The organism is Ancylomarina salipaludis (assembly GCF_004122035.1).
Lineage (GTDB): Bacteria > Bacteroidota > Bacteroidia > Bacteroidales > Marinifilaceae > Ancylomarina > Ancylomarina salipaludis.
The window spans coordinates 115,344-173,014 of the sequence record NZ_SAXA01000006.1; the positions used below are offsets into that span (position 1 = coordinate 115,344).

48 protein-coding genes (2 of these 48 cut by a window edge) are annotated in these 57,671 nt (G+C 36.8%); 11 read left to right on the forward strand and 37 right to left on the reverse strand.

Annotation, left to right across the window (positions count from 1 at the left end; translation table 11 throughout):
* The 3 genes from EO244_RS08215 to EO244_RS08225 all read right to left on the reverse strand — a co-directional run.
* A protein-coding gene (locus EO244_RS08215) for an efflux RND transporter permease subunit (RefSeq protein ID WP_129254186.1) crosses the window boundary here: on the reverse strand, positions 1-1,023 show its start. 2,010 nt of this gene lie to the left of the window's left edge; the window shows 1,023 of its 3,033 coding nt (coding positions 1-1,023); the start codon lies at positions 1,021-1,023; its stop codon lies off the left edge, out of view.
* Positions 1,020-2,093, reverse strand: coding sequence for an efflux RND transporter periplasmic adaptor subunit (locus tag EO244_RS08220; protein WP_129254187.1), 1,074 nt, complete (start codon positions 2,091-2,093; stop codon positions 1,020-1,022). Before EO244_RS08220 ends, EO244_RS08215 begins: the two co-directional genes overlap by 4 nt.
* A 110-nt stretch (positions 2,094-2,203) precedes the next feature.
* Positions 2,204-2,812 (reverse strand): TetR/AcrR family transcriptional regulator, encoded by a 609-nt coding sequence (locus EO244_RS08225; protein ID WP_129254188.1) that lies wholly within the window; start codon positions 2,810-2,812, stop codon positions 2,204-2,206.
* A 234-nt stretch (positions 2,813-3,046) separates the two neighbouring features.
* On the opposite strand from EO244_RS08225, the gene EO244_RS08230 reads away from it, so the two are divergent.
* Both EO244_RS08230 and EO244_RS08235 read left to right on the forward strand, forming a co-directional pair.
* Positions 3,047-3,658: a polysaccharide deacetylase family protein gene (locus EO244_RS08230; RefSeq protein ID WP_129254189.1), complete on the forward strand. Its 612-nt coding sequence runs from the start codon at positions 3,047-3,049 to the stop codon at positions 3,656-3,658.
* A 133-nt stretch (positions 3,659-3,791) separates the two neighbouring features.
* Positions 3,792-5,735: a carboxypeptidase-like regulatory domain-containing protein gene (locus tag EO244_RS08235; RefSeq protein WP_129254190.1), complete on the forward strand. Its 1,944-nt coding sequence runs from the start codon at positions 3,792-3,794 to the stop codon at positions 5,733-5,735.
* 71 nt (positions 5,736-5,806) lie between these two features.
* On the opposite strand, the gene prfB is transcribed toward EO244_RS08235, so the two are convergent.
* From prfB to EO244_RS08265, 6 genes are all read right to left on the reverse strand, one after another.
* Positions 5,807-6,911 (reverse strand): peptide chain release factor 2 gene (gene prfB, locus EO244_RS08240; protein WP_129254191.1). Its coding sequence is split into 2 segments (ribosomal slippage): positions 5,807-6,847 and positions 6,849-6,911, totalling 1,104 coding nucleotides; the frame shifts between segments, so codons are not numbered across the junction.
* 126 nt (positions 6,912-7,037) lie between these two features.
* The gene (gene yidD / locus EO244_RS08245) at positions 7,038-7,208 is read right to left on the reverse strand and encodes a membrane protein insertion efficiency factor YidD (RefSeq protein ID WP_262707916.1); all 171 of its coding nucleotides are present in this window, start codon (positions 7,206-7,208) and stop codon (positions 7,038-7,040) included.
* A 10-nt stretch (positions 7,209-7,218) separates the two neighbouring features.
* Positions 7,219-7,665 carry a ribonuclease P protein component gene (locus EO244_RS08250; protein ID WP_129254193.1) on the reverse strand — a complete coding sequence of 149 codons (447 nt, stop codon included), beginning with the start codon at positions 7,663-7,665 and terminating at the stop codon, positions 7,219-7,221.
* Between the two features lie 149 nt (positions 7,666-7,814).
* The gene (locus EO244_RS08255) at positions 7,815-8,573 is read right to left on the reverse strand and encodes a uroporphyrinogen-III synthase (RefSeq protein ID WP_129254194.1); all 759 of its coding nucleotides are present in this window, start codon (positions 8,571-8,573) and stop codon (positions 7,815-7,817) included.
* Between the two features lie 44 nt (positions 8,574-8,617).
* Positions 8,618-9,556 (reverse strand): DUF4271 domain-containing protein, encoded by a 939-nt coding sequence (locus EO244_RS08260; RefSeq protein WP_129254195.1) that lies wholly within the window; start codon positions 9,554-9,556, stop codon positions 8,618-8,620.
* A 223-nt stretch (positions 9,557-9,779) separates the two neighbouring features.
* On the reverse strand, positions 9,780-10,631 hold the full coding sequence (locus EO244_RS08265; RefSeq protein WP_206734520.1) for an MBL fold metallo-hydrolase: 852 nt from the start codon (positions 10,629-10,631) through the stop codon (positions 9,780-9,782).
* A gap of 325 nt (positions 10,632-10,956) precedes the next feature.
* On the opposite strand from EO244_RS08265, the gene EO244_RS08270 reads away from it, so the two are divergent.
* Both EO244_RS08270 and upp read left to right on the forward strand, forming a co-directional pair.
* Positions 10,957-12,321: a UDP-N-acetylmuramate--L-alanine ligase gene (locus tag EO244_RS08270; protein ID WP_129254196.1), complete on the forward strand. Its 1,365-nt coding sequence runs from the start codon at positions 10,957-10,959 to the stop codon at positions 12,319-12,321.
* 329 nt (positions 12,322-12,650) lie between these two features.
* Complete coding sequence (gene upp / locus EO244_RS08275) at positions 12,651-13,301, forward strand: uracil phosphoribosyltransferase (protein WP_129254197.1); 651 nt, start codon at positions 12,651-12,653, stop codon at positions 13,299-13,301.
* Between the two features lie 79 nt (positions 13,302-13,380).
* Here the strand turns inward: upp and EO244_RS08280 are convergent, their stop codons facing one another.
* Positions 13,381-15,039: a S41 family peptidase gene (locus EO244_RS08280; RefSeq protein ID WP_129254198.1), complete on the reverse strand. Its 1,659-nt coding sequence runs from the start codon at positions 15,037-15,039 to the stop codon at positions 13,381-13,383.
* Positions 15,040-15,664: 625 nt separating this feature from the next.
* On the opposite strand from EO244_RS08280, the gene lpxK reads away from it, so the two are divergent.
* The 3 genes from lpxK to EO244_RS08295 all read left to right on the forward strand — a co-directional run bounded on the left by lpxK (position 15,665) and on the right by EO244_RS08295 (position 18,365).
* Positions 15,665-16,753: a tetraacyldisaccharide 4'-kinase gene (lpxK, locus tag EO244_RS08285; protein ID WP_129254199.1), complete on the forward strand. Its 1,089-nt coding sequence runs from the start codon at positions 15,665-15,667 to the stop codon at positions 16,751-16,753.
* A 211-nt stretch (positions 16,754-16,964) separates the two neighbouring features.
* Entirely contained in the window at positions 16,965-17,783 is an 819-nt protein-coding gene (locus tag EO244_RS08290; RefSeq protein ID WP_129254200.1) for a 2,3,4,5-tetrahydropyridine-2,6-dicarboxylate N-succinyltransferase, read from the forward strand.
* Between the two features lie 18 nt (positions 17,784-17,801).
* On the forward strand, positions 17,802-18,365 hold the full coding sequence (locus EO244_RS08295) for an L-threonylcarbamoyladenylate synthase (protein WP_129254201.1): 564 nt from the start codon (positions 17,802-17,804) through the stop codon (positions 18,363-18,365).
* An 87-nt stretch (positions 18,366-18,452) separates the two neighbouring features.
* Here EO244_RS08295 and EO244_RS08300 read toward each other — a convergent pair whose 3' ends face one another.
* From EO244_RS08300 to EO244_RS08325, 6 genes are all read right to left on the reverse strand, one after another.
* A complete protein-coding gene (locus tag EO244_RS08300) occupies positions 18,453-19,325 on the reverse strand; it encodes a diacylglycerol/lipid kinase family protein (protein ID WP_129254202.1) in 873 nt (290 codons plus the stop codon).
* A gap of 175 nt (positions 19,326-19,500) precedes the next feature.
* On the reverse strand, positions 19,501-20,226 hold the full coding sequence (locus tag EO244_RS08305) for a toxin-antitoxin system YwqK family antitoxin (RefSeq protein ID WP_129254203.1): 726 nt from the start codon (positions 20,224-20,226) through the stop codon (positions 19,501-19,503).
* A 135-nt stretch (positions 20,227-20,361) separates the two neighbouring features.
* The gene (locus tag EO244_RS08310) at positions 20,362-21,282 is read right to left on the reverse strand and encodes a DUF58 domain-containing protein (RefSeq protein ID WP_129254204.1); all 921 of its coding nucleotides are present in this window, start codon (positions 21,280-21,282) and stop codon (positions 20,362-20,364) included.
* 126 nt (positions 21,283-21,408) lie between these two features.
* Complete coding sequence (trxA, locus tag EO244_RS08315; RefSeq protein WP_129254205.1) at positions 21,409-21,726, reverse strand: thioredoxin; 318 nt, start codon at positions 21,724-21,726, stop codon at positions 21,409-21,411.
* A gap of 92 nt (positions 21,727-21,818) precedes the next feature.
* Entirely contained in the window at positions 21,819-25,409 is a 3,591-nt protein-coding gene (locus EO244_RS08320; RefSeq protein WP_129254206.1) for a DNA polymerase III subunit alpha, read from the reverse strand.
* 167 nt (positions 25,410-25,576) lie between these two features.
* A complete protein-coding gene (locus EO244_RS08325; RefSeq protein ID WP_164977445.1) occupies positions 25,577-27,766 on the reverse strand; it encodes a DUF748 domain-containing protein in 2,190 nt (729 codons plus the stop codon).
* Positions 27,767-28,092: 326 nt separating this feature from the next.
* Here EO244_RS08325 and EO244_RS08330 point away from each other — a divergent pair, with 326 nt between their 5' ends.
* Positions 28,093-28,527 carry a hypothetical protein gene (locus EO244_RS08330; RefSeq protein WP_129254208.1) on the forward strand — a complete coding sequence of 145 codons (435 nt, stop codon included), beginning with the start codon at positions 28,093-28,095 and terminating at the stop codon, positions 28,525-28,527.
* A gap of 204 nt (positions 28,528-28,731) precedes the next feature.
* Here EO244_RS08330 and EO244_RS08335 read toward each other — a convergent pair whose 3' ends face one another.
* Positions 28,732-29,493 carry an exodeoxyribonuclease III gene (locus tag EO244_RS08335; protein ID WP_129254209.1) on the reverse strand — a complete coding sequence of 254 codons (762 nt, stop codon included), beginning with the start codon at positions 29,491-29,493 and terminating at the stop codon, positions 28,732-28,734.
* Positions 29,494-29,766: 273 nt separating this feature from the next.
* Here EO244_RS08335 and EO244_RS08340 point away from each other — a divergent pair, with 273 nt between their 5' ends.
* Positions 29,767-30,558, forward strand: coding sequence for a class I SAM-dependent methyltransferase (locus EO244_RS08340; RefSeq protein WP_129254210.1), 792 nt, complete (start codon positions 29,767-29,769; stop codon positions 30,556-30,558).
* A gap of 125 nt (positions 30,559-30,683) precedes the next feature.
* Here the strand turns inward: EO244_RS08340 and polA are convergent, their stop codons facing one another.
* From polA to EO244_RS08360, 4 genes are all read right to left on the reverse strand, one after another.
* Complete coding sequence (gene polA, locus EO244_RS08345; RefSeq protein WP_129254211.1) at positions 30,684-33,479, reverse strand: DNA polymerase I; 2,796 nt, start codon at positions 33,477-33,479, stop codon at positions 30,684-30,686.
* 79 nt (positions 33,480-33,558) lie between these two features.
* A complete protein-coding gene (locus EO244_RS08350; RefSeq protein WP_129254212.1) occupies positions 33,559-34,137 on the reverse strand; it encodes an HD domain-containing protein in 579 nt (192 codons plus the stop codon).
* A gap of 76 nt (positions 34,138-34,213) precedes the next feature.
* Positions 34,214-34,660 carry a 6-pyruvoyl trahydropterin synthase family protein gene (locus EO244_RS08355; RefSeq protein WP_129254213.1) on the reverse strand — a complete coding sequence of 149 codons (447 nt, stop codon included), beginning with the start codon at positions 34,658-34,660 and terminating at the stop codon, positions 34,214-34,216.
* A 36-nt stretch (positions 34,661-34,696) separates the two neighbouring features.
* Entirely contained in the window at positions 34,697-34,996 is a 300-nt protein-coding gene (locus EO244_RS08360) for an ArsR/SmtB family transcription factor (RefSeq protein WP_129254214.1), read from the reverse strand.
* A 307-nt stretch (positions 34,997-35,303) separates the two neighbouring features.
* On the opposite strand from EO244_RS08360, the gene EO244_RS08365 reads away from it, so the two are divergent.
* Entirely contained in the window at positions 35,304-36,287 is a 984-nt protein-coding gene (locus EO244_RS08365; RefSeq protein ID WP_129254215.1) for a polyprenyl synthetase family protein, read from the forward strand.
* A gap of 35 nt (positions 36,288-36,322) precedes the next feature.
* Here EO244_RS08365 and EO244_RS08370 read toward each other — a convergent pair whose 3' ends face one another.
* From EO244_RS08370 to dtd, 4 genes are all read right to left on the reverse strand, one after another.
* Positions 36,323-38,197, reverse strand: coding sequence for a PAS domain-containing sensor histidine kinase (locus EO244_RS08370; RefSeq protein ID WP_129254216.1), 1,875 nt, complete (start codon positions 38,195-38,197; stop codon positions 36,323-36,325).
* Between the two features lie 304 nt (positions 38,198-38,501).
* Positions 38,502-39,401, reverse strand: coding sequence for a deoxyribose-phosphate aldolase (gene deoC, locus EO244_RS08375; RefSeq protein WP_129254217.1), 900 nt, complete (start codon positions 39,399-39,401; stop codon positions 38,502-38,504).
* A 175-nt stretch (positions 39,402-39,576) separates the two neighbouring features.
* Positions 39,577-39,912 carry a nucleotide pyrophosphohydrolase gene (locus EO244_RS08380; RefSeq protein WP_129254218.1) on the reverse strand — a complete coding sequence of 112 codons (336 nt, stop codon included), beginning with the start codon at positions 39,910-39,912 and terminating at the stop codon, positions 39,577-39,579.
* Positions 39,913-40,098: 186 nt separating this feature from the next.
* Positions 40,099-40,551 carry a D-aminoacyl-tRNA deacylase gene (dtd, locus tag EO244_RS08385; protein ID WP_129254219.1) on the reverse strand — a complete coding sequence of 151 codons (453 nt, stop codon included), beginning with the start codon at positions 40,549-40,551 and terminating at the stop codon, positions 40,099-40,101.
* Positions 40,552-40,722: 171 nt separating this feature from the next.
* Here dtd and EO244_RS08390 point away from each other — a divergent pair, with 171 nt between their 5' ends.
* Positions 40,723-41,706 (forward strand): lipoate--protein ligase, encoded by a 984-nt coding sequence (locus EO244_RS08390; protein WP_129254220.1) that lies wholly within the window; start codon positions 40,723-40,725, stop codon positions 41,704-41,706.
* 52 nt (positions 41,707-41,758) lie between these two features.
* On the opposite strand, the gene uvrC is transcribed toward EO244_RS08390, so the two are convergent.
* From uvrC to EO244_RS08450, 12 genes are all read right to left on the reverse strand, one after another.
* The gene (gene uvrC / locus EO244_RS08395; RefSeq protein ID WP_241687960.1) at positions 41,759-43,561 is read right to left on the reverse strand and encodes an excinuclease ABC subunit UvrC; all 1,803 of its coding nucleotides are present in this window, start codon (positions 43,559-43,561) and stop codon (positions 41,759-41,761) included.
* Between the two features lie 42 nt (positions 43,562-43,603).
* Entirely contained in the window at positions 43,604-45,244 is a 1,641-nt protein-coding gene (gene ade, locus EO244_RS08400) for an adenine deaminase (protein ID WP_129254222.1), read from the reverse strand.
* A 202-nt stretch (positions 45,245-45,446) separates the two neighbouring features.
* Complete coding sequence (gene mnmG, locus EO244_RS08405) at positions 45,447-47,324, reverse strand: tRNA uridine-5-carboxymethylaminomethyl(34) synthesis enzyme MnmG (protein WP_129254223.1); 1,878 nt, start codon at positions 47,322-47,324, stop codon at positions 45,447-45,449.
* A gap of 136 nt (positions 47,325-47,460) precedes the next feature.
* A complete protein-coding gene (gene ybeY / locus EO244_RS08410; protein ID WP_129254224.1) occupies positions 47,461-47,886 on the reverse strand; it encodes an rRNA maturation RNase YbeY in 426 nt (141 codons plus the stop codon).
* Positions 47,887-47,889: 3 nt separating this feature from the next.
* A complete protein-coding gene (locus EO244_RS08415) occupies positions 47,890-48,294 on the reverse strand; it encodes an ATP-binding protein (protein ID WP_241687961.1) in 405 nt (134 codons plus the stop codon).
* Complete coding sequence (locus EO244_RS08420; RefSeq protein ID WP_129254225.1) at positions 48,278-51,571, reverse strand: DUF4175 family protein; 3,294 nt, start codon at positions 51,569-51,571, stop codon at positions 48,278-48,280. Before EO244_RS08420 ends, EO244_RS08415 begins: the two co-directional genes overlap by 17 nt.
* A gap of 40 nt (positions 51,572-51,611) precedes the next feature.
* The gene (locus EO244_RS08425) at positions 51,612-52,829 is read right to left on the reverse strand and encodes a murein hydrolase activator EnvC family protein (protein WP_129254226.1); all 1,218 of its coding nucleotides are present in this window, start codon (positions 52,827-52,829) and stop codon (positions 51,612-51,614) included.
* 3 nt (positions 52,830-52,832) lie between these two features.
* The gene (locus EO244_RS08430) at positions 52,833-53,690 is read right to left on the reverse strand and encodes a DUF4292 domain-containing protein (RefSeq protein ID WP_164977446.1); all 858 of its coding nucleotides are present in this window, start codon (positions 53,688-53,690) and stop codon (positions 52,833-52,835) included.
* Between the two features lie 18 nt (positions 53,691-53,708).
* The gene (locus tag EO244_RS08435; protein ID WP_129254228.1) at positions 53,709-55,451 is read right to left on the reverse strand and encodes a tetratricopeptide repeat protein; all 1,743 of its coding nucleotides are present in this window, start codon (positions 55,449-55,451) and stop codon (positions 53,709-53,711) included.
* Between the two features lie 93 nt (positions 55,452-55,544).
* Complete coding sequence (locus EO244_RS08440) at positions 55,545-56,543, reverse strand: sugar phosphate nucleotidyltransferase (RefSeq protein ID WP_129254229.1); 999 nt, start codon at positions 56,541-56,543, stop codon at positions 55,545-55,547.
* 143 nt (positions 56,544-56,686) lie between these two features.
* Complete coding sequence (dut, locus tag EO244_RS08445; protein ID WP_129254230.1) at positions 56,687-57,121, reverse strand: dUTP diphosphatase; 435 nt, start codon at positions 57,119-57,121, stop codon at positions 56,687-56,689.
* A gap of 83 nt (positions 57,122-57,204) precedes the next feature.
* Positions 57,205-57,671: the 3' end of a lipopolysaccharide biosynthesis protein gene (locus tag EO244_RS08450; RefSeq protein ID WP_129254231.1), read on the reverse strand. It continues 1,012 nt past the right edge of the window; the window shows 467 of its 1,479 coding nt (coding positions 1,013-1,479); its start codon lies beyond the right edge, outside the window — the gene reads right to left on this strand; its stop codon occupies positions 57,205-57,207.

Genomic DNA, 57,671 nt, shown 5'->3' on the forward strand with positions numbered 1-57,671 from the left:
CGATTCAGCTAGATTTGTCATAAACAGCCTATTGGATTCGGCCACTTCATCTGATTGAAAATAGACCTTTTCGATGTTCAAGCCAATTGGCAATTGCGCATTTAGTGCTTCCAGACGCTTGTCGATATCTTCACCAACATCCATCACATTCACGCCCCACGACATGGCTACACCTATACCAATAGCTTCTTTTCCATTAAAACGCATCAGGTTTTTTACAGGTTCCTGGTAGGACTCTTTAATCTCGGCAATATCTTTCAGTTTAATTTGCTGCTTGCTGTAATCCTGAATCACAAGATCACCCACTTCGTCAACCGTTTTAAAGCAGCTTCTGTCCCGAATCTTAATTCGCTGACCATCTACATCAATCTGACCATTATCCCATCTGGAATTCAAATCGTTTAAAATACCGATGACCTGGCCGGGATTAATCCCAAAACTTGCCATTCTGGAACTCAACAAATTGATCTCAATACTTTCTGTTTTGGTTCCGAATAGTTTAACCTTTGCCACACCTTTTACGGTCAGAAGCTCACGTTTCAACATGGCAGAATAATCGTGCAACTCCGCATACGAATAATCGTCGCCTGAAAGCGAAAGAAAAACACCAAATACATCACCAAAATCATCCAAAACCATCGGATAAGCAGTACGAGGCAAATGGATTCTACAATCATTCACTTTTCGTCTCAAATCATCCCAAATTTGAGGCATTTCCGCAGTTTTCTTGTTTCCTTTTATCTCAACAGTAACAATAGACAAACCTTCTTTCGACTCCGATTCAATAAAATCAAGCCCTTGAGTCGCCTGCACCGCTTGCTCAATCACATCGGTAACTTCGAGCTCAACTTCATGTGGCGAAGCTCCCTTATAAGATGTTACAACCAGTGCTGTTTTCAGCGTAAACTCCGCATCTTCAAGTTTTGCGAGCTTTGTGTAGGAAAAGACGCCTCCAACAAGACTAAAGAAAACGGCAACCCAAATAACAACCCTATTGTTTACCGAATACTTTGCAATATTCATAATAAGCCTCCTATGTTTGAGTTAGTCTTTTCTGTCAACAATTTCACAGCTTGTTTGTCGATTAAGAAAGTGGCACCTGCGATAACAACTTGTTCACCTTCGTTAAGTCCCTTGCGTACCAAAATTTTATCGTTGGCCAATAAACGAATCACATCAACCTCGCGCTGATTCACCACCTTATCCTTAGGATTGTAAACCCAAACAATACTTTTCCCTTTATAGTTAACAACCGAATTCACCGGAAGTTCAAAACCGGCATCAACACTCTCATCACTGATCTCAATATTTAAACTGGCATTCATACCCGGGCGCAAATTCTTCGCCTCATCCTTGTTTAAATAAACGGTAATCGGATAAACCTGATTATAACCTGCCGTTTTTTTGCTAATCTCCTTAAGTTTAGCGCCAACAATTCGGGTTTTGCCATTTTTTATCGTACAACTAAACGATTTAAAACGATCAGAATGACTGGCTATGCTCTCAGGAACCCCAGCTTTTACTTCAAGAACCGACACATCAAGCAGGGTTAAAATTGGATAACCCGCTGCAACCTTTTCGTAGTTTTCAACCAATTTCGCTTGAACGTAACCATCAAAAGGAGCAAATAATTTGGTGTCATTTAAGGCATTCTTCACCTTATTATAATTCGATTCAGCCACTGCTGCTGCAACTTCAACTTTTTCTTTCGTACTCTCAGGTACCGATTGCTTTTCATACAATTCCTGATAACGTTTGGCATCCTGCTTAGCATGTTCCCAGTTGGTTTTTGCAGCCTCCAGACTAACCTGGAAGTCTCGTGGATCAATTTGAGCCAACAAATCCCCTTTTTTCACAAACATGCCTTCTTTTACATTAAGCTGAACCAAAGGACCTGGAACTCTAAAAGCCAATTTCACCTCGCGCGATTCCTGAACTTTCCCAGGGAAGGTATGTGTTGTCGTGTTGTTTCTACTCTCAACGGTCATCACCTTAACTGGTCGTACCGGCTTTTCCACTGCCGTTTTAGGCTTACATCCCCAAAGAAGTCCGGATAGTAATAAGCCAGTTCCTAATAGTCGTATTGCTGTCATTAAATTCTGATTTAAATATTTTAATTTATAAAATCCATTTAATTAAACGTTTGTTTAATTTGTATTTCCAAAAAAAACACACAATAATCATTGCGGTTTACTTATTCATTCTAATTTGACTTCCCCAACTGTAAATCCAGATAATCCTGAACAAAAAGATGTAAATATCTTCGGATCTCATTAGTGTTCTGACTTGAAAAACTGGTATTTCCAAGTGCAATATCCATTGCCCTAGGGGTTGACAAGGCTTTATTAACCATTCCCATCACCATTACAGGCAACATCCTGCAAATATCATCATCCAAATCAGGTTTACAAGCTTTTATACAATTGTAGATATAATCGTTGCTTCTCGATATTATAGCCAGGATAAGATCGACAATAGTCTGATTTCGATTCAATGATAATTCAGTACCAAAAACATAGCTCACCAAATCATGATCAACAAAATGATCCACATAAGTTCGAAACAACAGAGATATTCTCTCGCGAGGTTCCAAATCAAGATCCTTAATGTGCTTTGTCTTTTCCTGCATTTTATTTGACGTTTGATTAATTAAATCAACCAAAACGCCTTCCTTCGATTTAAAATAATAGGAAATCATCGCAATATTCACCCCCGCCGCCTTAGCAATCTGTCTAACACTAGTCCCATCGAAACCATTCTTAACAAATAATTGCGCCGAGGCATTCAAAATTTTACTTCTGCTATCTTCCATTATTTCTAAATTTGCCTCAAAGTTAAACGATTGTTTAATTCCTGCAAAAGAATTTTTAAAATTTTAGTTATTGCATCTAAATCACTCAATATAAAGAAACTAATCAAGCCAATAACGATCCTCATTATCCCCCAATAGATAATGAAAAATGAAACTCATCAATTTCTAAACCAATCTCAATTTGGTATTACAAGCAAGTGCATTACTTTTGAGGGGCTCAAATAAAAAATTATTATGCGATTTGTCGGCGTACCACAGCTTTTAAAAAAACTCTTCCCACGTCTCATTTGGGACTACAATACGGGGGATAAAATTGTTTATATCACCTTTGATGACGGGCCTATTCCTGAGTCTACACCTTGGACATTAAAACTTCTTAGGGATAAAAACGTGAAAGCAACGTTCTTTTGTGTGGGCGATAATGTAAGAAAATACCCTGAAATCTATCAGCAAATTTTGAATGAAGGGCATGCCGTTGGCAATCACACCCACAACCACTTAAGAGGTTTTACAAATCAAACCCAAAGCTATGTTGATAATGTGAGATTGGCGGGTCAATACATCAATTCCAAACTCTTTCGCCCTCCTTACGGCATGATTAAACGCTCACAGGCCAGGCAACTTTTAAAAGACTATAAAATCATCATGTGGGATGTTTTAAGTCAGGATTATCGTCAAGATATCAGTCCTGAGTCGTGTTATAAGGCTGTTCTTAAAAACATAAAGCCCGGTTCCATTATTCTTTTCCACAATCATATTAAATCAGAGAAAAATATGCGTTATGCCCTCCCTCGCTTGATCGATGAACTGAAGAAACAGGGGTATATGTTTGGCATATGTAAATAACTCAAATTCAACAGTCTTTAAATACTACTAAGAGTGGTCTATAAACTTGACAGACTTGACATATAAAAACACTTTGTTTTTAATCTATCTTCAAAAAAAATATTGAACCTTAATCTGTAGTATTTCATCAAGCATGAACAAATTATATCTAATTAGAATCTTCATATTTTGTCTGTTTTTTTCAAATAAAATATCTGCTCAAAGTACAATCTCTGGTAAAATTTCCGACGAAACCCAGCAAGCCTTACCCGGAAGTAGCATTTATATCAAGGATAGTTATATTGGCACAGTCAGTAATAGCCAAGGTACTTTTAAGATAAATATCCCCCAAAAGTACCAATACGGCAAGCTCTGTATTAGCAGTATAGGCTATCAAACGCAGGAATTCGACCTTAATAAAATAAAAGCATCTCTACAGGTAAAACTACAACAAGATACAGCTCAATTAAATGAAGTGATTGTGATGCCTAAAGATACACTGCTAGCATTACTGCGCCGGGCATACGGCAAAATCAAAGATAATTATTCTGATGTTGATACCCGTATGAAAGGTTTTTATAGAGAAACCTATTATGAGCCGAATAAAGGGGAGTATTTGTATTTTGGAGAAGCCATTCTTGACATATTTAAGACAACTTATTCAAATACCACAAAAGGACAAGTTAAGCTTGTAGAGAGTCGGATGAATAAACACCCCTTATACGAAAATTACAGTTCGGTAATGTGGTATGGCGGTATACATTTACCTTTAAATTCCGATAATGTTAAATATCGAGCTTCTTATTTATCACCCAATGATTTTAAGAAGTATGACTACACCATCTATAAAGATAAATTAGACGACAAGCCTACATATCGAATAGAATTCAAACCTAAAGAGAATCAAAAAGCTAGATACCAAGGTAAATTTTATTTAGACACAGTCACATTAGCATATCTATACAGTGAATGTACATATACTGAGTATGGTATTGAAAAACGAAATAAGTACTTAGGTACACATTCGTTACAAGTAAAACAAAGAACAATTTTGTTAAAGTACAAACACTGGAATGAAAAATATTACCTTTCTTATATCTCTGATAAAGAAAAACTTTTCAACAAAAAAACTCAATCTAACTTAATCCAATTCAATGAGTTCCTTACAACTAATATAAATATTGAAGATGCCCAGCCTATTCCATTCACTGAACAATCAGAATATAGAGATGTGTTTTATTTAAAATCTAAAGACATTCAGGAATCAAATTGGCAAAATCAAACACTCATTCAAGCTGATAGTTCGTTAAATAAACTGATTGAATATAGCCCAAACAGGGCTGACCTTTTACTTCACAAAAAACACAATCTTCCAAAGGGGTGTCAGTTTAAACAAAAACTGACAAAAATTCTAACCAACATTTACACTGACATTTACATAGAGACCAAATCTAGTCAATCTTTAACCTCAGGAAACATCATCTACTCCCCTTCATCTGAGACCGTTTTTAATAAATCAATCCGTAATACTAATCAACAAGAATTCTCTTTGGGGATAAAAATGGGCTACAAATTAAATGCTCATCTTGATATCAACTATAATTGGCAAGAGGCTATTGGCAAAAATATATCTGACTTAGAATCATTGGGTTTTGCATACGAAACTCCAATCATCAACAGAGGAAATCAATTGCTGTTGATGTGTGGTGTCAATTATTTCTTTTCTCAGGATGGACATCATATTGGGGATTTTAAATCTGAAACGAACTTTAAAGCTGGAGGAAAAAAGTTTAATGCTGATAAAATCGCTTTATATGTTGGACAAAAAAAGCAAGGTTTTTCTTTCGATTTAGGACTAAGAACTAAACTGAAGAAATTCTATAGCCTCTTTATTACGGGAAGTTATCAATTCAACTTACGGGAACAAGATCGTTTGTTTATTCAAGAAAAATCAGGTTTCTTTCTAACTCGTAAAAAAACTAATATTTCATTAAAGGATTCCTCAATCGAATATTTCGAGGATGGCCTACAAACATCAAAAACAAGTTTTGACACTGATAAATTTTATTTAAAAGTAGGTATCAGAGTTATGCTCTAGAATGAAATCTCCCAATAAAAAAAGCAGAAACTCCTAAGTCTCTGCTCTTTTATTATTTATATCAACTAAGTTTATTGGTCGTCTTTACTCTCTCCTCCAAATTCCATCAAATAGGCTTTTATAAAACCATCCAAATCACCATCAAGTACAGCTTGTACATTAGAGGTTTCGTGTCCTGTACGGACATCTTTCACCATTTTGTAGGGTTGCATCACATAAGAGCGAATTTGAGATCCCCACTCTATCTTTTTCTTAGTGCCTTCAATCTTATCCAGCTCTTCCTGACGCTTACGCAATTCCAGCTCGTAAAGCTGCGATTTAAGCAGTCGTAAAGCGTTCTCTCTATTTCCCAATTGCGAACGCGTCTCGGTGTTCTCTATGATGATGCCAGTGGGTGCATGTCGCAATCGAACTCCGGTCTCCACCTTATTCACATTCTGACCTCCTGCCCCTCCCGATCGGAATGTATCCCAGGAAATATCAGCAGGGTTAATTTGAATATCAATCGTATCATCAATAGCCGGATAAACATAGACCGAGGCAAAGGTTGTCATTCGCTTATTGGCCGCATTAAAGGGTGACAAACGCACCAAACGATGCACACCTGTCTCCGATTTTAAAAATCCGTAAGCAAAATCACCTTCAAATTCCAGGGTAGCTGATTTAATTCCAGCCTCATCGCCTTCCTGATATTCCAGTTGTCGAACCTTGTAACCATTGGCTTCGCCGTAACGCAAATACATGCGATAAAGCATGCCTGCCCAATCCAAACTTTCGGTCCCACCTGCTCCGGAATTAATTTTTAGGATGGCTCCCAACTGATCTTCTTCTTTACGAAGCATATTCTTCAACTCCAACTCTTCGAGCAATTTCTTTGTTAGAGCATATTGTGCATCGACTTCTTCAGGAGAGGCTTCTCCCTCTTTCGCAAATTCGTAAAGTACTTGTAAATCATCTTCTGAGGCTTTCACCTCATCATAGGATTCAAGCCAGGATTTCAGACTTCTAACCTTCTTCATTTGCACCTCAGCCTCCTTAGGATTATCCCAAAAACCAGGTGCCTGAGTGCGCAATTCCTCTTCTTGTATTTGTATTAATTTGGCATCAATGTCAAAGATACCTCCTCAACGCTATCGTGCGCTCCGCTAATTCTTTTAGCTGGTCATTTGTTATCATGTGTATGTTGTTTTATAATCGAAAATCAAAGTTAACAAAATTCATTTGTTATCCCCGATAAGGCGCCATTCATCCCCTCTCTTTTAAAGTGAAAGTATGGGCATGTTAGTGTAAAAAACGATGATTTTATGGCACAGGATCGTGTCCATGTCCGCCCCAGGGATTACAGGACAAAATGCGTTTTATAGCAAGGTAGCTCCCTTTAAACGGACCGTGAGCCTTTAAGGCTTGAATGGCGTAGGTGGAACAAGTCGGTGTGTATCGGCATGCCGAAGGTGTCATGGGTGATATAAACATCTGATAAAACCTAATCGGCAATATCATGACGAATAGAATCGCCTTCTTTAGTATGCTCAACAAACTTGTCATATTCAGGTCCTATACGCCGAAGAGCTTTTACGAGTTTCGTATCCATCTCGGCAGATTTCAGAATTGTTTTAGGCAAATATACAATCATAAACGATATTTGTGCCTCTCTGTCATTCAAATCCTTATAAAGCAGGTGTTTATTCAAACGGTAAATTTCACGAATTCTTCGTTTCAATAAGTTGCGTTTAACTGCCTGCTTAAAACTCCTTTTGGTAACCGTAATGGCAACCTGAGCTGGAAAATCAACATCAAGAGGCGTACTTTTCCACACGATACGAAAAGGATAACACGTAAAGCCTCTGCCTTCGGCAAACAAGCTCGAAATCCGCTTTTTATGACAAAGGCGTTCCTCTTTTGTAAAACTATATCGTATAGAATCGGTCATGTGTGATTGATAAAAGGAGCTTGATGCTTAAATTTACTAAAAAGTATCTATATCAGATAGTGGATTAAGGATATTAAAAAAGGGGAAAGCAACTTTCCCCAATTCCCTTTCAAGAGATCTTCTCAATTCAAAGATCGCCTTTCAATATTTTATTTATCCTTATTCTCCTTATTGAATGCTTTAATATACTGATCCAGAGCCATAGTCATTGATGGAGCCTGTGGCATTGGTGCTTCAATATCAAGACGAAGATTTGCATCTCTTACAGCTTTTGAAGTAGCAGGACCAAATGCAGCTATTACAGTACCATTCTGTTCGAAATCAGGGAAATTCTGCAATAAAGATTTAATTCCTGATGGACTATAAAAAGCAAGAATATCATAATTTACATCAGCCAAATCAGACAAATCACTACTCACTGTCTTGTAAAGAATAGCTTTCGTATATTTAATCTTATTCTTATTCAATAAAGCAGGAATTGACTGCTTATGAATATCTGAAAGAGGTAATAAGAATTTTTCTTTTTTGTGCTTAACGATCGTATCGATTAGATCTTCAAAAACTCTTACACCGAAGAAAATCTTTCTTTTACGGTACACGATATATTTCTGAAGATAAAAAGCCGTTGATTCTGAGATACAAAAGTATTTCATATCATCTGGAATCGTAACACGCATTTCTTCGGCAATTCTAAAGAAATGATCAATCGCTGTTCTACTGGTAAAAATAACTGCAGTATGTTCAAGAATATTGATTCTTTCTTGTCTGAATTCTTTGGCACTGATACCTTCAACTTGAATGAAAGGGCGAAAATCAATTTTTAGGTTGTACTTTTCTGCCAGATCGAAATAAGGCGACTTTTCCGTTTGGGGCTTCGGTTGCGAAACTAATATTGTTTTGATTTTCAAGGCTATAATCTTTAATTAAAACATTATTTTCCACTCTTTGATTACTACCCAACTAATAATTTGTAAATCATTAGCAAAGGGAGTATTTCCAGAGCGCAAAGATACAAAATCATATAAAATATCGAAACATGTTTACGCAATAATATTTTCAGTCCCCTTGCAATTCTCAATACAAAAAAGAAGAAAATCATGAAAAAGCCAATGTTTACGAGCCATTGTACAGCATTAGACTGTACAAAAGGCAATGCAATAATCACAGGAAACAGGAATAATCCAAGGTTTTTATTATATAAAAACACTGTAAAAAGGTATTCTTTACACTCATTTTTCCCTTTGAAGATGTAGCCTAAACTCCTTATTACAATACTTTTCCCAACATACAGAAGAAAAACAGCAAGAAAAATTAAAGCAAATTCTTTAAATCCACTATCCAATCCTGTACCTGAAGCAACATACTTGAGAACATTAACTGCAAATAGTGAAATATTAACAACAAACAAAAGGTTGACAATCATAGAACCTTTCACCATATTGATATTCTTTTCCAGAAATAGATTGTTGGCTGTATGAGAATTAAAAACAGACTCAACAAGTTTCGACAAATACTTACCAAACAAGAACTTAGCCGAAGCAAGTAAAAATAATGAAAACAGAATAATACCTACAAGCCAGTCATTCCCCAATCCAATATTTTGATATCGTGAAATCTCCTTTCCCCCATACTTGGGTGCATGCTGAATAAAAGCCTGTCTTGAGCTATCAGCAATAGCCAGTGAATCCTTTACAAACAAACTTGAATCGCTTACAATCGAATCCGATTTAAGCAGAGTTGATCCCACTGAGAGGGAATCTTTAAACATCGGATTTTTTTGAATCAGCGTATCTGTATTGACAGATTTCTTTAACGAATCCCCAACTCTCGTAGTTGTATCAACACGTTCAGTATATATTTGAATAAAATCAGGGAGAGAATTGGTCTTCATAATTAATAAAAAATCTTACAAAAATTTGTTTTCACAAATATACAGGAATAAAAGAAATCTGAATTAGGAAATACCTGTTAGAATCACTTTTCTTGTGCTAAAACCGATACAAATCAAAGCTCAATGAAACATCCGGTAAAGCACATAATAAGCCCTTGGCTCACAAATCAATATTAATGTAAAATAGGATTTCAATGCATAGGGACTCAAATTGATCCAAAGCTTAAAACAAGCTTTCCAGTTTAAAACTTTCTTTGGGTTTTATTCCACGTGGAGTTTCCTCTAATGAACAACATTCATACTGAATATCGTGCTGAAAAAAGAGAATGTAATTTTTCTCTACGGCTTCCTTTAGGAAGGCTTCTTTTTCCCTGAGAACAACTGTAGGAAACAGATCATAGGCTGCTATCCATTTCAAATTCACATTAGCCAAAGTCGGAATAAAATCCGCCGTAAAAGCAATGGTTTTATCTTCATCATGAACAAGTACGGCCAACAAACCCGTCGTGTGCCCATTAAATTGTCTGACCTCCACATTACGGAAAAGTTCACCATCCTCCTCTACCAGATTTAATTTACCCGCTTCGAATATTGGCATCATGTTTTCCGGGAAATAACTATCTCCTTCACGAACATTAGGATTCAGATAATTCTCCCATTGTGTTTTACTCACCCAATGTGTCGCGTTTGGAAACACTAACTCCAGTTCTTTTGTCCCTGTCTTATAACGAGTCGCACCACCGCAATGATCAAAATGAAGGTGTGTAAAAATCACATCCGTAATATCCTCAAAACCGAAGCCCAATCTGTTGAGTGAAGATTGGAGTGTATCATCTCCCCAAAGATGATAATGGCTGGTGTAAGAGGCAGCCTGCTTGTCTCCTGTTCCATTATCAATTAAAATTCGACGATCACCATCAACAACAAGCATACTTCTCAACGCACAATCACAAAGATTGTTTTCATCGGCTGGATACTTTTTATTCCACATGAATTTGGGAACCACACCAAACATAGCACCACCGTCGCATTTAAAATTCCCGGTTTCTATTGAATAGATTTGCATTTTCTTCATTATTTTTTTCGAATTTGTCAAAGCAAAAAATGCCATAACAAACCGCTTTATAAATCAATATTTAACGATTAATGCTTAAAGTAAGAAAGAAAAAAGAATACTGCCAATCACAAAGGATTTGATTATATTTAACTTTCATTTGTTTTCAGTCAATATTGCTTCTTAATCGCCTGTAATGTTCCTTTAAAACTACGGTTTAAACTTAAAGCAACAGATAACGTGACAACAATAAAAATGCTGAAAATAAGCGTAAAAACACTCTTAAATTAAATTGGTTCGAAAATTTTGATTAATGTTACCATTGATCAAGCTAAAAATATTATCAATGCGCGTACATTTTATTGCTATTGGTGGAGCGGCTATGCACAATCTGGCGCTTGCCTTACACAAAAAAGGATTTAAGGTTTCAGGATCTGATGATGAAATATTTGACCCATCTAAAAGTCGATTGGAAAAATATGGTTTACTCCCTGAAAAATGGGGCTGGTTTCCCGACAAAATCACATCAGATATTGATGCCATCATTCTAGGGATGCATGCCAGGATTGATAACCCAGAGCTTCAAAAAGCGAAAGAAATGGGTTTGAAAATCTACTCATACCCGGAATATATCTATGAACAAACCAAAGACAAAACTCGCGTTGTAATTGGTGGATCACATGGTAAAACAACCACAACATCGATGATTATGCATGTTTTAAAATGCAATCAGATCGACTTTGATTATATGGTTGGAGCGCAAATAGAGGGCTTTGACACCATGGTAAAACTAAGTGAAGATGCTAAAATTGCTGTTTTCGAAGGCGATGAATACCTCGCCTCGCCTATCGATCCGCGTCCAAAATTTCATCTCTATCACCCACATATTGCTCTATTGACAGGTATTGCATGGGATCACATCAATGTCTTTCCAACTTTCGAAAACTACTTAAATCAATTTGAGACTTTCATCAACTTCATCAAGCCCGGTGGTAGCCTCATCTTTTTTGGAGATGATCAGCATTTAGCTAAAATGGTACAAAATAAAAGAGATGATATCTCTTACAAAGCTTACAAATCGCATTCCCACAAAGTGAATAATGGGGTTAGTTCTTTGATTACAAAAGCTGGGGAAATTGAATTGTCAATTTTTGGCGAACACAATCTCCAGAACCTACAAGGTGCCTATCTCATTTGTAAAGAATTGGGCTTAAGTGACCAACAGTTTTACACCTCAATTAAAAGTTTTGGGGGTGCAGCCAAACGTTTACAAACTCTTGCAAAGAGCAAACAAACTATTGTTTACCAAGACTTTGCTCACTCACCGTCAAAACTTGAAGCTACAACCAAAGCTGTGAAAAATCAGTTTCCCGACAGGAAGCTGATTGCCTGTATGGAACTTCACACATTCAGTAGTTTGAAAGAAGAGTTTTTGCCTGAATACCATGGCAGCATGTCATTGGCAGACATAGCCATGGTGTATTTCAACCCCAAGACAGTTGAACACAAAAAATTGAAACCTATCACCATTCAACAGGTTCAAGAAGCTTTTGGCGGCGAGAACTTGAAAGTTTATACTGACTCTCAGGTTTTATTGACGGATTTAATGCAATTGAACTTCGACAAAACAAATCTCCTTCTAATGAGCTCTGGCAACTTTTCTGGTTTAAACCTAAAAGAAGTCGCTGATAAAATAATAGAGAAGGCATAAACAATCCGGATTCTATAGCTTAATTCATAAGGGTGCTAATTAATAGCACCTTTCTTTTTTTCCCTCATCTTATGATTTTCAAAATTCTTTTGATGATCTTATTACAAACAAAGGTATTCCTTCATAATATCAAAACTTGTCAATAAAACTCATTATCTGAATTCAGACAATTTTATAATTCCTAACAGATCAATTATCAGCATCTAAATTTATAAACACCTCAAATATAATCTCTGTATCAGGTCGTTACAAAAACAGTTGAAAAACATAGGGAATATTTCTTCAGATATACCTACATTTGCGCTCAGCTAATTTTTAAATACGACATCATGGTGCATACTCTTGGGGATAACAATTCCCTTTTCAACCAATTTATAGCTGAAATTCGCGACGTAAATATTCAAAACGATCCTTTACGATTCAGAAGAAACCTAGAAAGAGTAGGTGAAATCTTTGCTTATGAAATCAGCAAAACTTTTAATTACTCTGAAAAAGACGTTCAAACGCCACTTGGAACTGCAAAAATGAATCTTGCTGAAGATGAAATTGTAGTTGCTTCTATCCTAAGAGCGGGGTTACCATTACACAATGGTTTATTAAACTACTTCGATCGTTCAGAAAATGCCTTTATTTCTGCTTACAGAAAGTACAATGAAAAAGGAGAATTCGAAATTAAATTCGAATACATCTCATCTCCATCTATCGATGGCAAAGTCGTTATCCTCGCTGATCCAATGTTAGCAACCGGATCGTCAATGGAGTTAGCTTACAAAGCTTTATTTACAAAGGGAACCCCTAAACATGTACACATTGTATCGGTTATTGCAAGTGCTGAAGGTGTTGAATTTGTAAAAGAGAAACTTGCAGATGAGAATATTACATTATGGATGGGCGCAATTGATTCGGAGTTAAACTCAAAATCTTATATTGTCCCTGGCTGTGGTGATGCTGGTGATTTAGCATTTGGTGCAAAATTATAAAAAGCTTATCCCGTCATAGACAAAAAAAGACCTGCGAATTGCAGGTCTTTTTTTGTATCTAATACAAGCTTTTTCAGGCTTACTTCTTTAAAATCTCTTTATATTTCTTTTGATCTTTAAGCGTGTTCATCGCTTCTTTTAGAACCTTATCATCACGAAGAGCATACAAGATACCTCCTATTTGATATTGGTATCGCTTAACAATCTCATGAGCTAATAGCGTTTTAATCTCCTCTTCGAACATCTTAAGGTCGCGATCGAGATTCGGAGTCAATTTCGCGGTTATTTGGTCAAACTCTTCTTTAGCAATATTGAAATATTTTTCTTCTTTAGCCGCCTTTTTAAGGGCTTCTAAAATTTCCGTACTTTCTGATTCATATTCGAATTTTTCAGCTTTTAAAAACTGTTTAAAATCCTCATAATCCTCATCTGAAAGTTCAAACAATGTCGCATCAGCAATTTCAGAATGCTTATTGGCATAAAGGGTTGCATAATCGAAAATCTTAAACTCACGAATCAAACCTACTGACAAACTGCTGTATAAATCAAGATCAACTTTCACATCCGGAAGAATCCCTCCACCATCACGAACAATACGCCCATTTTTGGTTTTAAACTCAGTAATCAACGAATCTGGGACATTTCCTACACTGCCATCTTTATTGCGGTGGCTATAATCCAAGGCCTGAATACACCTTCCGCTAGGAATATAATACTTAGCCGTTGTAACCTTCAATTTAGAGTTATAACTCAAGTTACGGGTAGTCTGAACCAAACCTTTTCCAAAGGTGCGTTGTCCCACAACAATACCCCGATCTAAATCCTGAATAGCTCCTGAAACAATTTCAGATGCCGAAGCCGAACCTCTACTCACGAGCACAGCAATTGGAATCTGAGTATCCACAGGAACTTTCTCGGCTTTATAGTCTTTATCCCATTGGCTCACTTTTCCTTTTGTGCTGACGATACTTTCTCCTTTTGCAACAAAAAGATTGACAATATCAACCGCTTGATCCAATAAGCCACCTGGATTACCTCTCAAATCAAGAATAACAGATTTTGCATGCTGCTCCTCTAATTCGCGTAACGCATTTCTAACTTCCCCGGCAGCTTTATTCGTGAACTGATTCAAATTGATATACCCAATTGAATCCTTAAGCATACCATGATAAGGAACCGATTTCAACTGAATTTCAGCACGTACGACTTCTTTTTCTATCAACTTATCTACACCCGGACGACGAATTTTAATAGTCAGTGGCATATTAGCTTGACCTTTCAAAAGATTGCTGACGTCATTTGTTTCTTTCTTATCAATTTTAATTCCATTAATCTCGACAAAGACATCACCCGCTTTTAAACCCGCTTTATCGGCAGGAAGATCTTTGTAAGGCTCCGCAACAATAATATCATCCCCATGCTTACTGATTAATGAACCAATTCCCGCATACTCACCCGTTGTCATCAGCTTAAAATCTTCCATTTCAGACTCCGGAATATAGGTTGTATATGGATCAAGAGAAGCCAGCATGGCATCCATACTCTTTTTAATCAGATCACCAGCATCGATTTCATCAACATAAAACATATTCAACTCTCTGAAAAGAGTATGGTAAATGTTTAAATTTTTACTGATTTCGAAATTCTTTTCGTCCCTGTTGAATCCATAAAATGCCCCACTACAAAAGAGTATGGCAGCCAACAATATCAGGATTCCTTTCTTCTTAAATACCTTCATATTTCGAGATTTGAATTTGTAGATTTTTAAAATTGAATTCGGATGTTTAAATACCTGAATACCTGACAAAAATAATTTAATAGAATATTCGCCAAACACCTAATTCCACAGCATCTGAGTAGCTATAAGTCAAAGATAGAAAATATGATTAAAGCTTGAGGTTTTTATTAACATTTATTAATGATGAGTCTGAAGATGAGTTAAAAAGAGAAATCATTTCTAAAAAAATGAAAGATTTAAACCTAAGTCGCTCATCACCCGATATTTAATTTTTATCAAATAAGTTTTAGTGATGAAATTTTTATTCACTTACGAATTCATACCTGAAAGTCTTATTCTTAAAGGGCTGAAATAAAAATCACGCCAATAAAAAACTCTAAATACCCAATTTTCAGTCAATTATATTTTGAAACCTCGAATAAATTATCTAACTTTTCTCTTGAATTGGATCATAATCTAATTCTTGGGTTAGTATTTATTAACTCCTTACTTGTTCGGTAGTTAATAACGGTTAGTGGTTACAAAGCGATGAAGTTTCTTCATCGCTTTGGTACTTTATAACAGTCAGGACCATTTTTCACAAGAAATGACTAATTTTAGGGCAAATTCATTCTGATAATTAATCATGCGCAGCCTTCTGTCTTATCTCAAATACAGCCTTTTCCCCTTCACCCTACTCTATGCAGCTATTCTTTCTGCCCGAAATTTATTGTTCGACTGGGGCTATTTAAAGTCAAAATCTTTTGATTTGCCCATCATCTCAGTGGGAAATATCTCAGTGGGAGGAACAGGTAAAACACCACACACTGAATACCTCATTAAGCTTTTGCAAGATCAATATCGCTTAGCTTGTTTAAGCCGGGGTTATAAACGTCTGTCGAAAGGCTTTATTTTAGCAGATCACAATTCAAATTCAAACGACTTGGGTGATGAACCCATGCAAATGAATCGAAAGTTTCCAAAACTGAATGTTGCCGTTGATGCCGATAGAGTTAATGGGGTCAAAGAACTCCTCTCAGCCAAAAGAAATCTGAATCTGGATTGTATTCTTCTTGATGATGCCTACCAACACAGGTATATTAAACCCGGATTATCTATTCTTCTGATCGATTATAATCGCCCCATTACAACTGATTTTGTAATGCCCATGGGACGTCTTAGAGAAAGAGCTGCAGGAAAAAAAAGGGCCAATATCATTATCGTGAGCAAATGTCCAACGCATTTAAGCACTTCTGAGGCCGCAAAATTCGAAAAAGATATTCATCCTCTTCCCCATCAGAAATTATACTTCACATGTCTCGATTATGGACCTGTACAGTCTGTTTTTCATCCAAATACCAAAATAAAAAGTCTAAATGATCAGAAAAAAGAATCATTGGGTATTCTATTGGTAACGGGTATTGCAAATCCATCTCCCCTGAGGAAATATTTAAAGGCGTTTTGTAATGAATTGGAAGAAATTCAATTTCCGGATCATTACAGTTTCAAACCTAAGGATCTTGAACACATCGAGAAGGCTTTTAATAAACTTTCAGCAAAAAATAAGATCATTCTTACCACAGAAAAAGATGCCGTTCGATTTATAGACATGTCAATAGAATCGAATATCCTGAAAGAAAATATGGCTTATATTCCTCTGCAAATCAAATTTCTGAATCAGACGGATACGCTTTTCAATCAGCAAATTCTGGATTTTGTAGAAAGCTACAATTAAAATTTGCTTTTCAACAACTATCTGTTTAAAAAGGAAGTTCGTCTAAAATACAAGCCCTCTGGCTTTGAAATATTTAATAAATCAAAACTCTTTCTTAGCTTTGTCACAATTAATCAAAATTTAGACAAGATTCTTCAACTATAGCGTAATACAAAACCAAGCATTACTCCGGTGAATAGTCATTGTGTTGAAGAACTAAAAACAAGTAAACATGTACGAAAATTTAAAGCAAAGCATCGAAGCAGCTTGGGAAGACAGAAGTCTTTTGAAGACTCCTGAAGTTCAGGAAAATATCAACACCGTTATTGAATTGCTTGATAAGGGCACACTAAGAACAGCCGAGCCTGTAGAGACTGGCTGGCAAGTAAACGAGTGGGTTAAAAAAGCTGTCATCCTTTATTTTCCGATTCGTAAAATGGAAACCATTGAAGTGGGACCTTTTGAATTCCACGATAAAATGGCTCTTAAAACCAATTATGCTGAGCTTGGAGTTCGTGTTGTTCCTCATGCTGTATCGCGTTATGGCGCATTCTTAGCCCGCGATGTAGTTATGATGCCTTCGTATGTGAATATTGGTGCTTACGTTGATGAAGGCACCATGGTTGATACCTGGGCAACTGTTGGCTCATGCGCACAGATTGGCAAACACGTACACTTGAGTGGTGGCGTTGGAATTGGTGGCGTTTTGGAGCCAATTCAGGCCGCTCCGGTGATTATCGAAGATAACTGTTTCATTGGATCACGTTGTATAGTAGTTGAAGGTGTACATCTTGAAAAAGAAGTGGTTCTGGGAGCGAATGTTGTTCTTACAAAATCGACTAAAATTATTGATGTAACAGGAGATGAACCCATAGAATATGATGGTTTTGTGCCTGCTCGTTCTGTTGTGATTCCTGGTACCAGAACCAAGAAATTCCCTGCTGGTGAATATCAGGTGCCTTGTGCCTTAATCATTGGAAAACGAAAAGCTTCAACCGATCTTAAAACATCATTGAACGACGCTCTTCGTGAATACGACGTGGCGATATAATTATTATCTGACAGAAATATGCATAACGATATAAAACAAGCTTTAGAAGTCCTTAAAAAGGGAGGTGTAATCCTTTACCCAACCGATACAATTTGGGGTATTGGCTGTGATGCAACCAATGAAGAAGCAGTAAAAAGAGTTTACGAAATAAAGCAACGCGAGGATTCAAAATCGATGTTGGTTTTAATGGAAAACCCAAACCGCATAAGCTCATATGTTGATGAGGTTCCTGAAATTGCTTTGGATTTAATTGAAGTTACAAATAAGCCAACAACAATTATCTATTCCGGAGCCAAGAATCTTGCTAAGAATCTTATAAACTCAGATGGAAGCATTGGCATCCGAATTACGGAAGAAGCCTTTACTCAAGAGTTAATTCAACGCTTTCGTAAGCCAATTGTATCTACTTCGGCAAACATTAGTGGTGAGGCTCCTGCACAAAATTTTGCCGAAATCAATCCGGATATTATCAATGCAGTAGATTATGTGGTTGAATACCGTCAAAATGAAACGACTAAAGCACAGGCTTCTAGTATTATCAAAATTGGAACCGATTGGGGGATTCAGATTATACGGGAATAAGTTATATCCGAAAGCCTTAAAAATACAACAAGCCCTTAACTTTCAAAAGTTAAGGGCTTGTTATTTGATGTAGATATATCAAAAACCTTAATTCATTTTAACGACCTTAATTCTTCGTTTTAAAAGAGAAATATTCAAATCTTTAGTCATTGCCATAGGTTCTCCATCGAGGTGATAGGTTTTTGAATTCGATTTAATAGTGAGTTCACTTGCTCTTAAATAGGTCATGTATTTTGAATTTTTAAGCTTACCTGTAAACATCTTGTAAACCAAAATCGGAGATAAAATCAATGGGTATTTCTTCATTAATACCACCTCTAATAAACCATCATCGTATTTTGCCTCGGGTGCAATAATGGCATTATTCCCAAACTGCCGTGTATTAGCCAAATAAATCCCCCAGAAATTTCCGGTAAGCTTAATCTGACCTAAAAAAAGTTCAACCTCAATCGGTTTATACGAAAAAAGACCTTTCAGAGTACAGTAGATATATTTCTTAAGACCACGAAATTTACTCCCGTCAAAAAGGGATGCAACATGACTATCGAAACCCAAGCCGGCTACATTTATGGAATAATCATTATTCACTTTTGCAATATCAACCTCACGAATTTCCCCCTTCAGCATGTTGCAAATAAGATGTTCCACATTATTTGTGAAACCCAATTCCCGGGCAAATCCATTCCCCGATCCATTAGGTAAAACAGCTAAAACAAGCTCTTCGTGGGCAACTAAATGTTTTAATGTACAATTCACGCTGCCATCTCCGCCACAAATAACAACGACCTTGTAATTCTTAATCTTATCGATAAAAAGATCGTTAAACTCCTGAAGACTTTGTGTTAAAACATAATCGATATCATGTCCGCTATTTTTTATTTGCTTGATGATAGTATCAGGCTTTTGCTTGCCGGAATTTGGATTGATAATAAAAAGGATATCGCGGGCTTCGATTTGCATAGAACTGTTTTTAATTCAAAATATGAAAACTCACACTCTCCTTGATAAACACGGAGAATGCTTGCTTATTGACAATCAGTGCCAAAAATAAAAGATTTTTGAATAAGTCAGCCTCAATGGCCGATAAGAAATTTTAACTGGAAAATAAGAGGCTCTTAAAGGTTAGAACGGCGACCTACCTATTTTTAACACGCACTTCTTTTTGAACCACATAAATATTGTAATCAGAAGTTCTATACTTTGCAACAACATTCACCAAGGTGTCAAGAACTTGACCATTATTAAAAAGAAAATCAGCTCGCCCTGATCCTTTTTCAGCAGATATGGCTTTTGCTCCAATAGGGATATATTTATTCTCAACCAAAGGGGTAATATAAAACTCCACATTCCTTGAATAATTATTCAGAAACATCTTTAAAGTAACTCTGTCCGATTGAACAAATTGTTGAGATTCTATAGAAGGAAATATCTGTCGTAAACTCCCATTACGCTTATATTCTTTTAAACCAATTCCAGGTTCTCCTCGTCTGTAAGGTGTTTCAGCCCAAAGTTTTCCATTGGGATAGAACTTTCTCTGAACGCCATCTTTTTTATCATTCACATAGGGTGTTAAGGAATAAACCTGTCCATTTTTATGATATTTTTTTGCCATTCCATTTAACTCATCCCCCACATAAATAACCTCATCACTCAATTCTCCGGTATCATAATAAACACGGGCAACACCTTCCCTTATTCCATTTTTGTAAAAGGTCTCGGAGCTTAATTTCTCACCATTATACTTTTTCACCCAGCCTTCCAACACTTCTCCATCGTCATTTTTAACAAGGTTTTTTTGTGTCTTTGAAGAGTCACAAGCAAATAATAAGAAAATAGAGAGAATATAAAGAAATGGTTTCATTGGTTTCAAAGTCGGTTATGTCATAAAAATAAATAAAGCTAATGAATAATAAAATTAGAATTCAAATAATGGATTATCAATAAAGAATATGAACTTCATTTCATTCGACTAGAACTAAGCATTTGAGAGCCAATTTCAACCGATCCGTTTACGCTTTATTAAATAGGCTTGTAAAACATCTTTAAAGGGTTGGTGGATACCCGCCTCAACAAAATCGATAGCAAATTGACTACACAACAATTTCATTTCATTATAAAAAGCAGTCTGCTTCTGAATAAAAGCATCACGTACTTCAGAAGGATTCAACTTGATGCTCTCACCTGTTTCCATATCGATAAACTTTGATGGGCGATTGGCAAAATTGAACTTATTTTCCAAATCATGATCGGTAACAGCAAACAAAACCACCTCATGTTTATTATAACGCAAATGCTGAAGAGCTTCTAATATTTCCTGAGGACTGTCATCCCCTATCAAATCAGAAAAAATAACGATTAACGAACGCTTATGAATGGCTTCGGCTAAAAGATGAATGTTTTTGGAGAACCTCGTCTTCCGATTTAAACCAAGCTCCTCTTTATTGTAAATTTTTAATAATTCCGCGTAAAGTCGCTGCGCATGTGCAAGGGATAATTTTGCCGGAGTTAGCAATTCAACCTCATCCGAAAAAGTAGATAAACCAACCGCATCGCGTTGGTTCCGCAAAAGATGAATCAAAGCGGCAGAACAAAGCACTGAGAAGGCCATTTTAGAGACTTTCTTGTCCTGATAAGGGAAAAGCATAGATGATGAGTTATCAATCACCAAATGTGCTCTTAGGTTGGTCTCCTCTTCGAATTGTTTCACAAAAAGTTTATCACTTCGGGCATAGAGTTTCCAATCGACATGCTTGGTCGATTCACCTTTATTATACTGACGATGCTCAGCAAACTCCACCGAGAAACCATGATAAGGACTTCGATGCAAGCCAAGAAGAAAGCCTTCAACAATTTGTTTAGCCATTAGCTCCAGATTATCAAATGCTTCAAACTCTATTAAATCAGATAATTGCTTCATGATTGTACTTGCCTACTAGTAATAAATTCAATAATTCCTTAACAGATTGATAATTCAAATTTGACAAAAAAAAGGCATAGAAAAGAATTCTATGCCTTAAATATGATTACGATGTTTTACTATGGCTTATAGTAAAGCATTCATTTTTTCAGCTATAGCTGTTTTTGGTACAGCACCCACTTGCTTGTCAACAACCTCACCATTTTTTAAGAAAATAATGGTAGGAATGTTACGAATTCCAAACTTAGCAGCAGTTGCAGGACATGAGTCAACATCAACTTTAGTTACTACAAATTTGCCATCGTAATCTTGAGCTAATTCATCTACGATTGGTCCAACCATTCTACATGGTCCACACCATTCAGCCCAAAAGTCAACCAATACAGGCTTATCAGATTTTAAAACAATCTCTTCGAAATTAGTATCATCTACTTTAATAGTCATGGTTTTTTTATTTTTTGGTTTATATCAGCCAGATACATCATACAAAACTGTCATATCTAGCTATCTAGAATGTTAATTTTTAAAGACGCAATTTAGTTAATTTTGAAATCAATTTCAGAATTATTTTTAAAATATTCTATCAATTCCGGAGAAAGTTTTACTTTACATGTCCTCGAAAACATTTTTAATTTCATTTTCCCCTCATCTACAATTACAAAATCAACAATTAAGTTTCCTTTATTATCTTCATGGGTTAAACAATTCTCCATCTCATTTACAATTTCCTGAGTTAAACTCATAAGAGGTATTGTAAGTGTAATTCGTTTTACTCTCTGCTCTAGAACATCAGATAACAGGCCAATTGACTTGATTTTATATTCCAATTCAGTTGAATCCTTCGGCCAGGTACGTTGTTGAACACGTCCGCTTATAAACACGGATAATCCTTCAACAAAATAATTGTTGAATTCAAGAAAATCCTTACCAAAGAAAGGCAACTCATACGAATCTGTGAAATCCTCGATGTTAACAATTGCAAAAGGATTACCCGTACGGGTAATACCACGGCGAATAGCCGTAACCATCCCAGCAATACTAATATCTTTATCCTTAAACTGAAGCATATCGGTTGAAAGCTCAGCCAATGATGCATTGCAAAATGAATCGATTTCCAAACGATAATCGTCAAGCGGATGAGCAGAAAGGTAAATCCCAATCAGCGCCTTTTCCTTGTTCAATCGCTCAAGTTTATTCCACTCGCCTGAACTCGGCACCTTAGGCGGTGTTACCACATAGTCCTCAACCCCTCCAAAAAGGGTTTGTTGAGCCATGGCCTTTTCAGATTGTAGCTTATTACCATATTTGGATAAAAGCTCTATAAAAGGCGTATCAAATTCATCACAGGCAAAATACTGACTGCGATTCAAATTAAAACTGTCAAAACCTCCGGACATAGCCAGATTCTCAAGTGTTCGTTTATTGACCGTTCTTAAATTAACACGTTCAACAAAATCGAATATATCCTTAAAGTCCCCCTTCTCTCTTTCTCTGATAATATCTTCAACGGCAGCCTCTCCAACCCCTTTTACCGCGGCCATACCAAAACGAACAGCACCTTCCTTGTTCACCGTAAAACGGAGATACGATTCATTAACATCAGGTCCTAATACAGGCAAACGCATACGCTTACACTCATCCATAAAAATGGTTACCTTTTCGATATCAGATAGGTTACGACTCAGAACTGCCGCCATAAATTCAGCAGGATAATGCGCTTTCAGATAACCTGTTTGATAGGCAATGTAGGCATAACAAACCGAGTGCGATTTATTAAATGCATATTGAGCAAAAGCTTCCCAGTCCGACCATATTTTATCAATCAGATCCTCAGCCTTTTCAATTTTTCGGATAACTTCCTTATCATCCTCAAGCTTCACCTTAAAGGTTTTACCTTTACCTTTCACTTCCTTCTCAAAGCCTTCCATAAATTCCTCGTTGGCAAGACACCCCTCGATAAATTGAACTTTCAGCTTATCCATTTCGGCTTTCTTCTTCTTACCCATCGCCTTACGCAACGAGTCAGACATACCACGTGTGAATCCCCCCAGCGCTCTGGACTGGAGCATCACCTGCTCCTGATAGACCGTAATACCGTAAGTATCCTTCAGATATTTTTCCATGATGGGATGATCATAGATAATCTCCTCGGTACCATGTTTACGATTTACAAAGTTGGGAATGTACTGCATTGGTCCCGGACGATAAAGTGCATTCATCGCCACAAGATCCTCAAAACGGTTCGGTTTAAGAGCCTTCAGGTGTTTCTTCATTCCCGGAGACTCAAACTGGAAAATACCTGTTGTTTCACCATGAGAGAAGAGTTCAAATGTCTTCTCATCATTAATAGGAATATCATCAATGACCACATCAATTCCCTTGGACAACTTGATATTGGCTAAGGTATCCTTAATAATAGACAGAGTTTTCAATCCCAGAAAGTCCATCTTAAGCATGCCGACATCCTCAACAAAACGACCATCGTACTGGGTCACCAGTAAATTGATACCCTTTACCTGCATAATAGGGATATGCTCAGTCAAATCATCACGCCCGATGAGAATACCACAGGCATGCACCCCGGTCTGACGAACCGAGCCTTCCAAACTTTCAGCAAACCCCAGAGTTTGAGCCACAAGCTGATCATCAGAAGTTCGTTCTTTTTCTAGTTCCGGTTCCTCTTTAAAAGCCTTTGCCAAATTGACTTTAGGCCCATCCGGCACCAATTTAGCCAAACGATTCGCTTCAGACAAAGGCAATTTCAGAACACGTGCCACATCCTTTATGGATGATTTGGCTGCCATGGTTCCAAACGTAACAATGTGAGACACTTTTTCGTGCCCGTATTTTTCAGTCACCCAATCCAACACCTGCTGACGACCATCGTCATCAAAGTCGATATCGACATCGGGCATGGAAATACGATCCGGATTCAGAAAACGCTCGAACAGCAAATCGTATTTAATTGGGTCTATATTGGTAATTTTAATGCAATAGGCTACAGCCGATCCCGCTGCAGAACCACGACCTGGCCCCACGATAACGCCCATCTCACGAGCGGCTTTAATAAAGTCCCAGGTGATCAGGAAGTAGCCCGGAAATCCCATCTTTTTAATGGTCTCCAGCTCAAAATCCAAACGCTCAACAATATCATTAGGCAGATCTTCTCCCCAACGTTCGTGAGCCCCCTCATAAGCCAAATGACGTAAAAAAGCATCCGCATTTTCAAAGCCTTCCGGAATAGGGAAATCAGGCATCAATGGTGGAACATTCAACTCGTAATTTTCCACTTTATCGGTAATTTCCTGAGTATTGGCAATGGCTTCAGGAACATCCGCAAAGAGCTCACTCATTTCAGCAGTGGTCTTCAAAAACTCCTGCTTGGTATAACGCATTCGGGTTGGATCATCCAAATCCTTACCCGTATTCAAACAAATCAGAAGATCGTGCGCATCTGCATCTTCTTCATTTAGAAAATGAGAATCGTTGGTTGCAATTACTTTAACATCGTGCTTTTTCGAAAGCTCTAATATCTTCTTATTACACAACTCCTGATTATCGTATATATCTGCATTTTTAACGGGGTCATCCGTCTTGTGACGCATAATTTCCAGATAATAATCTTCACCAAACAAATTCTTATACCAGGTAATGGTCTCATCCAATTCAGCCCATCGTTCATTCATGATATGCTGTGGCACTTCGCCACCCAGGCAAGCTGTTGAAATAATAAGTCCTTCATGATATTTCTCCAAAAGCTCTCTATCGATACGAGGCTTGTAATAGAAACCATCAACATAACCCAATGAAGCCAAGCGCATCAAATTATGATACCCTTGCTTGTTTTTTGCCAGGATGATTAAGTGATAACCAGATCGGTCTTGCCTTTCACTCTTATCGAAACGCGAACGACGTGCCACATAAGCCTCAATTCCCAAAATAGGTTTAATCCCACTGGAGGTTGCTGCAGCATGAAACTCCTTAATCCCAAACATATTTCCGTGATCAGTCAGGGCAACAGCAGGCATGCCATCTTCCTTAACCTTATCGATCATGCGTTTAATTTTTGACGCACCATCGAGAATGGAGTATTGAGAGTGAACGTGTAGATGTGTGAATTTGGTCATCGATATGGTTTAAAAAATTTTGGTTCTCATCTGAATCACTAGATATTCAATCTGTTGGAAATCTCGTTTTTCCCAATGTGATTCTGACAAATTTAATCTTTTCTTTAAACTTTTCTGTTGTTTTATTCCTGGGAAATCAATCGAAAAAATCAATCTCCAGATAGGCGTTATTTCAACGAAACTTCAACTCTGAAATTAGGTGATTTCAATTGCTCCGGCATATTTCTTAAATCAGCAGTTTTCACATCGAAGGACCCAAGATCCAAGCTCAGGCTGTCCTGCATATAAACCTGCGAAACGGTATTCCTTTTTTGCAATAGATCTGAAAAATCTTGATTCAACTGATCCTCACCTACAAGTTTGATACAGCTGGCTGATAAACTAGCCCCTTCTTCCAGATTTGTATTGCTTTTCAGATAAGCAAGAAAATCCGGATTAGCCACAGCCCAGGCTTTTAGCTGATCATCTGAAACAGTCGGATAAGCCATCCCATTCGTATTGCAAAAGCTTTTAACTGATTTTTTAATCGCAAGCAATTCCTTTTCTTGCTGAAGACTGGTTTGCTGAACAAATGAAAATTTCAACTCTTTTTTCTTAGATAAAATGGTGGCAATCTTAGTTAAGTTCTTCTTCTGAACCGCATCCAGACTATCCTGTAAATAATGAAAAGGGATGGTTTTGATACTCTCAGGATCTCCGCCTGCAAAATTCCCCAAAATATTGAAAGGCTGACTGGCTGTTTTAACCAGAAAATTCATCAAGGTTTTCCAAATTATCTTCCCGATTCTAAAATCAGGATCGGATGGATTACCCGATACAGGCAAATCAAAATCAATCAAATCATCTTTATCTTTCAACAAATAAAGCGCCAAACGGACCGGTGCTTTTATGGTGTTTTTGTCCTTGGTTTTCTCACCAAAATCCAACTCCGAAATGCGAATATTATTTTCATTCTTCAACTGTGTACTCGTCATCTCGATACGGATTTTATAATTAAACTCCCCCTGTGTGATGGGGCGAGCAATATAAAACTCGGTATAAGGCGAAAAGCTCATCATCTCAAGATTTTCCACATGACTTTTAAAAGATACGGCCTTTAAATCTTTCAAACTAAAGGTACCTTCTCCGGCTGATCTTCCCGAGCCTTGAAGCTTCATTTCATATTTTAAAGGGATAGAATCGACCTGATCTGACAGTTTCCCCATGGCAATGCTAATATCCGACAGATCGTACACAAAATCACGATTCAAGGTGTTATCTGTAAAACTTAAGCGTCCATTACTCACCGAAATGCTATCCACTTTATAGAATAAATTTGTTATTGTATCAGTCTGAGCATTAATTGTATCTGTCGCCAAAGAATCGACTTGCATCACAGGACTTAAAAACCTTTCAAAATTGCTCGATCCCTTATCCAAGCTGGCATAAATCTCAGGAGAATCGACATGGACCATCCCAATTTCAAAATGCGAAGTTCCCAGATTCAACGAATCCAAGGCAACATCAATACTTTTAGCTGCCAATAATTTCTTCTCATCTCCATCCTTCATATCAAGACGATCAAGGTTCACCTGCCCTGACACAATTAAATCTGTCGGTTTATCCAAACTCCCCTTGAGTTTTATACTCGTATTTAGCTGCCCCGAAATAGATGAGATATTGATATAATCTGTCAAATAAGCCTTGATAGGCTCCAAATCGATAGACTGCATAATCAGATCAATGGCATAAGCATTCTTACTATGATCCACATCAGCATTCACCCGAACCTTACCCTGATTTCCCATAGTAAAATCCACTCCCATTTCCGACTTTTCATTATTCCATGCGATCAATGGGAGTTCCAAATCCATCTGCTTAAACTCGATGGTATTTTTCTTTAAAACATCGGTATACTTAAAAGAGCCATTCTTGAAATGAATATTCTCAATAGCAAACTTTAAGCTTTTTTTCTCATTGGGTTCTTCAACAACTGAATCTTGCTTGGGTATCATACTCTCGAAGTTAAAACCCAAACTATCCTGAATCACCGAAACATCTAAACCATCAAGGTAAATTTCAGAAAATGCATATTCACCGTTGATTAAATGCCAGGGTGAAAAGTTCACTTTCAGTTCATCAAAAGTCACAAAACGATCTCGTTTATCCGCTTCGAAAAGTTCAAATCCTTTTATCTTCAAAGCAACTTTCGCATAATTAAAATGCAATTCTCCAATGCTTAGTTTACGCCCCACAAGCTCTTCAGAATTTTTAACCACCCAATATTTTACAAATGAGGAGAGAAAAAAGAAAAGAATAAATAAAAAAGCACAAACAGCAATAAGAATCTTTTTGCCACTGGATAATTGAAATTTCATCATGGTAGAATTGGAATCGAATAAAAAAGAATGCTCTATATGAACGATTTAAACCTCTTTAGGAAAGGCCCAAACCAATCAATAGATCTAAACGCAAAATTAAGTTTTTATTTACTTCTTTCACCAGAAATTTTGATTGAAAAAAATGATCAGATCATAGATAGCAGTCTTCATTAACTGCCTTTGCGAGTTTAATGCATGCTGGAAATCTATTAGAAAGCCCTAATTGAAATTAAGATCAATAAAACTATAGTTTATAAATAAAAAACATTTAACTAACTTAACAATTGAATATTTCCATTATCAAACAAATACTCATTTCTGCCATGAACAATCTTTTAAAAATTTCATTGTTTATTCTTCTCCTCACTCTAGTAGCCAATAAAGGTTTCTCACAAACCAGCCTTGCCTACTACAACTCTTCAGATTCAAAAATAGGTTTAGCCCATCATTTCACTGAAAAGATATGGGGAGAAGCCAGGCTTTCTCTAACTTTTGAAGACCTCAATACCGAATTCGTTTTATGCTATGATGCTCTTAAATTAAAGGATTACAATTTCTATGTGGGTCTGGGTGCTCAAATCAGAGACGAAAGTGGTCTTATTATTCCCATAGGTGTTCAGGTGGCCCCATTCGAAAATTTTAAGAACTTATCGCTTCATGTGGAATTACTGCCTATTTTCACCGATTATGACAGCATGTTGCAAAGTTCAATTGGTATCCGTTACACTTTTGGAAAAAGCAAATCCACCAAAGAATAATCTCGAGTACTATATAAAATAACAGAAACCGTCAGAACATTGATTCTGACGGCTTATATTATTGCAATTATCATCATGCTCTGACTATAAAAAAGCTATACATGTCAGAGTATGATTAATTATTAAACATCCTTCTTACTGAGAGCCTCACAAAAAAAGTGAGACCCTCAGAAATAATATTGGACGACTACAAATCTGCAAGCTTTAATCAATCTCAACCACCACAGGGCAGTGATCGGAATGCACCACATCAGTCAGAATTGAAGCACCTTTTAGCTTCTCTCGCAGACTTTCGCTCACCATATGATAATCGATGCGCCAACCCAGGTTTTTGCCACGAGAACCGGCTCTATAGCTCCACCACGAATATTTCTCTGCCGACTGGTCAAAAACCCGAAAGCTGTCGATAAAACCGGAAGCGATAAAACCACTCACCCACTCACGCTCTTCGGGAAGGAAACCTGATACACCTTTTTTGTTTTCTGGCTTATTGATATCAATCGGTTTATGACAAATGTTGTAGTCCCCTGCAATAATCAGGTTGGGAATCTCCTCTTTCAATTTCTGAATATAGTCATGAAAGTAGTTTAACCAGCTCATTTTATAGTCCTGACGAACCGTACCTGTCGTTCCCGACGGATGGTAAGTCGACATCACTGAAAAGCCATCGAAGTCAGCACGAATGGCACGTCCCTCAACATCGAATTCAGAATTATCAACACCAATATAAATGTTATTGGGCTTAATTTTTGTCAAAATCCCCACGCCTGAGTAGCCCTTTTTAACAGCCGAGTGCCAATAACAATGGTAGCCCAGCTCTTCGAAAAGGTGAGACTCAATCTGTTCGGGTTGCGCTTTTGTTTCCTGAATGCATAAAATATCTGGATCTTCGGCTTTTAACCAACCTACCAAATCTTTACTAATAGCGGCACGTATGCCATTTAGGTTATAGGATATAATCTTCATAATCGAATGATAATTTTATCAGGGAAAGCCCATTTTGAGCCTCAAACTGAATTTACAAAACCTAAAAGTAAGAAAAATAGATCGAGTTAGAAATACAAATAAGGATTAGAAATTAGGACTTAGATTACAAAGCAGGTTTCGGTTATCAGTTGTCAGTTATCGATGAGCATAGTTGTAGTATTTTACCAGAAAACCACCATTTCACTCTTTTACTCATTCGCGAATTAGCTCATTCATTAATACACAATCAGCAATCTTTACTTTCTTTGTATTATGAAGTCAAATCAATACCAAATGATACTTGATGCCATAGAAAAGACAGGCATCTCCAAAATTGATATCACAAGAAAGCAGACCTCTGCATACGATGAATTTCATGTGCGCGGAAGAGCTGTCAGTGAAGAGTTATTTTCAAAAATTGAACTAAAGCCCAATTCTCAGGTTCTCGATTTGGGTTGTGGTTTAGGCGGAAGCTGTCGCATGTTGGCTGAGAAATATGGCTGCAAAGTGAATGGTGTTGATTATTCAGAGCAGCATATCAAAACGGCCAGGTCACTTTCAAAACTCGTTGGTCTTGAAGATAAAACCGAGTTTGTCCAAGCCGATGCTACTCAACTCCACTACCCTTCAGATCATTTTGATTTGGTCATCACACAACATGTACAAATGTGCATTGAGGATAAAACCAAACTCTATTCCGAAGTCAAACGGGTACTCAAAAAAGGAGGTCGTTTTATCTACTATGATGTGCTTAAAAAAAGTGAAAATAAGCTGACTTTCCCACTTCCCTGGGTGGATGATGAAGCAGATAGTTTCCTTATTTCATCTCACGAATTGAAAAATGAACTTTCTTCACTTGGCTTCAAAAAAATGAACTCAGAAGATCAAAGTCAAAAAGGCTTGGATTTCCTTAGCTCTTTCATTGCAAAAGCTAAAGACAAACCCATGATCCTCACGGGTCAGAAAATACTCATGGGCGATAATGCTCTGAAGAAAATCACAAATCTTTACCAAGCTTTGAAAGATGGAATAATTCGTTTGGAAAGTGGCACTTACAAATTATGATGAGATAATGTGCTAATTTGAGGATGTAATCATAAATATATCTACTTGACTTTGAGATTTTAAATAAAAAAAGTGGTGTCTGCATCAAGCAAATACCACTTTTATATTTTCTTTATTCAATCGGATCAGTGAGCCTCAAGCCAGTTTTCACCTACTCCCATCTCTACTGTTAGTGGCACGCTCAGTTTCACTGCATTTTCCATCTCTTCGCGAAGAATACGTTTCATCTGATCAAGCTCTGATTTTAAACAATCGAAATTCAATTCATCATGCACCTGAATCAGCATTTTAGACTGCATGCCTTCAGCTTTCATTCGCTTACTGATACCAATCATAGCCAACTTGATTACATCGGCTGCAGAACCTTGTACAGGCGCATTAATCGCATTTCGCTCAGCAATCGATTTCATCATCCCATTGCTGGAATTTATATCTTTCAAGTAACGACGACGGCCTTTTATAGTGACCACATATTCATTCTCTCGGGCATCATGAATTGCTTTATCCATAAAAGCTTTAACACCAGGGTAAGATTCAAAATAACCATCGATTAAAGCCTTCCCTTCCTTACGCGATATTTTCAAATTCTCGGCTAAACCAAAAGCCGAAATACCATAAATAATTCCAAAATTCGCCGACTTGGCATGCGAACGCATATCGCTGGTTACCTCCTCAATGGGAACTTTGTATATTTTTGCTGCTGTTGCCTGATGAAAATCCTCTGCCAGATTAAAAGCATCAATCATCGCCTGATCCTGACTCATATGGGCCATCAAACGCAACTCAACCTGAGAATAGTCTGCCGACAGAAAAACATGATTCTCATCTGAAGGAATAAAGGCTTTGCGCACATATCGACCTTGTGGTGTCCGAATCGGGATGTTTTGTATGTTCGGATTGGTAGAACTTAAACGACCCGTAGCTGCCTCAGCCTGATTGAATGAGGTGTGAATTCGCCCGGATTTTTTATTGATATAAGTCGGCAAAGCTTCTACATAAGTAGAAATTAACTTTTTCAGACCTCTGAAAGTAAGAATCTTCTCTATAATAGGGTGCTTGTCTTTCAGTTTGCTCAACACCTGTTCCGAAGTTGAATATTGTCCCGACTTGGTTTTCTTAGCCTGAGGATCAAGAGCCATATGTTCAAATAAAACCTCTCCCAACTGCTTAGGCGATGCCACATTAAATTCCTGACCTGCCATTTCGATAATTTCCTTCTCTATCCCTTCTACTTCAGCATTCAATTCTAATGCGTAAGACTTAAGCATCGGCACATCAATCTTCACACCTGTAAATTCCATCTCAGCCAGAACTAAAACCAAAGGCATCTCCATATTGTAGAATAGATCCAACAGATTGTTATCGGTCAATTCATTCTCCAAAACTTCAACCAACTCAAGATTTACGAGTGTCTCCTCACAATACTTATCGTGTTTAATGGGTTCCGGTTCCAACATCAGACTTAACTGCGCCTTCTTTTTCGTATCCGCTTTCTCCTCCTCTATTAATTTGTAATGAATAATGCTATCGGCAATATTTTCCAAATCATGTTTCAATTCGGGTTGAATCAAATAATGGGCAATCATGGTATCGAAAATGGCTCCTTTTAATTCAACCCCACACCAACGCAATGCCAAAATATCACGTTTAATGTCATGAGCTATTTTCAAAATTTTTTCATCTTCAAAAATAAATCGGAATTCCTGAGCCACTTTTTTTGCTTCAGATGGATCTTGAGGAAATGGAACAAAAAATGAACGGTCATTTCTGAACGCAAAAGCCAAACCTATAATTTCGGACTGATTGGGATCCGAATCGCTCAAAATTGTTCTAAATGAGAAGGATTTTTGCACACATAAATCGGCTCTCAAATCAGCTCTAACTTCCGCATTATCAAGAACAAAGAATTGTGATTTCAAATCTTTAAGCTCTCTGAGAATAACATTTTTCTCTTCTATCGGACTCTTACCCACAGATTTGGCACTGTTGGAAGCTCCATTATCAGTATTATCTATCGATTTACTATTTGCATTAGATAAAACCTTTTCTCTCAAACTGAAGAATTCCAAATCAAGAAAAACACGTCCCAAGGTGTCTTCATCGATATCTATCAATTTAAATTTATCTTCAACATAGTCTATAGGAGCATCCAAGGCAATTTTTGCTAATTCTCTCGAAAAACGAACTTGCTCTTCTGAATTCACAATATTTTCTTTTTGCTTGCCTTTTAACTTATCGGTGTTTTCGTAAATTCCATCAATAGATTTATAAGCGGCCAAAAGTTTCTGAGCCGTTTTCGGTCCAATCCCTGGACAGCCGGGAATGTTATCGGCAGAGTCACCCATCAATCCCAAATAATCAATAATCTGTTCAGGGCTTTCAAGTCCGAAATTATTTAAAATCTCAGGAATCCCCAGAACCTCTGTTTCATTTCCGGATCGCCCCGGTTTATACATGTAGATGTTTTCACTCACCAGTTGGGCATAATCCTTATCAGGGGTCATCATATAAACCGTGTAACCTTTCTTCTCTGCTTTCTTGGCTAAAGTTCCGATTACATCATCCGCCTCGTAACCTTCAACCTCAATTTCTGGAATATTAAAGCCCTTAATGATACGCTTGATATAGGGAATAGAATTTCTTAAATCATCAGGCATGGGTGGTCTGTGAGCCTTGTACTCCTCAAACATATCATGACGAAAGGTTTTACCCGGAGGATCGAAAACAACCGCTATATGCGATGGTTTTTCTTTTTCAAGTACATTCAGGAGTGTATTGGTGAACCCCAACATGGCTGAAGAATTAATACCTGTAGAGGTATATCTTGGGTTCTTGATAAAAGCGTAATACGATCGGTAGATCAATGCAAAAGCATCGAGTAAAAAAAGCTTCTTGTAAGGATTACTATCTAATGAATACATATATTCGACGTGTTTTAATGATTCGTTTCAATTATTACGAACAAAAGTAAGAGAAATATTTTGAGGCTTTCTTTTGAGTTCAATTATTATTGGTACGACTCAACCAATCCTCAATTTCCTTTAAAATGAAATCCTGGTTTAAATTTTTCCTGTAGAATTGGCTTGCAAACAGAACCAGCTTTTTAGAGCATGATAATTCAAGATCTGCCGCACAAAAATTACCAAACCGGAAAGCATCGAGAGCTAAAGCATCCTTTAAAACTTTTAATGAAAGAATAGCTTCTTCCCGATTTTCAATTTGATATTTTTCTAAATGACTCTCAAGTTCATCACTCCTTATCGCCTGACACTGCATCAGAAACCGACAGAGTTCATTATTAAAACGACTTTTGCCTAAGAAATTGTGCTCACTTAACTTTTGATACGATTTAAACCCATGATTCACATCCATCGTCTTCTCTTTTCCAATATCACTAAAAAGAGCTGAAAATTTAAGAACTTGACGCTTCTCGATACTAATCTCCACAAAATCACAAATTTTGTCAACCAACTTAAAAACCCGGTAAGCATGTTTAATCCCATAGGGTTCAAGTGGGAAAAGTGCCAATAAAGGATTCACGGGCTTTATCTGATCGAAATTGAAAGAACTTGAAATCATCGTAATTTTATTAAAACCAGGGGTACAAAAAAGTCCGGAACAAAACCGGACTTGAATTTATATATTTTATTTCGAATTAGTTATCCTCTGCAAACCATTCAGCAAAAGAAGTGGCTGTCTCGTGAAGTTTAAGGGAATGCAATTTCACTTCGGCAGGTAAACGCTTGATGATTCTTTCAGCAAAGTCAGCAATCATATTCTCACAGGTTGGCTGATAATCAAAAACAAAAAAACGTTCAAACATCTGAGGAATATTCAATTGTTCCAACATGGGTGTTCTGTCACTCAAAACAACTGCATGATCCAATTTATCAACAATTTCCTGATTCACAATTCTTTTCAAATCACCAAAATCCATCACCATCCCTAACTTCGGGTTAGCTTGATCGGTAATAGGTTCACCAATAACGGTGACATAAAGAATATAGGAATGTCCATGAATATTCTTGCACAAACCATCGTAGTTCCAAAGGGCATGTGCCATTTCGAATCGAAACTCTTTGGTTAATCTTACTTTTGCCATGAAAACGATACTTTCAAATTAGAGAAAAATGAATATTTATCCCATTGTGCATTTGCTCACACAATCAACAATATTACTTAAACTACAATGCTTCAAAAAGTAATACGTGTTTTTACCTTCACGTTTCGATTGCAAAACACCCTTATCTTTTAGAATACCCAAATGGTGCGAAGTTGTTGATTGTTCAATATTCAACAACTCATGTATTTCAGTAACTGTCAATTTCTTACCATCATCAAGATGACCCAAAATTGCAATACGCATGGGATGCGCAATTGCTTTTAGCATATTGGCAGCTTGTTCTAATTTCTCCGGTTCTAATTCGTTAATTTTCATACACTATACTTAAACTCGCATTTAATAATTATGCAAATATATAAATATATTCTATTAAGAAAGAAATCTCTCATATCGAAATAGTTAAATTTGTTAATTTGATACTAATTTATGAGTATTCTGAATAGAATATAGCCCCAAATATGCTGAATAATATCTTTTTACACAATTAACCTTCCCCTTTTCTAAATTCATAAGGATGCATTTATTCAATCATAAGACCCAATAATTTGATAAAGACCATAGGGTCTGAAAATTTATATTTTTTTTAGCTGTTGATGTCTCGAAATTTTTACCTTTGGTTTCTATGACAAAAGCTTCAACTTTAAAAACCATAAAGGCTCCTATTGAAAAAGAGTTAAAAGAGTTTAATCCCTATTTTCGCAATGCCATGCGGACTAAAGTTCGCTTGCTTGATGTTATTAACCAATATATTATCAAGAGAAAAGGGAAAGAAATCCGACCAATATTGGTCTTTTTAACAGCCAAACTTTGCGGAGAAGTCAATGCGTCGACCTATACGGCTGCAACTCTTACTCAACTTTTACACACAGCCACTTTGGTACACGATGATGTGGTTGATGAAGCATACGAAAGACGTGGATTCTTTTCGATCAATGCCCTTTGGAAATCGAAAGTTGCCGTTTTAGTTGGCGATTTCCTTCTATCCAAAGGTTTATTAATTGCTTTGGACAATGATGAATTTAAGCAACTGAAAGTTGTGTCTGAGTCTGTAAAAGAGATGAGTGAAGGGGAACTTTTACAAATTGAAAAATCGAAAAAACTAGATATCACAGAAGAGGTCTATTTTGATATTATCTATAAAAAAACAGCCAGCTTAATTGCGGCTTGTACCCAACTGGGAGCTCTTTCGGTAAATGCTGATGCCGAAACTCAGGAAAAAATGAAGCAATTTGGGGCTTATCTGGGAATAGCTTTCCAAATTAAGGACGATTTGTTTGACTATGACAAACAAGCTGCCATTGGAAAACCAACAGGCAATGATATTAAGGAAAAAAAGCTAACTCTTCCCCTTATTTCGGTTTTAAGAAACTGTACTCCCAAAGAAAAAAGATGGGCGATCAGAAGCCTCAGAAAGCATAATAAGAACAAAGACAAAGTGCAGGAATTAATTGCTTTTGTAAAAGAAAAAGGCGGAATTGATTACACACGGGAAAAGATGCTTGAATACAAAGCAAAGGCAGAAGCTATTTTGATGACCTTTCCTGATTCAGAAATCAAAAATGCCATGCTAGCCCTTGTTCATTATACGATAGACAGAGAAAAATAAAATCGATTATTAGATTTATGATTTAGAAATTGGAGTTAAGAAGTAAATCCACTCTTATTTTTGGGGACAATAAATGAGAAACAACTGCCCTCTCCATTTTCACTTTCAACCCAAATCTCACCATTGTTGCAATCAATAAATTCTTTGCAGAGAATCAGCCCAAGACCTGTTCCGGTTTCCATGGCAGTGCCTTTACTGGAATACTGATTATCCATATCAAATAATTTGGTCTGGTTTTCCTGACTAATTCCTTTCCCATCATCCTTGATGGAAAGACCATAATGCTTTTCCCGATCAAGTAGACTGATTTCAATATTCCCATACATATATGTGAATTTAACTGCATTAGCCATCAGGTTCCGAATAATTGTATCAACCATATATTTATCTGCAAAAACAGTTTTATTATGGTCCGGGTTAAAATGAATATTAATCTTCTTTTTATGAATATTTGCTTGTAGCAAATTGATATTTGACTCTACAAGTTCAATCAAATCAAACTCTTCAGGTTCACACTTTATATTTCCCCTTTGTGAACGTGACCAATCTAATAAATTCTCAAGCAAATCATACCCCTGACAAGCAGAAGCATGAATAATTTCTGCGAATTCATTAATTTCTTCTTTCGTAAGATCATCGTTTAACTGTAGAGCTTCGGAAAGTGCCCGCAAGGATCCAAATGGATTTTTTAGGTCATGAGCAATAATTGAAAAGAATTTATCCTTGGTTTTCAGAGCTTCTTCCAAAGCTTTTTCGCTCTGTTTGCGTTTGGTAACATCTCGTGCAACTGCCATGAGGTAAGGAATTTCATCTTCTTCATCAAATTCAGGAATCAGTTGCCATTCAAAAGAAATTTCACGTCCCTTCACCTCAATTGAAAAATCGATTACATCGGATATTCCGGATTCAAAAACCTTATCCATCTCTTCTTCACAAAGCTGACATAAATCGTAGGGAAAACCCATATCGTGATGTGTCTTACCTATAAAATCTTCAGGTGGAATTCCAAATACATGAAGTGAAGCAGAATTGATAAAAACGTAACGATACTCACGGTCAAATCTCATAACAAGATCAGTCGCATTTTCAACCAGAGTTCGAAATCGAATTTCACTTTCATGCAATTCTCTTTCGGTTTCCTTTCTTTCCTGGATATTTCTAAAGCTTGTGAAATATACGGTCTTATCATGATATTTAATAGGACACAAGCTACTCTCAACTGGAATGAGGTCTCCTGATTTTGTGATTAAATCTGTCTCAAAAATCGCTCCTTTTGTTTCCCGAACTTGACTCACTCTCTCTTCAAAAGTGAGAGAATTGGTCGGATCATCAATATCAAATACAGTCAATTTTGAAAATTCCTCTTTGCTATAGCCCAACATCTCATTCAACTTATCTGTAAATTTCAACACCTGCCCTTTACAATTCAAAATAAGCAATGCATCTCCCTTTGATTCAAAAAGTTGCTGATAAAACAAGTCGGTTTCTACTAAAAATGGGGCATTAGGTTCATTAGATTCAAATGAAGCAATAATATTTTTCTTACATTTTCGCTGGTTATCTGGCAACTGTGTTTGCAGAGAGTACCATACCAATTTACTGGCACGCTTCTTCAAAATTGTACAACCGGCACAAGGTTCATTCGAATTGCAAAAAACAGAATAGCATTTCTGTCCGGACGACCTATCGTCTTTATTCTTTCTAAAACTATTTGATTTTGCATCAAAAGACAGAATGTTAAAATTATGATCAATGACGCCGAATCCTTCAACCAATTTTTGATCTTCATTCAAGATGCTTTTACAAGGCAATCCCGCTTCAGTTTTATTCAACCGTTGCTTCAATTCAAAAATCTCATTTTCGAGTTCTTGAATTTTCTCAACCTTATACAAATCAGTTTTTAATTCCATTATTAAGAAAATTTATCAAAACGGCTTAAATCATATCCTAATCAACGCTTCTATCTCCCTACTTTAAATGAGTGAATCAATCATGAATTACTGGAATAACGCTCCTTTTATATTCGCTGAAATTTACCATAACTAGCCTAAAAAAACAGACAAACAGACATATTTTAATGCCAAACAGATAGTTAAACCAAAAATGAAGTTACATAATAATTCTAAAAAAACAAGTTTAAATTTTGAATAAGTAATTTTTGAGCAAAAAAAAACCGGAACAAGTCCGGTTTTTAATAACTGATTAGAATCTGATTTAGAAATACTTAATTTCTTTTTCCTCACCAGTCTCCAATTTATGAATCTCAGTAAGCAGGTTATTTGCCAAGCTTGAAGCTCCAATTCTGGACCACTTATTATTTAACCATTCCTCACCCAAGTTATTCTTCGAAATTGCATAAAACTCGATAGCATCCTTAGCTGTTGCAATTCCCCCTGCTGGTTTAAAACCAACCATTCGGCCTGTTTTCTCATAATACTCAGTAATCGCCTGAGTCATAATATAAGCTGCCTCTAATGTTGCATTCACTGGCACTTTACCTGTTGAAGTCTTGATAAAGTCAGCTCCGGCTTCCATTGCAATGATAGATGCGGTACGAATATTTTCTGCCGTTTTCAACTCCCCTGTCTCAAGGATAACTTTCAAGTGAGCCTCACCACAAGCCTCTTTCTGAATCGCAATTTCATCAAACACCGTTTGATAATGTCCTTCAAGAAAAGCTCCAATTGATATCACAATATCGATATCATTAGCTCCCTTTTCAACGGCCATTTTACATTCTAATGCCTTAACTTCAACGTATGATTGAGAAGATGGGAAAACACCTGCTACAGAAGCTATTCTAACGCCCTCAGCTTTTAAGTTTTCATTCAATGTAGGTACCTGGTATGGATATACACAAATAGCAGCCACATTTGGCATGTCAAAATCGTTCTGGAAGTTATTTACATTGTCAGCAAAACTTTTAGCCTTTGCATGCGTGTCAGTAGAGTTTAGAGTCGTTAAATCAATAAAAGAAAAATTCTTTTTAAGATTCTCAATTGTGTATAAAGCTTCAAAATCTTTATCCAAAATTGATTTGACATTTGCCTTTACTTCTGCATCGCTAATCTTAAGATCGTATGATTTTAAGATTTCTAAAATGTCTCTCTCCATAATGTAAGTAAATAATTAATAACCAGTTGCGAATCTTTATTCGCTGATTTTTCCATCAATATTCTTTCCCATAAAAGTCTGAATATTGTCTTAAGAGCACAAAACTAAGATAATTTTTACTCTTCCCCTATTTCTATAACATTAATTTATTTACACTTAGACATGGGATAAATAGCTACCTGAGTTTTTTATTATCCAAGTGTCGGTTCTTGTCCCGGGACGTTTTCTTTTCGAGGTTCTTTTTGAAAGCTTCAGTCAAATCAATTCCGGTTTGGTTGGCCAAACAAATCAATACCCAAAGGACATCGGCCATTTCATCGCCCAAATCTTTATCGGAGTCACTGGACTTAAATGATTGATCACCATATTTTCGAGCGATCAAACGGGCTACTTCACCAACTTCTTCGGTCAGAATGGCCATATTTGTCAACTCACTAAAATAACGCACACCATATTCTTTAATCCAGGCATCAACTTGTTCCTGAGCCGCTTTTATACTTAATTCGTTCATGAGTTATGAGTTATGAGTTATGAGTTATGAGTTATGAGTTATGAGTTATGAGTTATGAGTTATGAGTTATGAGTTATGAGTTATGAGTTATGAGTTATGAGTTATGAGTTTATAGGTGCAAATTTCGGGACTCCCAAGCCAATCAACAAATCATCACATCAGAAAATCAACACATCATCGTACTAACTATTCTTTGTTTTTACTGTCAATTGTAATGGTCACCGGCCCGTCATTAACCAAAGCCACCTGCATTTCGGCACCAAACTGTCCCCTTTGAGGTTTCTTTCCGCTCTCCTTTTCCAAAGCCAATAAAAATGACTCATAAAGAGGAATTGAATGGTCTGGTTTTGCAGCATTGATATAGGAAGGACGGTTCCCCTTTTTGGTGCGAGCATGCAAAGTAAACTGACTAATAGCCAGAATTCCGCCACCTATCTCTATCAAGGATTTGTTCATAACACCTGCTTCATCGTCGAATATTCTTAGATTACAAATCTTCTTACAAAGCCAATCAATATCTTCTTGTCCATCGGAATTTTCAATCCCCACTAAAATCATAAGTCCCTTTCCTATTTCTCCAATAACTTGATTTTCGACTTCTACCGAAGCCCGGCTCACTCTTTGAATGACTACACGCATTTTCTTATATTTTAAAATTCCGATTAACAAAGTTAAATCTTTGTTCCTGCATCCCATCATCACAACTCAAAATTTACTATTAAAACTGAATCTAAATAACTATTATCAAATTTATTCAGCATATTTGTATAAAATGGTTTAAAAATTAAAGATTCAAAATTTAAATAATACATGTTCTATTATATCAGCAAAAGCAATCAAGCCGCCTTTAATCAAGCAACAGAAGAATACTTCCTGAAAAATTTCGAGGAAAATTTCTATATACTTTACCGAAATAAAGCGGCCATTGTTATTGGGAAACATCAGAATGCTCTGGCTGAAATTAATTTGGACAAATGTGAAGAACAAAATATTGAAATTGTCCGTCGCCTTTCTGGTGGCGGGACTGTTTTTCATGATGAAGGCAACTTAAACTATTGCTTTATCAGCAAAGGTGAAAAAGGCGAATTGATCAATTTCAGAAAATACTCACAACCCGTAATAGATGTCCTCCAAAGTTTAGGTGTAGATGCCAAATTCGAAGGTAAAAGTGATCTGACCATTGAAGGAATGAAATTTTCAGGTAATGCCTCCCATATCTACCGAAACAAAGTGATGCAGCATGGCACGATGCTTTTCTCAAGCGATTTAAGCCGCTTGAACAGCCTTTTGAAGGTGAACCCACTTAAGTTTCGTGACAGAGGTGTCCGATCCATTAGAAGCCGGGTAACCAATATCAGCGAGCATCTATCCACTCCACTGCTTATTGATGAATTGCAAAACAAAATCATTCGTCACGTTCAAAGTCAATTTCCGGAGATTAAGGCATACGAACTAACAGAATCAGATCATGAGGCTATTCAGAAGCTGATGGAAGAAAAATACCTGAAATGGGAATGGAATTTTGGCTACTCACCCAAATACAAATTTGAAAGACTCATTGGTTTTGACAATGGAAATATATTAGAAATAGAGCTTGACATCGAAAAGGGCCGAATTTCAAAAGCTGAAATTTTAGGTAATTGCATTAAAAAAGAAAAAATTGCCGAACTCGAAAACAACCTAATCAGCATCCCCCACCACAAGGAAAGTTTAATACAGGTATTGAGCCATTTGAATATGCAAGATTACTTTGATCAGTTAGAAACTGAAGAGTTGATTCATGCCATCTTTTAAAAAAAATAAGCACATCGTTTAAAAGATGAATATCAACTACAATTAACAACATCTAATTAAAATGATGCCAAAGCTTTACAGCTTTCGATTTACCAATACATTTTTCAAGATCTTCCAAACTGGTTTTCTTTATATTTTCTACTGATTTAAAAGTCGAAATCAAGCTCTGTTTTGTCTTAGGACCAATTCCAGAGACCTCGTCCAGTTCTGAAGTGATAAAGGCTTTCGATCGTTTCTGTCTGTGAAAGGTAATCGCAAATCGGTGCGATTCATTTCTCAGATGCTGAATCACTTTCAAACTTTCTGAATTCTTATCTAAATACAGAGGGTAAGGATCACCAGGAAAGAAGATCTCTTCCAAACGTTTTGCAATCCCGACAACTGCTACTTTCCCCCTTAGATCAAGTTTTTCAAGTGAGTTTAGAGCTGCCCCCAATTGCCCTTTCCCGCCGTCAATCACGATTAACTGAGGTAATGATTTCTCCTCCTCCAATAAGCGCTTATACCGTCTGTAAATGATCTCTTCCATCGAGGCAAAGTCGTTGGCCCCAACCACCGTTTTAATATTAAAATGTCGGTAATCTTTTTTGTAGGGTTTTGCATTACGAAAAACCACACAGGAAGCAACAGGATGCGTTCCCTGAATATTCGAATTATCAAAACACTCAATATGAACAGGCAATTCTTTAAGGCGAAAATCTTTTTTCATCCCCTCCACGATTCTATCGGAATGTTTCTTCGGTTGTCTTTTTTCAAGCTGTTTCAATTTTTCCTGACGGAAATACTTCACATTGCGTAATGACAAATCTAAAAGCTTCTTCTTATCGCCTCTTTGAGGGACTGTAAAACCCACATTATGCATTGAAAGATCTAAAGGGAAAGGCACAATAATTTCTTTAGCTGTACTAAAAATCTTTTGACGAATTTCAACAATTCCCATCACCAAAAGCTCTTCCTCACTTTCATCCAATTTTTTCTTAATCTCTATAGTGTGAGCCTGAATAATCGCTCCATTTACAAGCTTTAGAAAATTAACGTAGGCCGTGTCCTCATCAGCCAAAATAGAATAAACATCAATATTATCAATCGTAGGACTTACAATCGTTGATTTACTCCTGTATTTCTCAAGAAGATCTAACTTCTCCTTAATTAAATGTGCGTCCTCATATTTATAATCGAGAGCTAAGGCCTGCATTTTTTCCTGAAGAAAATCCGTTACATTTTTAATATTCCCTTTAAGAATATGACGTATTTCAGCTATAGTCTGATGGTATTCTTCAAATGATTCATTCCCTACACAAGGTCCCTTGCAATTCCCAATATGATACTCCAGACAAACCTTAAATTTCCCCTGCGAAACACTTTTTTCATCAAGTTTAAGATTGCAAGTTCTCAGCTTGTATAATGACCGAATTAAATCCATAAGCGTTCTCACCATCCGAACACTGGTATAAGGACCAAAATATTCAGATCCGTCTTTTACCAATTGCCGTGTAATATGAACTCTTGGGAAAGTCTCTTTTTTAATACAAATCCAGGGGTAGGACTTATCATCCTTTAGAAGGATATTATAGCGAGGCTGATGCTTTTTAATCAGATTATTCTCAAGCAAAAGAGCATCTTCTTCCGTTTCTACAACCAGGTGTTTGATATCTGCGATCTTTTTCACCATCACATTCGTTTTGGCAATATCATGCACCTTATTGAAATAGGACGCAACACGCCTTTTCAATCGTTTCGCCTTTCCAACGTAAATAATCTTTTCATGTTCATCAAAAAATTGATAAACCCCGGGTTCATCCGGTAAAGCTGCAACCCGTTCTTTTAAGCGAACAATGTGTTTGTTTTCTACCACAAATATTAAATTCTAATGGATACCGAGACAATATAAACAAGACTATTCACAATACAAATCAATCAACTTAAATTGCTCAACATCAAAAAGCCCTTTATCTGAAAGTTTCAATTTAGGTATAACCAGTAAAGACATAAAAGCCAGTGTCATAAATGGAGAATGAAAGCTACTACCAAAACCTCGGGTAAAATCAGAAAGCTTTTTATAATCCGACAGCAAATCCTCCCCTCTTTTGTTCGACATCAAACCTGCAACATCCAACTTCACAAACCGAGACAATTCAGAATCTGAAGCAACCATCCCACCCTTCATTCTTATAAGCTTGTTCAAGGCACTCAATATATCTGCATCATTAGTTCCTACAGCAATAATATTATGACTGTCGTGTGCAACACTTCCCGATATTGCGCCTCTTTTAAAACCAAACCCCTTAACAAAACCTACAACAGGTTTATCATTATTGTAACGACTCATCACAACCATCTTTAAAAGATCCTGTTCTATATCCGAAACAAATTGACCATCCTCAGTTTTGGGACGTCCTTGTGTCCACCCTGTCAATAAATCACCATCATTTACCGCCATTACGTGCACATCACAATCCTTGGCTTTAATTTGAATATCCTCAAGACCAATTTCTTTTCGATAGAAATTATTTAAAAGGATTTCGTTATGACTATCGAAGAGCACCTCTCCATTATTATAAACGCACACGCCTTTCATATAAGACGACTGCACCTGAAATGAGTCTAAATCATCAATCACAATAAAATCTCCAGAGTCCCCCAGTTGAAGTAATCCTAAATCCAGACCATAATGTCTAATGGCATTATAGGAGCCTGCCCGTAATAAATTAAAGATATCACATCCTTTATTTAAACCTCTTCGAATAAGATGATCAATATGCCCTCTTTCAAATAAATCATCGGGATGCGTATCATCCGTACACAACATGACCCGATCCGGATGCGTATCAATCAGAGAATAGAGAGCTTCAAAATTTTTAGCAGCACTCCCCTCTCTTATCTGTATCATCATTCCTAAACGGATCTTATTAATAGCCTCCTCCAAAGTCGAACATTCATGATCAGCAGAGATACCTGCAGCAACATACTTTCTCAAATCCTCTCCATTTACACCTGGAGCGTGTCCGTCGACTTTCTTGCCTAAGCGCTTCGTTGCAACAATTTTTTTCATGATATCCAAATCACCCCGAATGACTCCAGGATAATCCATAACTTCTGCCAAACAAACAACCTCTTCACGTTTCAGCAAACTTTCGACCTTGTTTGGCCCCAAAACAAACCCGGAAGTCTCAAAAGAAGTCGCAGGAACACAAGATGGCACGCCAAAACGAATTTCAAGCGGGGTCTTACGTGCATCATTAATCATGAAATCTATCCCAATTTCACCCAGAACATTTGCAATCTCATGAGGATCGGTCACTACGCCTAATGTTCCTTTCCTAACAATTAAATCAGCAAAACGACTTGGAATTAAAAGTGAACTTTCTATATGCACATGTGAGTCAACCAAACCTGGGAGGATATAACAATCGGGTGCAAATTCAAGTTCCTTGATCGAAGCAATCTTTCCTTCCCTAATCTCAAGCTCTCCCTTATATATCCTTTTTGCAACAACATCAACAATATTTCCGGCAATAGTAAAATTCGACTTATCCATATCATTTAATTTTTCAAATTATAATACAAGATACTCAAGTATCCAATTAAAAAGAATTGTAATTAAAACAAAGCTGTGTTTCTGTACACAATCCTTTATGCCAAAAGCTCGAAAACACCCATCTCATAATCAAGACAAGGCACTTTCGAGCTCTTCAAAGGGCGTTTGTAAGATAAACCACCCTAGCGTTCCACGTGGAACATTAACGTCCCATAAGGACTAAAAGCACGTTTACATCACTAGGTGAAACACCGGGAATACGTGAAGCCTGCCCTATTGTTTCAGGTCTGATCTTATCTAATTTCTGACGCGCTTCAGTTGATAAAGATTGTAATGTTGTGTAATCAAAACGATCAGTAATCACGATCCTCTCAAGTCGGGTCAGCTTATCAGCAATTAGTTTTTCACGCTCAATATAACCTGAGTACTTTATTAAAACTTCAGCGGCTTCAACAATCTCATCTCTTCTATTGGGAATTGAATCTACAATTTCTTTTAAAGGCAGAATTGTTTCAATCAAGTCAGAAATATGAACTTGAGGTCTCAAAACGACATCGTACAATTTCACACCTTGCTTAAGCGGACTTGTTCCCAAATCTTCTAAAACAGCATTGATGTATTTGGGTTTTACTCCAAATTCCTGACAAAAATAGATCAGCTTATTGCGATACTCGATTTTCTGAGTCAATAAATCCATACGATCCTGACCTGCTAAACCCAACTGATAAGCACGTGGTGTCAGTCTCATATCGGCATCATCCTGTCTCAAAAGAATACGATATTCTGCACGAGAAGTAAACATACGGTAAGGTTCATCAACACCTTTTGTCACCAAATCATCAATTAGAACACCAATATAGGCTTCATCCCGTTTTAAAGTAAATGGCTCTTTCCCCTGAACTTTCAGACTCGCATTTATTCCTGCAATTATCCCTTGAGCTCCAGCCTCCTCATAGCCTGTTGTTCCATTAATCTGACCAGCAAAATAAAGATTTTCTATCAGCTTTGTTTCCAAAGTATGATGCAACTGTGTTGGAGCGAAATAATCGTATTCAATAGCATATCCCGGACGATACATTTTCACATTCTCCAATCCCGGCACTTTCTTTAATCCATTCAATTGAATATCCCAAGCTAAACTTGAAGAGAAGCCATTGATATAGTATTCATGTGTTGTTTCCCCCTCTGGTTCCAAAAACAAAAGATGTTCATTTTTCTCAGCAAAAGTGGTCAACTTCGATTCGATACTTGGGCAATAACGCGGTCCTGTACTTTGAATGGTTCCATCGTACATCGGCGATTCATCAAAACCAAGTTCCAATTCAGAATGGACCTCAGGATTGGTATAAGTAATATAACAGGGACGTTGAATCAACTCCTTATCCACATGATTATTCAAATATGAAAATTGATGAAAATCCTCTTCCCCATCCTGTCGCTTCATTACTGAAAAATCAATACTTCGGCCATCAAGACGAGCAGGTGTTCCTGTCTTCATACGACCAACTTCAAATCCTACAGATTTCAATTGCTCACTAATACCAAACGAAGCCGGTTCAGATGAACGGCCTCCCATCTCTTGTTTTTTGCCTACATGCATCAAACCATTCAGGAAAGTACCATTGGTTAAAACAACCGTTTTTGATTTAATATCAACTCCCAGTTTTGTTTTAACACCAATCACCTTTTCATCTTCGAAGAGAAGTCCCACTACAGCATCCTGCCACATATCTAAATTATCGGTATTCTCAACAACGCGTCTCCATTCTGAAGAAAAAACCATACGGTCGCATTGTGCTCTTGGACTCCACATAGCGGGTCCTTTCGAACGATTCAGCATTCTAAATTGAATGGATGACCTATCGGTAACAATACCTGTATATCCTCCCAATGCATCAATCTCTCGCACAATCTGTCCTTTGGCAATTCCACCAATAGCAGGATTACAAGACATTTGTGCAATCTTATTCATATCCATGGTGATCAGAAGCACCGATGAACCTAAATTGGCTGCTGCCGTTGCGGCCTCACATCCTGCATGGCCAGCACCAACTACTATAACATCATATTCAGCTAACATATACACTTTCAGTATTTTACACCTGCAATTCTCATCAAAAAACAGGGTAATATATTAGATATCAACTCTTTAAAAGCCTTAAGAAGACTGTGTAAAAAGCTAATAATCAATTTTTTAATTCAAAAATTTCACAAATTTAATGAATCTTGGAAAGTAAAGCTAATGATTCATCCTCCTTTTGGGTCATTATTTCCTGATCCTCATCACATTTATCATCAATCCCAAGTAAGTGAAGGACACCGTGCACAATCACCCGATGTAATTCCTCTAAGAAATCAACCTGATATTCTTGAGCATTATCACGTACAGTATCTACAGAAATAAATAAATCACCTGATATGATATCCGCAACTGTGTAATCAAAGGTGATAATATCTGTAAAGTAATCGTGATTCAAGTGTTCACGATTCATCTCCAACAAATAATTATCAGAACAAAAATAATAATTAATCTCCCCTATTTCGCAATCGAAATTTTCTACCACTTGAGAGATCCACAAACTGACTCTTTCCTGATTAATTTCAGGCATTTCAGTTTCACACGTATTGTAACTTATCTGCATTTATTATAGATTGAAAACCATTTTAACATGTCGGCCCTCAGCACTATAGTGTACAGAGTCGGCCAAATGGTTCATCAAAAATACGCCTCTTCCGTGAGTTTTCTCAATATTTTCGGGAAGAGTTGGGTCAGGAACGCATAAAAAGTCAAATCCATCACCTTCATCCTTGATGACACAGGAGATACAGCGCTTGCTCACCCGAAAATGAATTGTAACATTTTTCTTGTGATCGAGCTTATTACCATGCAAAATAGCATTATTTACAGCCTCCAAAACGGCCAATGAAATTTTCTCGGAAGCTTCTGGGCTAATTTGATAATGTGAAGACAGGTTACTAATTAGATTCTCGACACGCTTCAAATAATGCATACGAGAAGGAACTCTTAATAAGTTATCTGCTTTTGCCATCGTTCAATCGAATAAGATAATCCAAATAAATTTTATTGTAGTAGTCTATGAGTTTCACATTCGAATCATTAAACAAATCATCGAAGTCAGTATCTGTTTTCTTATACTTAAATATAGCTTTAGGGTTACTCAATTTATGATTTTGTCCCGATTTACTTTCCCTTTTTTTATCAAAATCCTTCTCGCGTGATGCATTTTCTGCCTCCAACAATCGCGTCATGATTTGATTCTGACGAATAATAGTCTGCCGATTAACCGAAAAATTAGAGATCTCGCGTTCCGTTTGCTCCATCATCTTCATAACGTCTCTTAATATCTTTTCGGTCTGCTCGCCATGCCCTCCATGCTGAATCATCTCATTCATCTTCTGCTTAAACATCTCTTGTTCTTGCAGGTATTTTCCTAACTTTTCACTCTTCTGTCCAGCCTTTCCTTCCCCATCCTTCAGCCCTTGAATCATTTGTTCAAGCATCTTTTTTAAGGATTCCTGCTGCGACTTCATCCCCGAAAAAGAGGGGGTTTTACCTTTTTTATCGCCAAGCTGACTCCCCGGCATACCATTGGCCATTTGTTCAAGCAATTGTTTGAGTGCTTCTGATAAAAATACAGCCAACTCATTAATCTCGGTCATCGATTTTTGTTGAGTCACCTGAGCCTGATAAACTCTGTGATCATTCAACTCGTCTAAACTTTGACTCAAAAAGTCTTCCAATTCGAAAATTCTATTCCCAATAAGAGCAGCAACCTGAGGTGTACGACTCGATAAAGACAATAAAGAATCCTGTAATAATTGATACTCTTCATTCAAAACCCCTTGCCTGTCAATAATACTGACATATAATGGATTAAGGTAGTTTATTTTTTTCAAATCTAAAATAAGCTTTTCTTGTTGAAAAGAAAAATCGATAAGATTATGCAGTAATTTACTCAACATGTCGGTATCAATACTCAATTGCATTGACATATTTCCCGCCATGGCAGAAGTCAGTTTTTGAGCTATTTCAGATTGTTGTTGGGAACTTGTCTGCATGCTCTTTCCGGCTTTACCCATTTTATTTTCTCTCAACTGATCAAGACTTTCCTGCATGCTCTTCTCAATGGCATTTTTCTCATTCTGAAAATCGCTGAGTTGATATGGCTTCTCAATTCCGGAATTTTTTTTCAACAATTCTTCCAGGTCCTTTTCTATTCGTTCCCACTGCATTTTTGCACTCACTTGTTTTCGAATGGTAGATTCCTGGTCTTTTCGTTTCGATTGAGAAAGCGCTTTTTGTTCCTGAGCTAATTTCTCGATGCGTGAAGAAAGTTGTTTAATGCCTAATTCAATTTCGTAACGTTCTAATAATTGAAGATTGCGATCGAGTTGCTTCTGAAAATCTGTCATAGACATTTTCAATTGATTACCCAATTTATTTATCTTTTCTCTATCCAGATTTTCTGACAGTTTATTAAACTCTTCGAAAAGTTTTTTCAACTCATCGTCCATAATTTTATCCATCAGCTCTTCAATCTTCTTTTGCTTATCAAGAAGTAAGGAATCCTGCAAACCAGCAGCCTTCATAAGCTGATTTTTACGGGCATTATCCTTCTTAATTTCTTTTAAGAGATTCTCAAGCTGCTTTTTTTGGGCTTCAATCTCATTAAACATTTGATTTTGTTGCCATTGATCACTCGAATTATCCAATAAACTTTTCTGCAATTTGAGGACATCCTGTTGAATTGAGCTGGATATTTCCCGAGTCTGATCAATCTTACGACTTAAGCTGTCTTGAATATGAGAATTGAGTTCATAAACTTGTTCGGCACTTGGCAAATAAAAATTTAAAAAATCGGATCGGGTACTTTTGGGTTTATGAATTGCATCATTATCGAAAACTTCAAAATAATATTGTACCTGACTTCCCTGGGGTAAATTCAAGGATGAAAAATCGAAAGCAAAATAAAATTCCTGACGCGTTATGTTTTTTTGAATTGGCACGGGCAAAAACCTGACTTCCTCGTCTTGTGGTTTAAATACGAAACGTAATTTGCTAAAACCATAATCATCCTTTATAATACCTTTAAAATAATAAACCGAAGCAGATACCGAATCGATTTGCATGCTTACTCCTATTGTTGGGAATTGATCGGGTAAAGCCTCCAGCTGATAACGGGCGTATATGGATTGGGGATAATCAGAGTTTGCAAGGCTAATTGTATAAGTGTCTGATTCCAAAAATTGATCCGTGTACTCCAATCTTGTACTAGGTGCAAAAACGAAAGTATCTTTTTTTATAAAACGCAAACCAATACTATCTGCATTATAAGCCTTTATAAGCCATGTTAATTCTGAACCGACAGGAAAGCTCACATCCCCTATTTGTTTCTCTGTATGGCTTGGTAAATTCGTGTATGAAGGTGGCTGAATACTTATCTCCATCAGCTCCAGCAAGGGTTTTGATTTTACACGCAACTGATAAGTTGAAGATTTGATTTTTCCCGATTCTAATGAAAAGAATAACTCCGAATTGATATTTCGAAACTCATAGGTGAACCTCCCTGCATTATCAGAAAGCATCAAATATTTTTGCCCGCCATAAATCAGCTCAACCGACTCCGGGCTATATTTACCATCCGTATGAAGGCTTAAAAGGAAATCTGATCCTTTTTCAGCAATCAATTCGCTATCAATAACAAATTCAAAATCAGCTGGCGCTTTATAATCCTTTCGAAAATGCATCAAGCGCTGATTGCTACTGGGATAAAAATCAGGGAAAGCAAAATAAATAATTAAACAAAATAGTACAACGCCCGACAAATATTTGAAATAAATATAAGCATCCTTAAAAGAGATACTCTCACGAAAAGACAGGACACTTAAAGAGGCAATACGTTGGTTAATGCTGGCAATAAGCAAGGCATTATCCTCAGGATGATCCAAAGCATTTTCACTAAGCTCATAAGTATTCAACAAACGATCTTCGAGTTCGGGAAAATGTGAGGAGATCAGTAAAATTGCTTTTCGATATGAGATCCGAGAACCTTTATAAAGCAAACCCCTTAATGGAAAAACAATAAGGGCAATGAAAACAAAAAGCTGTAAACTGGATCCTATGAGAATCAGAATAGTCTTAATTCGGGCTGACAGGTACAAATGATATTCAAAAACACTTATGCCCAAATAGAGTACAATCAAAAACAAGATTGTAAGCAGAAAACCTCTTAAAAGTTGATACTGGTAATACTTTCGAATAAAATTATCCAGTTTCTCAATAAATATCTCGCGATTGGATTCCATTCACTTGAATATAGATAAGCTGATTTAAGACCGTAACCGACTACTGCTTAAGTAACCATAATGAGGGATTAAGCTTTGTCGTTTCTTTCCACATCTGAAACTTCAAGATAGTCTGATTTTCCTTCTCATCAGTATAAACCACCCCGATTTCCTGTTTTGCCGAGACCAAATCACCCTTTTTCACCATCACCCTAGCAAGGTTGGAATAAACAGTCATATAATCACCATGCTTAATAATAACAACCATATTCAGTCCGGGCATAGATAAAATATGAGTGACTTCTCCTTTAAAAATTGAACGACAAATAGATTGTGGCTTGGTTGTGATATCAATCCCATCGTTGTTGACTCTCACATGTTTTAATACAGGATGTGCATGCTGTCCAAAATTCTGAGAAATAAATCCAGTTGGGGTTGGCCAGGGAAACTTACCCATATTCTGACCAAAATTCTCACCAAGTGCTTTCTCTTCGGGGGTTAAACCATAGGCCCCGCTTACATTTTTTTTCTTCTTAGCCAGACGAGCCTGTTCTGCAATAATTTTGCGAATTTCCTTCTCGAGTTTTTTATCATTATTGCGTTGAATTGCCAAATTCCTACGAAGCGTTTTTTCCTTCTTTTTTAATTGCGAAAGAACACCTGATTGTTGATTTTTTTGTGATGATAAGTTTTCTGAGGCCTTTGTATTTAAAGCCAATAAGACTTGTTTTTCTTTTTTGGCAAGCTTTAAACCATCCAGTTTCAAATCAAGCTTCACCTTTGTTTCTACCAATTCCTCACCACGTTTACGGGTAAATTCAGAAAACTGCTGCAAATACTTATACCTCTTATAAGCCTGATTGAAATCTTTTGAGGCAAATAAAAACATGAGTTTATCACGCGAGTTCTTTTGACGGTGTGCATACAGAATCAGCTTTTCGTACTGTTTTTGAAGCTGATTATATTTCTGCTCTAAACCTGAAATTTCAGCCTTTGTTTTACCTATTTTAGAATCCGTATAATCCAGTTCTTTTTGAATATTATCGATCATATTCTCCTGGAGCTTAATCTTCCTACTAAGAACTGATAAGAGTCCCAAACTGGCTTCTTGTTTCTTTTGGGTCGTTTGAAGTAATTTCTGGGTATAGGCGATATCTTTCGCATTTTGCTCCTTTTGCTTTTTTAGTTTAGATATATCTTGTGCATATACCGAACAATTCAGCAATAAAAAACTAACAATGAAAAATAGAATTAACTTCTGACTTTTAAGAAATTCCATAGTTTAGTCTGGATAGATTCTTTTAAATTTATTAGAGACCTTAAAAGGAAATTTAAGATCTTCATCAATTTCAAGCTTGTTATATTTTAATTTACAAGATAAGGATTGTATGGAATCCTTCACCTTAAAAACCAATTCACTTGGAAACTTTTGTTCTTCAAGTTTAACGAAATCACGATACTTTAAAACCATCTCCCTTTCTTCACCAAACTCTCGTACAATGACATCCGTAATTTTCATTAAGGAAGGGTCAATTTCAAATCGCTGGTAATTAAATCGATAAAGCCTTGAATATTTATCTTTTCTTAATTTCCGCTCAACCTTTGCAGCCTTATCGGATAAAAAAACATATTTATCACCAATGGCTTTGCCTTTAAAATTGCGAATAAAAGGACGTTGTCTTTCATAAAGATCACGTAACTGGAAAATTGAATTGGTTAGAATGCTTTGCAGTGTATAAAAATCAACATTCATATTCAGTTTCTCCGATAAAAAAAAGAAATCACTAGTCAGATATTCCTTCTTCAAACGATCGATAATCTTAACCGAATCAGGGGTGATATAAATACGAGCCACCTCTAAAATCCCGGTTGGCGCATTTATTTGCACCATGATGATACTGTCTTTTAAAATTTTAATTGAACCTTTGACATTTTGTGATTTGCCGTTTGATTCGTAGTGTGCTGAAAAACGCTTTACCCAAAGCGATTTGTATGACAGACTGCTATCCACAATCTGATTATATAACCTGTTATCGCTTATCCCATGAGCTCTTTTACGCCCAAGTTCATAAGTTGACTTACACGAGAATTGCAACAACAAGAGAAGCAAAAATGCACTGCCCAACAGGCAATTTTTCATTCGAAATATCTTCATAAACTATTCAGGAATCCCCCCTATTTTTATCTTTTCTAATAATTGCTTAGAACCTTCACCAAGCTTTTGGGCATTTTTCCACTCAGTCATTGCCGCTTTCTTATCACCTAAACGGTAAAGAATATCGCCATAGTGCTCGACAATAACAGCAGATTCCCGCCCTCCAAACTGAAGAGCTTTTTCCATGGCACGTTTGGCATCAGAAAACGAGCCTAATTTAAATAGAACCCATGCATGTGTGTCAAGATAGGTTGAATTTTCCTTTTCAATCTCAACACATTTTAAACTCATCTCTTTGGCTTTGTCCAATTTCTGATTAAGTACTGATAAATAATAGCTGTAGTTGTTTAAAACCACCACATTATCAGGATCAAAAAGCAGAACCTCATCATAGGCTTGAAATGCTTTCTCAGTATGACCAAGCTCGTATTGAGCATCTCCCAAATAGGTCAGAAACTGAATTCGCATGGGGATATTATCGCCTATATAATTAAAGCCTGTGGTTAGTGATTTGACTGCCGTTTCATAATCTTTCTTTTGTGCTGCAGCGACCCCATTAAAAATATACAACATCGGTTGAGTTGGAAAATATTTAATAGCCTCTGAGCTTTCGGACAACATGCTGTCAAAATCCAACAATTCATTATCAATAAACATTAACTCTTCCCAAATGACATAGTTAGTTTTCTCTTGGGCAAGAACTTTCCTTAGTAATTTTCGAGCACCTTCACTATCTTTCTGACGACGCAGGAAATCAGCATAAAGGGCATTTACATGAATATGTTCGGGATGAACTTTAATCAATAAATCCAACAATTCTTTCAGGGTCACATCAGAAACCTTATTCTCAGGATCAGCCATAATAACCCCCATCAAATACTGAATCTTCTTATCAGGATCTACCATATCACTGGCAAAAGCTTTTTTCAATGAATTCAGAGCCAGGTCATATTGTTTTTCTTTTCGATAATACTCAGCTAAATAAAAATGAACCAAGCCATTCTCAGGCGCAATTTCGACAATCTTTTTATACAATTCCAAAGCCTTCTCTCCGTCTCCATCTTGCAGATACATATCAGCAAGCAAACCATAATTCTCAATTTTAAACGGAAATTTTTTAATCAGCTTATTCAACTCATTGTAGGCATTTTTCCTTTTACCTAAACGAAGAAAAAGGGTCTGTTTATTTAGGCTTACTTGCTCAGTAACACCAATCTTTTTTTCAAGTTTCTGATATACCTCAAGAGCTTGTTCGAACTTTTCAACCGATGCATACAATTCAGCCTGAATGTAATAAAAATCATTACGCTTAGGGAATTGAGAAGCCAAATTATCATACACTTCACATGCCTGTTCAATCATCCCTTTGGACTTATAAATACCAGCCAACTGAACCTGATACCACATGTTTTTAGGCTGTAAAGCCACCGCCTCCCGAGCTAACTGAAGGGCTGAATTAAGATTCTCCTTACCCAAATAAATATTAGCCAATTCGTAACGGGCAACCGCACTCGTATTATCAAGTTTAAGACAAGTTGCAAACCATGAAATTGCTTTTTCGTATTCGCCCAAAACAAGAGATTTTTCGCCTTCATGAAATGCAAAATCGAATTCAAGACGTTTCTCTTCGGTCAATTCAGTCTTAGTCTTCTTTTTATCCGTCCCTTTCTTTTGACCCCAAGCGACTGAAGAACTTAAAATAAGTACCCCAGCAACAACATAAACTTTTAATTGTCTTCCCATCATTCTATTTGTATTTCAAAGCGATATAGTCCCTTATGCGCATCGATTCCGAAGCCTTTAAAATAAGCCCCAGAATCGATCCTATACCTTTATTTATTAACAGTTGGTGTAATCACCGACACTGTATTCTTTTGCTTCACCAACAACTTCAACAAAATTACCCAACATGGAATTTTTGATATTGCCACCCGCAATTTTGGTATTCGTTTGTACAATTGCATTCGAAACCAATGAATTCTCAACTAAAGAGTTGTCTCCCAATGAAACGTGAGGACCTACAACAGAATTCCTAATCACCACATTTTCTCCGATATAACAAGGAGGTATAATAACAGCATTCTCATTAATCAGGCTATCAGCTACCAGTTTATCATCTTTATGATATTCCAATATACGCTGATTTGTGTTAACGGTTGCATCTTTATTACCACAATCCATCCACTCAATCACCTGTCCGGGAACAAAACTCAGACCTTTATTCTTCATGTTTTCAAGAGCATCAGTCAACTGATATTCCCCATTAACCACAAGCTTATTATCTAAAAGATATTGCAACTCCGACTTAAGATTTGCACCATCTTTAAAATAGTAAATTCCAATAATTGCCAGGTCAGACACAAATTCCTGAGGCTTCTCTACAAAATCGGTAATCTTGTTGTTCTCATCCATCTTAATCACACCAAAAGCTGATGGATCTTCAACTTTTTGTACCCAAATAACAGAATCAGCCTGATTATCTAAAACAAAATCTGCCTTAAATAAGGTGTCAGCAAAAGCGACTACAACTTTGCCATCAAGTGAATCTGCAGCACAATGAATGGCATGAGCCGTTCCCAAAGCTTCCCTTTGATAATAGATGCTTGCCGACGCATTTAAATTGGCAGCAATCTCCTTTAGCTGATTCTCTACCTCAGAACCAAAATCACCAATAATATAAGCGATTTCGTCAATCTCCTCTCCTGAAACCTTTGCAATCTCTTCTAATAAACGTTGCACAATCGGTTTCCCTGCAATTGGAATTAATGGTTTTGGTACAGTTAAAGTATGTGGGCGCATACGCTTACCCATTCCGGCCATTGGAACAATAATCTTCATTTTATTCTTTAGTTTTTTATATTTTTCATATCAATTGCCAACCCCAAACCACACAAAACAAGGGGTATTTACAAGGCAATCTCAAAGTTACTGAATAAGTTTTAGTAAACTCAGTCTTTAATAATTATTAACGCTTAACCAATTTATTCTTTCCCGGTATGACCGAATCCACCCGCTGCTCTAACGGTTTCTTCCAGTTCCTCAACAGCTTCCCACTCAACAGTAGCGTGTGCTGCAACAACCATCTGGCAAATACGATCACCATCGTTAATCTCAACCATCGAGTTAGACAGGTTGGCTAAAATCACACGAATTTCACCGCGATAATCCGCATCAATTGTTCCGGGTGTATTTAAAACAGTAATCCCTTCCTTTAAAGCCATTCCGCTTCGTGGACGGATCTGTGCTTCGTATCCTGCTGGCAATTCAATAAACAAACCTGTCGGAATTAAAGTTCGTTCAAGTGGTTGCAACATCACCGTTTCGTTAATATTAGCACGCAAGTCCATGCCTGCTGATAAGGCAGTGCTATACTTGGGTAAATCGTGTTTCGATTTATTAATGATCTTAACCTTCATTTTTATATTTGTTACGTTTTTATTCGATTTCTATTCATACTCATTCCCCCAGGATGGTAAATCAAGAGTTTGAATGAGTCATCCTATTTATCCTTTTTCCGTCCAGGCAAGCTCCATAATTTCTCCTTCTGGAAAACGACCATTAAAAATAAAATAATTAATGGAGTTTTAGCTAACATTTTAAGCCAATGGTTTTCGAACTGAAGAAAGCTGCTGAAAAAATAAAGCAACATGCCTAAACCAAAATAAGTCGCAATACGTTTTAAGTTATACGGAATTGGGTAATATTTTTGTCCCAAAATATAACTTGTAATTGTCATTAAAACGGAACATATCAGAATTGCAGTTGCCGCACCATAATAGCCAATTTTGGGAACTAGAATAATATTCAACACAAGTGTAATTGCAGCACCACCAAGGGCTATATAAGCCCCATATCGGGTTTTATCAGTAAGCTTGTACCAAAGCGACAATGAAAAGAAGATGCCAAGGAATAAATTCGCCAACAGAACGATAGGTACAATATCCAAGCCATCGTGAAACTTAGGTC

Excerpts from the sequence above, each read along its gene's own strand:
- EO244_RS08220 (WP_129254187.1), bottom strand. The coding sequence starts at position 2,093 with ATGACAGCAATACGACTATTAGGAACTGGCTTATTACTATCCGGACTT.
- EO244_RS08225 (WP_129254188.1), bottom strand. The coding sequence starts at position 2,812 with ATGGAAGATAGCAGAAGTAAAATTTTGAATGCCTCGGCGCAATTATTT.
- EO244_RS08230 (WP_129254189.1), top strand. The coding sequence starts at position 3,047 with ATGCGATTTGTCGGCGTACCACAGCTTTTAAAAAAACTCTTCCCACGT.
- EO244_RS08235 (WP_129254190.1), top strand. The coding sequence starts at position 3,792 with ATGAACAAATTATATCTAATTAGAATCTTCATATTTTGTCTGTTTTTT.
- yidD (WP_262707916.1), bottom strand. The coding sequence starts at position 7,208 with ATGTTTATATCACCCATGACACCTTCGGCATGCCGATACACACCGACT.
- EO244_RS08250 (WP_129254193.1), bottom strand. The coding sequence starts at position 7,665 with ATGACCGATTCTATACGATATAGTTTTACAAAAGAGGAACGCCTTTGT.
- EO244_RS08260 (WP_129254195.1), bottom strand. The coding sequence starts at position 9,556 with ATGAAGACCAATTCTCTCCCTGATTTTATTCAAATATATACTGAACGT.
- EO244_RS08265 (WP_206734520.1), bottom strand. The coding sequence starts at position 10,631 with ATGAAGAAAATGCAAATCTATTCAATAGAAACCGGGAATTTTAAATGC.
- EO244_RS08270 (WP_129254196.1), top strand. The coding sequence starts at position 10,957 with ATGCGCGTACATTTTATTGCTATTGGTGGAGCGGCTATGCACAATCTG.
- upp (WP_129254197.1), top strand. The coding sequence starts at position 12,651 with ATGGTGCATACTCTTGGGGATAACAATTCCCTTTTCAACCAATTTATA.
- EO244_RS08280 (WP_129254198.1), bottom strand. The coding sequence starts at position 15,039 with ATGAAGGTATTTAAGAAGAAAGGAATCCTGATATTGTTGGCTGCCATA.
- lpxK (WP_129254199.1), top strand. The coding sequence starts at position 15,665 with ATGCGCAGCCTTCTGTCTTATCTCAAATACAGCCTTTTCCCCTTCACC.
- EO244_RS08290 (WP_129254200.1), top strand. The coding sequence starts at position 16,965 with ATGTACGAAAATTTAAAGCAAAGCATCGAAGCAGCTTGGGAAGACAGA.
- EO244_RS08295 (WP_129254201.1), top strand. The coding sequence starts at position 17,802 with ATGCATAACGATATAAAACAAGCTTTAGAAGTCCTTAAAAAGGGAGGT.
- EO244_RS08300 (WP_129254202.1), bottom strand. The coding sequence starts at position 19,325 with ATGCAAATCGAAGCCCGCGATATCCTTTTTATTATCAATCCAAATTCC.
- EO244_RS08305 (WP_129254203.1), bottom strand. The coding sequence starts at position 20,226 with ATGAAACCATTTCTTTATATTCTCTCTATTTTCTTATTATTTGCTTGT.
- EO244_RS08310 (WP_129254204.1), bottom strand. The coding sequence starts at position 21,282 with ATGAAGCAATTATCTGATTTAATAGAGTTTGAAGCATTTGATAATCTG.
- trxA (WP_129254205.1), bottom strand. The coding sequence starts at position 21,726 with ATGACTATTAAAGTAGATGATACTAATTTCGAAGAGATTGTTTTAAAA.
- EO244_RS08320 (WP_129254206.1), bottom strand. The coding sequence starts at position 25,409 with ATGACCAAATTCACACATCTACACGTTCACTCTCAATACTCCATTCTC.
- EO244_RS08325 (WP_164977445.1), bottom strand. The coding sequence starts at position 27,766 with ATGAAATTTCAATTATCCAGTGGCAAAAAGATTCTTATTGCTGTTTGT.
- EO244_RS08330 (WP_129254208.1), top strand. The coding sequence starts at position 28,093 with ATGAACAATCTTTTAAAAATTTCATTGTTTATTCTTCTCCTCACTCTA.
- EO244_RS08335 (WP_129254209.1), bottom strand. The coding sequence starts at position 29,493 with ATGAAGATTATATCCTATAACCTAAATGGCATACGTGCCGCTATTAGT.
- EO244_RS08340 (WP_129254210.1), top strand. The coding sequence starts at position 29,767 with ATGAAGTCAAATCAATACCAAATGATACTTGATGCCATAGAAAAGACA.
- polA (WP_129254211.1), bottom strand. The coding sequence starts at position 33,479 with ATGTATTCATTAGATAGTAATCCTTACAAGAAGCTTTTTTTACTCGAT.
- EO244_RS08350 (WP_129254212.1), bottom strand. The coding sequence starts at position 34,137 with ATGATTTCAAGTTCTTTCAATTTCGATCAGATAAAGCCCGTGAATCCT.
- EO244_RS08355 (WP_129254213.1), bottom strand. The coding sequence starts at position 34,660 with ATGGCAAAAGTAAGATTAACCAAAGAGTTTCGATTCGAAATGGCACAT.
- EO244_RS08360 (WP_129254214.1), bottom strand. The coding sequence starts at position 34,996 with ATGAAAATTAACGAATTAGAACCGGAGAAATTAGAACAAGCTGCCAAT.
- EO244_RS08365 (WP_129254215.1), top strand. The coding sequence starts at position 35,304 with ATGACAAAAGCTTCAACTTTAAAAACCATAAAGGCTCCTATTGAAAAA.
- EO244_RS08370 (WP_129254216.1), bottom strand. The coding sequence starts at position 38,197 with ATGGAATTAAAAACTGATTTGTATAAGGTTGAGAAAATTCAAGAACTC.
- deoC (WP_129254217.1), bottom strand. The coding sequence starts at position 39,401 with ATGGAGAGAGACATTTTAGAAATCTTAAAATCATACGATCTTAAGATT.
- EO244_RS08380 (WP_129254218.1), bottom strand. The coding sequence starts at position 39,912 with ATGAACGAATTAAGTATAAAAGCGGCTCAGGAACAAGTTGATGCCTGG.
- dtd (WP_129254219.1), bottom strand. The coding sequence starts at position 40,551 with ATGCGTGTAGTCATTCAAAGAGTGAGCCGGGCTTCGGTAGAAGTCGAA.
- EO244_RS08390 (WP_129254220.1), top strand. The coding sequence starts at position 40,723 with ATGTTCTATTATATCAGCAAAAGCAATCAAGCCGCCTTTAATCAAGCA.
- ade (WP_129254222.1), bottom strand. The coding sequence starts at position 45,244 with ATGGATAAGTCGAATTTTACTATTGCCGGAAATATTGTTGATGTTGTT.
- mnmG (WP_129254223.1), bottom strand. The coding sequence starts at position 47,324 with ATGTTAGCTGAATATGATGTTATAGTAGTTGGTGCTGGCCATGCAGGA.
- ybeY (WP_129254224.1), bottom strand. The coding sequence starts at position 47,886 with ATGCAGATAAGTTACAATACGTGTGAAACTGAAATGCCTGAAATTAAT.
- EO244_RS08415 (WP_241687961.1), bottom strand. The coding sequence starts at position 48,294 with ATGGCAAAAGCAGATAACTTATTAAGAGTTCCTTCTCGTATGCATTAT.
- EO244_RS08420 (WP_129254225.1), bottom strand. The coding sequence starts at position 51,571 with ATGGAATCCAATCGCGAGATATTTATTGAGAAACTGGATAATTTTATT.
- EO244_RS08425 (WP_129254226.1), bottom strand. The coding sequence starts at position 52,829 with ATGGAATTTCTTAAAAGTCAGAAGTTAATTCTATTTTTCATTGTTAGT.
- EO244_RS08430 (WP_164977446.1), bottom strand. The coding sequence starts at position 53,690 with ATGAAAAATTGCCTGTTGGGCAGTGCATTTTTGCTTCTCTTGTTGTTG.
- EO244_RS08435 (WP_129254228.1), bottom strand. The coding sequence starts at position 55,451 with ATGATGGGAAGACAATTAAAAGTTTATGTTGTTGCTGGGGTACTTATT.
- EO244_RS08440 (WP_129254229.1), bottom strand. The coding sequence starts at position 56,543 with ATGAAGATTATTGTTCCAATGGCCGGAATGGGTAAGCGTATGCGCCCA.
- dut (WP_129254230.1), bottom strand. The coding sequence starts at position 57,121 with ATGAAGGTTAAGATCATTAATAAATCGAAACACGATTTACCCAAGTAT.